Origin of the sequence: Mucilaginibacter sp., from assembly GCF_025362475.1 — a bacterium.
Classification (GTDB): domain Bacteria; phylum Bacteroidota; class Bacteroidia; order Sphingobacteriales; family Sphingobacteriaceae; genus Mucilaginibacter.
The window spans coordinates 1-57,671 of the sequence record NZ_JANYGH010000026.1; the positions used below are offsets into that span (position 1 = coordinate 1).

A 57,671-nucleotide genomic window follows, 5' to 3' on the forward strand; every position below is an offset into this window, starting at 1 on the left:
TCCTCAAATATCTTGTTTATTATAACTGGGAACGACCACATCAGGGCATCAATGGTAAAAAACCTATCGATATGGTCACCCTAAACAACAAATAAAAATACCTGATTCTGTTACCGAATTACTAAACCCTTACAGCAATGAGGGTCGATTTATTTATTTTTAAACAGCCTCTGATGAACCGGGTTTGTTACAGCTCAAACTTTACTAATTTCTGCGGATCAAAGAAATGATTTAAGGGGCCGTGCCCTTGCCCGGTTTTCACATCCCTGCCATGCTCAATAGCCTGTTGGATATATGCTTTGCTTTTAGATATCGACGTAATGAGATCATCTCCTAATGCCAGATATGATGCTATGGCCGATGAAAGGCTGCAGCCTGTTCCATGTGTATTGATGGTATTAATTGCCGATGTTCTGAAAATATGTTGCTCACCCGTTTTATCCAGGTAAACATCACAAAGGTTAGGGCCTTTTAAATGGCCGCCCTTAACCAGCACTGCGTTACAGCCATATTGCATTATTCTTTGTGCTGCTTTCTTCATATCATCAATGGTGTTGATCTCCATTTGTGCCAGTATTGCCGCTTCATCCAGGTTGGGTGTCACGAGTTTTGCAATCGGGAAAAGTTCTTTTTTTAGCGTGGTTACGGTATCGCTTTCTATTAAATGCTGACCGCTGGTTGCTACCATAACAGGGTCGAAAATAATGGGAATATCTAAATAATTCTTTAATACAGAGGCAATGGCAATGGCCAGATCTGTGCTGTGCACCATGCCTATTTTAACGGCTAATGGTTTTAAATCATCCATTACTGCTTTGATTTGTGCTTTTACTACTTCAACCGGAATTGGGTGTGTTCCACTAACCCCTAATGTGTTTTGAATTGTAACGGCAGTAATGGCCGTAGCGCCAAAGCAGCCCAATGCACTTATGGTTTTCAGGTCGGCTTGTATGCCTGCTCCGCCGCCACTGTCAGATCCGGCAATGCTTAGTACTACCGGGTACTTGTATTTACTCATATAAGCTAATGGATTAATTAAATGATGCCGTTTTTTAAACTGTACATTTCACCGTTGTAAACGGGCTTTACTATATGTATGGCTATTTTACTGCGCTGACCGGTTTGGCAGCAGAAGACCAGTTTTTTGTTTTTTGGTAATGATTCAATATGCTCCTTCAGCTCATATAAAGGGATGTTGATACCGCCTATATTATAGTCTTCAAACTCATAGCTTTCGCGTACATCGATAAGGTATATTTCATCCGGAAACTCTATTAGCTGTGCATGAAGTTCATCTATTGTAATTTCGTCATCAACGGGTAGGATAGGAGGATCTACGGCTACGGCTTCAACGCTTTGTTTTTGCTGTTTGGTTATCTTAAAAATATTGGTGGTATTGTTGAGCGAATTTATGGTCATTAATTTACCGGATAAAGTATCTCCGATGTTACAAATGATTTTGATGGCCTCGTTAGCCATATAAGTGCCGATGATGCCCGGTAACACACCCAAAACCCCGATCTCTGCACAATTGGGAACTTCATCCGCTGCTGGTGGTTCAGGAAAAATATCTCTGTAATTGGGTCCATCATTATAATTGAATACAGAAACATGACCTTCAAACTTAAATATGGAACCAAATACCAGCACTTTATTTAAAGCCAGGCAAGTATCATTAATCAGGTACCGTGTTTCAAAATTATCCGATCCATCAATCACCAGGTCATACCCCTCACAAATACTTTCTGCATTCACCAAAGTAAACCGCTCATTAAAAGCGGTTATATTAATATGTGGATTAAGCATCTCCAGCTTTTGTTTAGCGGTGATAGCTTTTGGTTTACCCACGTCGGCTGTTGAATATAATATTTGCCGTTGCAGGTTGGTTAGGTCAACTATATCATCATCCACAATCCCAATCTCGCCCACGCCAACTGCAGCCAGGTATTGTAACACCGGGCATCCCAGGCCCCCTGCACCAATCATCAGCACCTTGGCGCTCTTCAGCTTTTCTTGTCCGGGTAAACCAATTTCGGGGAGTATGATCTGCCTGCTGTACCGTTTTAATTCTTCTCCTGCTAACATCTTTTATAAGGCTAAGCTATTGTCCCAGTCTTTCCAAACCGGCTCATATCCCTGCGCGTTTATCATCCGGGCAATTTGTTGCGGACTGCGTTCATCACTGATCTCGAACTGTTCCAATGATTCCGGCTCAACCGCATAGCCTCCGGGATTGGTTTTAGATCCCGCGCTGATAGCGGTAATACCTAACCTGATGATGTTGTTCCTGAAGTTTGGAGATTCGCGGGTAGAGATGGATAGCTCCACCTCCTCATTAAATATGCGGTAAGCGCATATCAGTTGCACCAGTTCCCTATCGTTCATTTCCACCTTGGGCTCTAACCCGCCGCTAAATGGTCTTAGCCTGGGGAAGGAAAGGCTGTATTTACTTTGCCAGTACTTTTTCTCGAGGTAATTTAAATGCAAGGCCGTAAAAAACGAATCGGTGCGCCAATCTTCTAACCCAATCAACACACCTAAACCCATTTTATGGATGCCGGCCTGCCCCAGGCGGTCAGGAGTTTCAAGCCGGTATTCAAAATTTGATTTTTTCCCTTTAGGGTGATGCTTTTTATAGTCTTCCTGGTGATAGGTTTCCTGGTAAACAAGAACGGTATTTAAGCCATAAGGCGTTAGTTGCTGATAATCTTCCAGATCAAGCGGTTGCACTTCCATTGATATATGTGCAAAATGCGGGCGGATGAGATCAAGTACTTTTTTAAAGTAATCTACATGGACGGTTTGGTTGGCCTCGCCGGTAACCAGCAATATATGCTCATAGCCCATATCTTTGATCGCCGCAACCTCCTGCATAATTTCAATTGGCGAAAGTGTTTTACGCTTTACCTTATTATCAAAACTGAAACCACAATAGGTACAAATATTATTACACTCATTGGAGAGGTAAAGCGGAACATACATTTGTATTACTTTACCAAAACGTTTTAAAGTAAGCTGCTGGCTTATAAGAGCCATTTGTTCCAGGTAAGGAGCTGCTGCCGGCGAGATAAGGGCCTTGAAATCCTCCAATGATCGTTTTTTGGCCGATAAAGCCATTTCTACATCCTGGCTTGTTTTGGCATAGATACTGGCTTTAGTTTCGTTCCAATCAAATGATTTGAAAATATCTGTAAAGTTATTCATCTAAAAAAGAGGTTAAGGGACTGCTTGCTACAGCATGCATTACAGGTAAGGCCAGTTTGGCTTCATAGGCCATTCGCCCGGCTTCCACAGCCATTTTAAATGCTTTAGCCATTTGCACGGGGTTACCGGCAACCGCTATCGCAGTATTCACTAATACGGCATTGGCACCTATTTCCATTGCCCAGGCCGCATCTGATGGCGAACCTATCCCGGCATCAACAATTACGGGTACATTACTTTGGCTAATGATGATCTCTAAAAAATCAATGGTTTTGAGCCCTTTATTACTGCCGATGGGCGAACCTAAGGGCATCACGGCCGAAGTGCCTGCGTCTTCCAGTCTTTTGCATAACACCGGGTCGGCATGAATATAAGGCAAAACTATAAATCCCATTTTCGCCAATCCTTCGGTGGCTTTTAAAGTTTCGATGGGGTCTGGCATTAAATATTTTGGATCGGGGTGGATCTCCAGTTTAATCCAGTTGGTTTCCAGTGCTTCACGTGCAAGTTGAGCCGCAAAAACAGCTTCTTTCGCATTTCTGACTCCCGATGTATTGGGCAGTAAATTAATATGCGGATATTTCAGATGCGTCAACAAGTCATCCTGATCGTTGCTTTTGAAATCCACACGCTTTAGGGCAACCGTTACGAGTTCTGAGCCGGAAGCAAGTAAGGCTTCTTCCATTAATACGGAAGAACTAAACTTGCCCGTTCCTGTAAACAGGCGTGAGTTGAATGTTTTATCGGCTATTTTTAGCATGTTTTTTTATCTACAGTTTTAGATTACCTGGTTTAACAACGTGGTATTTAATTGCTGATAAATTTGTTTTACGGCTTGTTGCTGATTATCGGCAAAAGTGATAGCTCCCGATATGGCAACACCATAAAGACCGGCCTGCATAATAGAGCTTACATCTTCAGCTAAAATTCCGCCTATGGCAATTACCGGAATCCGGATACCAGCATCCTGCATTTGCTGCCTAATGATATGGTAACCCTGCAGGCCTACAATGGGACTTAAGTTTTGTTTGGTAGTAGTAAACCGGTATGGCCCAAGCCCGATATAATCAGCGCCTTCGGCAACTCTTTGTTTGATATGCTGAAAGGTATTGGCAGTGCCGCCGATAATTATTTTTTCGCCCACGATATCCCTGGCCTGGCTAACCGGCATATCCTGTAAGCCCAGGTGTACACCATAAGCGCCGGCCTTTAGTGCAATTTCGGGATAATCATTAACTATCAGTTTAGCACCATATTGATTGCATAATCTGTTAGCTTCTATCGCGTATTCCAGGACCACATCGGCAGGCTGGTTTTTAACTCTTAGCTGTACCCATTTGCATCCCGCCTCCAGCGCCTGTTTAATGGCTGTAAGGTGCGATCCGTTTTTGGGTTGTTGTGATATATAATGTAATTTATCAATCATTGTATTTTATTAAAACAGGTAGTTTTTATTTAATTCCAGGAAACGGGTTAATGATTTTTCCGGTTCATTCCATATTGTTCCTAATACGGCAGCACCATCAAAGTTCATGGCTTTGATTTTTACCAGGTTTGATTTTTCGACCCCGCCTAAAGCAATTACCCGTGGATTTGTATTAGCCTTGTTAAGCTTAAAATCCGCGGGTAACCTGCTTTGGTAACCGGGCTTTGATAAACTGTTAAAAACGGGTCCGTAAAAAACATAATCAAACCCTGTTAATGAAGGCAGTAAAGTAGTATCATGGATAGAAGTACTAAGCTTATAACCCTGATCTGTCTGTACCTGTATTTTTCGTCCGCTGGTTTCCTTCCGGGTTTGTTCTGTATAATGCAGCCTTGTAATTCCGTAATCTGGTGCAATTTTATGAAACTGGTGTAGCGAGATGCGGTCATAAAAAAGCGGTGCTATCCCATTCACCAAATCCCTTACAGTTTTGACATCGCTATCGGGTTTTCTGATATGCAGGTATTTTAAACCCGATTGAAACAGGTGGTTGATGATCATACTTTCATCAGCAACAGCAACCGGGTTTGAAATTACAATCAGCTCCATATTTACAGATAAATTTCGCTTCCCTTTTGTAAAAACTCTTTCGACTTTTCTTCCATCCCTTTTGACAAAACATCACCATCATCCAGCCCGTTCTCTTTAGCATAGTCGCGCACATCCTGTGTAATTTTCATCGAACAGAAATTCGGCCCGCACATGGAGCAGAAATGAGCGATCTTGGCGCCATCGGCAGGCAGGGTTTCATCATGAAATTCCTTTGCCGTATCGGGATCAAGAGAAAGGTTGAACTGATCCTCCCAACGGAACTCGAACCGCGCCTTACTTAAAGCATTATCCCTGTATTGTGCTCCGGGATGTCCTTTGGCCAGGTCGGCAGCATGAGCGGCAATCTTATAGGTGATTACGCCATCCTTTACATCTTTTTTATTTGGAAGGCCCAGGTGTTCTTTAGGGGTAACATAGCAAAGCATAGCTGTACCAAACCAGCCAATCATAGCCGCGCCAATGGCCGAAGTAATATGATCATAGCCCGGTGCAATATCGGTAGTAAGCGGCCCTAAGGTGTAGAATGGCGCTTCGCCACAATGCACCAGTTGCTTATCCATATTTTCTTTGATCATGTGCATAGGAATATGCCCCGGACCTTCTATAATGGTTTGCACATCATGTTTCCAGGCAATTTTGGTTAGTTCACCTAAAGTTTCCAATTCGCCAAATTGCGCTGCATCGTTAGCATCGGCAATACAGCCCGGTCTTAATCCATCGCCTAATGAAAAGGATACGTCATAAGCTTTCATGATCTCGCAGATCTCCTCAAAATGGGTGTACAAAAAGTTTTCCTTATGATGGGCAAGGCACCATTTAGCCATGATGGAGCCGCCGCGCGATACGATGCCCGTAATGCGTTTGGCTGTAAGAGGTACGTAGCGCAACAATACACCTGCATGAATGGTAAAATAATCTACACCCTGCTCGGCCTGTTCAATTAGTGTATCCCTGAACAATTCCCAGGTAAGATCTTCTGCTTTTCCGTTTACTTTTTCCAAAGCCTGGTAAATGGGCACTGTACCAATTGGTACGGGCGAATTACGGATGATCCACTCCCGCGTTTCGTGAATGTTTTTCCCGGTTGATAGGTCCATAATGGTATCTGCACCCCAGCGGCAGGCCCATACTGCTTTTTCTACTTCTTCTTCGATGCTGGAGGTAACTGCGGAGTTGCCAATGTTGGCATTAATCTTCACCAGGAAATTTCGGCCGATGATCATCGGTTCAATCTCGGGATGGTTAATATTTGATGGAATAACAGCCCTCCCCGCCGCTACTTCCTGCCGTACAAACTCTGGCGTGATGTAACCTTTAGGTGTGTTGGCGCCAAAGCTTTGACCCGGATGCTGGTGAGCCATTACCTCATACTGGCCGTTCAACTGTTCCTTCAAAGTGTCAATCCGCTGGTTTTCCCTGATGGCGATATATTCCATTTCGGGCGTAATGATCCCTTTTTTGGCATAATGCATTTGCGATATATTCATTCCCGGTTTAGCACGATAGGGCTTGCTGATATGTCCAAACCTTAAGGCGTCCAGGTTTTTATCATTGGCGCGCTGGTTTCCATAATCTGAGGAAATATCTTCCAGTTGTTCTACATCGCCGCGGTTTATAATCCATTGCTCGCGCAGGCGGGGCAGGCCAAGCTTCACGTCTATTTCGATGTTGGGGTCGGTGTAGGGGCCGCTGGTATCATAAATGGTAACGGGCGCGTTAGGCTCGGTTTCGCCAAAGCGGCCATGCAATTTGGTTTCGCTCAGGCTTACCTCGCGCATAGCTACCTCAATGTCATGAAGCTGCCCTTTTACAAACACTTTACGTGATGATGGGAACGGCGTCCGGCTGATCACTTGTTCTCCTGGAATTTTTTCAGTTTTCATATATGGTTTTTGATGTTTTATCCGCCCTGGGTTGCTTTGATGATGGTGACATGATCACCGGGCTGCAATAGGTAGGTGGCCCAATTACTTTTAGCAATGATTTCCTGGTTCACAGCAATGGCAATGCCCGTAACAGGCTGCAGCGAAACAGTGTTAAACATTTGCTGCAAAGTGCAACTTGCAGATACGGAATAGTTTTGGTGATTTACGGTGATGTCCATTCTGTTTAATTATAAACGATAGGAATGGACCCATGGGGAGGATTGGTAAACAACAACAAGGTTGTTCTACTTTTCCCTTCGGCAGTACTAACTGCATCAGGTTCAAAGGGTATTTCTCAGCACAAGGCACCCCTAAAGTTCTTTGCTAAGTAAGTAAATAATTATCAGATATTAAAACAATGATTTTTAATATGTGTGAAAGGCTGTCGAATGAAGCACATACCTACGCGCTATTGCTTCGTGCCTCGTATGACGTGTTTGTTTCATACTAGGCAATCGGCTCTGTATGCTGGCAACGACTCACCCCGGCTACGCTACGCTGGCCGACCCTCTCTTCGGCTGCGCCGGAAAGAGGGTCAAAAAGTTAATTCTGAATTTCAACTCCCTCTTTCCAACGAAGTTGAAGAGAGGGATGTCAAGCGTAGCGATGACAGGGTGAGTCTTAACCTTGGTTAGTTTACGTCATTTCACCTTCGGAGTTTCGCGAAATTTTATCATTCGCAATGGCAACCTGTTTTTTATTTTTAGACAGCCTCTGAAATAATAAGAGAAACCTAAAATTTTTGAACATTGGACTTTATTAAGAAACATGAAAAAAGGTTTATGACAAAACTTTGTTCCCTTATACTTTTTCTCACTTTATATTTGCGATGGCTATTATTTGCCTCATTTAGTTTCACGGTAAAACATGTTACAACAGCAACAACTTATTGCGGCTTCAAGCCTGGAGTTTTTAAAAACATTAAAACAAAACAACAACCGGGAGTGGTTTAATACGCATAAAGAGGAATTTGCCGAACAGCAATTGTTTATAGCAGCTTTTGCCGATCTGTTGTTAGCTGAGCTGAATGTTCATGATGTGATAGAGACTCCATCGGGCAAAAAAAGTCTTTTTCGTATCTACCGCGATTCGCGTTTCTCCCTCGATAAAACACCTTACAAAACCCATTGGAGCGGGCATTTTACCAGGGCTACCAGCAGGCGCAGGGGCGGTTACTATTTCCACATCGAATTGGGTAACAGCTATGTTGCAGGTGGTTTCAGGAACCCAAATCCGCAGGATCTGAAACGCATTCGCGACGATATAAGTTTTGACGATAAGCCATTGCGGGAGATATTAAATAGCGAGTCATTCCTGGCCACATTTGGATATTTACAAGGCGAACAGTTAAAAACGGCTCCTAAAGGTTTTAACATCAATGATAAGGCGGTAGACCTGTTATGTTACAAACAGTTTATCCTGATCAGGAGATTTTCGGATGAGCAGGTGCTATCCTCATCTTTTTTAAAGGAAGTTGGCGAAACGTTCAGGAACATGCGCCCATTTTTTGATTACATGAGTGACGTTTTAACGGCCGATGTGAACGGAGAGGCCCAGTATTAACCCCATCATTTTATTTTTCTAAAGTGATTTGTGGAGCGTAGCCTGCCCTGAATGCATTGATGGTTGATTTTGGCGTAAGTAACGTTACTGCCGAAGATGATGGCAGGGGCTGGCCTGTTTCATAACCATACGGCGTCCACATAAAAATTTGGTTATGCATCAGTAAGTACGGCTTATTATCGAGTTGTATAAAGGTTCCGTCGGGGAGGTCTTCGCCTCTGGTTTCAAAGGTAACTTTGTTGCCTTGTTTATCAATCCGCTCTGCATGCAGTACCTGGTCAATCTCCCGTATGGATGTTTTTTCGGTAAAGCCATATACAGGGTTGCCTTTGATCCAGCATAATTTAAATCGTTTGTAGTCTTCCCGCCGGCATTCAGCGCAGGGGCGGTGGCCGGCGGCAAAAGCCGTAGCCTCATCTAAAAAGAACAATTCTGTATAAAGGTTGGGTGCCATCACCTGCCTGTGCCAGCCCTTAAATTGCAACAGGCAGGTGATCCAGGCTTGTAATTTAAAGGGCCGCAGGATCTCTTTACCTTTGCCATGCAGCTGACCACGGTTACCCATCCAAGCACCCCGTGCGCTGGTCCTGATGATATTCCCTTGCGGGTCGACCCGATTTTGAAGCATAATTTAAAGATAGGGTTAAACTATTGGGCCGGCAAGGTGTTATCCCATAAAACGATGAGCAGCATTATAGGACATCAATTTTTAGTTGACTTTGGTATGGCCAAAGCAATATTGAATATACAAAGCGAAACTTCCCTAACCTTTACCATCACAGAACATGAGGGTAAACCGGTGAACAAAAGCGAAACTGTTGCTATCAAATTAACGGAACTGAGGCCGCAGCTTTGGCTGCTGACCTGGAAAGAAGTAAACGGGAATACCGTTACCCAAATACAGGACCATGAAAATGGTAAAGTTTATATGAACTGGACCCATCCGGGCGGCAAGTTTATCAATACAACCGCAAGCATCGGGCCGGTTTAAGCCTCATCAGTTTGATTTAAAAAATCAAACTGATGAGGAATGAAGTTCACATCAATCTTCCTGTAAATGTAACGCGGGTTTTATGTTCTGATTTACTCTGAACAGGTTACCGGGATCATATTTTGTTTTGATGGCAGCCAGTTTTTCATAGTTATCGCCGTAAGTTGCTTTAATCCTGTCGTCACCTTCCTCCATCATGAAGTTTACATAGGCGCCGCCTGCAGAATAAGGATGCAGCGCTTCCCAGTAATCCCTTGCCCATTTGGTGATTTTTTCATCATTGGCCGGGTCTGGATCTATACCTGCAATTACCATTGCCCATGTAGCGCCCCGATAATTCCAGGCGGTATCTTTGTTGCTTATCCTGGAAGCCGCGCCATTAATAGGGTAGAGGTGCATGGTTGAAAGTAAGGTAGGCAATTGTGTTCCATACTTTAAATGCTTAGCAATAGCCTCATCGCCTAAATCATTTACAAAATCGGCTTTCCAATACCAGCTTAATCCTGGTGGCATCAGTGCATCAAACATGCTATTCAATGCAGGTACAGGCAATGGGCCTACAAAATCAAGCGCCGGTTTCTTAAAATTGCGTATGGGTTCAAATACCTTTTCGGCCTTTTCCATATCACCGCTATAGCACCAAACCACACCGCACATGTTTTTTTTGTGCAAATGTTCTGGGAATGGAGGGCCCGGAGGCACACACAAAAAGGCGAAGAACCCGTTAAGTTCATCGGGCGCATTTTTAATCAGGTCCTGGTACCATTTTAGCACCTCCTCGGTTTCGCCTGGTTCCCACAGCATGGGGCCGCCATAAATGGTGCTTAAAGGGTGCAGCCTGAATACAAAAGATGTAACTATACCAAAATTGCCGCCGCCACCTCTAAGGGCCCAAAAAAGGTCATCGTTGGTTGTCGCATTTGCCTTTACAAAGCTTCCATCGGCCAATACTACATTGGCTTCAAGCAAATTATCAATGGCAAGGGCATAATGCCGCGTTAAGTGCCCAAGGCCCCCGCCTAAGGTTATACCGCCAATGCCGGTGGTCGAAAAAATTCCACTCGGGGTAGCCAGGCCAAAAGCATGTGTTGCATGGTCAACATCGCCTAAGGTGCAGCCTGTTTCTACCCATGCCGTTTTTGCCGAGGGATCAACATGAATGCCCTTCATTAATGATAAATCAATTACCAGGCCGTTGTCGCAAACACCCAGGCCGCCGCCATTGTGGCCGCCGCTTCGTACAGCGGTGAGCAGCTCATTTTCACGCGCAAATTTTACGGCCGTAATTACATCGGCTACATCAACACATTTGGCTATCAATAAAGGGTGTTTGTCTATCATACCATTATACACTTTGCGTGCAGTATGATAATCGCTGTCATGTGGCTGAATCAGTTTCCCGCGCAGGGATTGCTTCAGTTGTATGATCTTGTCTTCAGATATCATAACTTTCTTTTTTAGTTGATAAAAAAATATTTAAATCGTTAATAGTTTTAACATGAAAATTGGGTTGGGCTCATAATGGTACCCATAGTCTCGGCAAAAATTATCTCTTATTAATTAGTGACCTATAATGTTCCTTTATAGCCGTATATGGGCCATATTTATGCTGATCTTTTGTAAACAGATCATCGGCATATGGGCCAAACGGATAGTCATAAGGTTTGGTAACGAGGTTTGGCCAGTCTGCGCTGATATTTTTAAATGGATGAAATTGTGAATTAACGAAAGCCGCCACATCCCAGGCCTCTTCATTGGTAAGCCGCCTGTTTTGATAATCAACGCCCAAAGGCATGTTGTTTTTTACAAAGCCGGCAAATTTTGAAATGCTGTATATACTGGCGCCTATATTATAGCTATGCGCACCCCAAAGCGGTGGATAAGTATATGATACCCCTGTTGCATTTAAAACTCCTGTGCCATTTTTGCCATGGCAGGTTTGGCATTTGGATATGTATACTATTCGTCCGCCCGCTGTATCCGCTGCCCTGTTTAAAAAGGGCAACTCTTCAATCCCTGATCCGCCGGGCTTTGTGCCTTTTTTTACATTTTTGCCAATCCATTTAAGATAAGCCATAAAGGCTTTCATTTCCCGGCCATTGCTGTCGATCTTTTTACCATTCAGGCTTCGTTCAAAACAGTCTTCAACTTTTTTTACCAATGTTTCAACAGTACCGCTCCTGTCTTTGAATTTAGGATAGTCTGCTGCCGCTATTGAAAAGTTGTTTCCGAAAAGTTTTGTTCCTGCATTAAGATGGCAGTTCTGGCAATTCAATCCATTACTTTTATGGGCAATTATACCTTTTGGGCCAAAATAATAAGAGGTGTTTGTAACAAGCAAACGGCCATATTTTATCAGTTCGGCATTTTTAGCGTTTGTTAGTTCGGTAGTATCAGGAATAATCCACTGCGGATTGGCCAATCCAGCAGTTACAGCGGAAGCTGCGCTGTTGTTTGCGGTGTTATTTTTACCATTTGGCGAACACGCAACAATCACGTTCACCAAGGCTAATGCAATAGTGGCAAATATGCTATTTGAATTATAATGCATAGCTCATTTCACCTGTTAAAATTAAATGATTTAAACACAGGGAGATTTGGCAAGCCGGAGGTTTTAAAGAATAAGCTCTTATTTCCCTTAACAAGCTTCCGGCTTTATTAATTTGTAGTACGGCTTAACTGGCAAAGCAATAAGAACAGCCATGTTCCTGGGCGCGGCCCACTGCCCAAATGCCCGATGGTACCGGTTGTACTCCTGGTAATAAACCCGCCAGCCATTCCTTCTTAACAGCAGCAGCGTCTTGTTTGGTATTCTCGGCTACAACTGCGCTAAACACGGTTAAAGCCATATCGCAGGCACAAAACATTACGCCACTGGCTTGCAATTCATCTATTCCGATTTTTACTTCACCAATGCCTGGTGCCTTAAAGGTGCCCGGTTTTGGTTGCCAAAAGGGGTTCTGGGTGGCAGGAGTTTTGGAAGCCTCATCATTGATCTTAAACATTTCGCCAAATTTGTATTTTTCCCAAAGCGGATTTCCCATTGCATAAGGGATCGCATTGTGACGCAGGATCACTACCACTCCACAATCTTTTTCGGGAGAGCCTGTTGCCGCGTTTGTAAGCAGGAACACCTTGGGCCATGCAAACGGAAATATTTCATGCGGTTGCGTTACGTCAAATACCATTCTGTGTTTTCCTTTTACCTTGTTGAACCAGACATCGGCATCAGAAACATCGGGTAATGAAATGTCTGCTGCTACCGATTGTAGCGGAGAGGAGATGATACCTGCACCTAATACCGCGGCGCCGGTTGCAAATTGTTTTAAAAAAGTTCGGCGTTGATTTAACTGGGGTTGATTGTCTTTTTTCATCGCGATAAAATTTAATGTGATAAAATATCTGAGTATAGAAATCTTCTTAAATCCTTAATCAAAAATTTACTTAGGCTTCCGGCTTGAAAAAAAATGCTTATATAAAGTTATATATAACAAACTGATTTTAAAATATTTAAAAAAAATAAGATTTATATAATAGGAAAATATACCCCTTGCCTGAGTGTAATATCGTAAAGGATTTTGGACTATTCCGATAAGAGCGTTTTACAAAATTCCCAGCTGTAAATGGACCTTGTGTTTTTTTCTGCAGCAAAGGATTGTAGCATCTTTTTTACCTCATTTTACCCAAGTTAACTATTTGTTAATATCAACCAAAGGATGAGTTACTTATCAAAAGGTACTTTTGGCGCTATAAAAAAAATGACTACAGGCTACTTTATGAAAATGATTTTAAACATTAAACTTACTGATAATTACAACAAGAGGTTCAAAAATAACAGGGAAATAAATCCATTCATGAGGGTTTGTTGTACCGCGTTACTGGCCATCATGGCGGGCTGTATTAGTAACACTGCGCTGGGCCAGGCTAACCATAGCAATCCCTGGGCACCCACTGAAATCGGCGTGATGCCACCCATTGCCAGCATGACAAAAGGCGTTTGGCTCAAGGGCGAACTGCACGTACACTCCAGGCATAGTACGGAGTCATCTAACAATCCCATCGCGAAAATTATCGCTTTTTCTAAGTCGGTGGGCATGGATTATGTATGTATTACCGACCACGACAACCATGTGGATGGCGATGTAGCAAACCACACCTGGGCAGATCCCGAGTTTAAGTCAGACTCTGTTCTGCTTCTGTATGGCGCGGAATGGACAACTACCCGCGGCCACGGGAATGTGTTCTCGGCTAAACCATATGATCATCAGCGTTTATACGATGTACGCGATCAGCGCGACGTGGTGGTTGGGGCTGTGAAAAAAGGGCTTGGCATTCATTTGTCGGCCAATCACCCGAGTGGTAAAGATCATTTTGGATACTCCTATGATATGGTAGAATCGATTGAAGTATGGAATTCTGCAGTTTGGCCCAAAAATGCCAATGCGATCATGATTTGGGATGATATGCTTTCATCGGGCCGTAAGCTAACCGGTAGAGGTGGAAGCGATGCGCATCATGGCGTTCCGGATTCGCCCGATAAGGCAACTAAAAACAGTTACCAGGCAAAGGCCAACTATGTAGGTACTCCCACAACATGGGTTTTCGCTACCGCGCGGACATCGCAGGCGGTTGTTGATGCCCTTACGAACGGGCGGGTTGCCATTAGCTCAAATCCGTATGCGCCTCGCGTTGAATTTTATGCCGACCTTAATCAGGATGGTAAGATGGATATGATGATGGGCGACAATGCCAAGTCGACCGGTAAATCTGTTAAGTTTCGGGTTCAGCTCACAGGGAATACTTTACCGGCAGCAACTTATACAATCAACGTGATAAAGAACGGTAACAAGTTAGGTAGCTACCAGGCAACAGGCAAAATGCCTATGATTGAGTTTAACGATACTCCTGTTACCGTTGGCCGCACCTATTACCGTGTGGAGGTTGAGGGCCCACAAACGGACTATCCGCAGGTACCCCAATCAATGGCGCTGAGTGGAAACATGGTTGGATTATCGAATCCAATCTACTTCAATTTCGACCCGAATTTTTAATCGAGGCAGATAAAAAATATTTTTAAAACAGGTGTTGTATCATAGGCCGATAGAGCTGAGGATACAACACCTGTTTTGTTATAATTAGTTTTTTCTTGTTTATAAATTACCCGGGTCTCGTTTGTTTTACGTGGTTATTGAAGTGAACTCTTCGCCGCGTAGAAACTAAAAAGATTTCAAGGTTGAAAATGACTAATTCAGGATCAAGTTAGTCCATTTAAGGTATTTGTTGATTGATTGCAGGGCGTTGTTGGGGTACTTTTGACTTAACAAATCAAAACAATTTAAAAATAAAACAATGGACACTAACAAAATCGGAGCTACATCAGAAAATGGTACTGCTCAAGAAGTAAAAGTATTATACACAGGTAAAACACATACAACAGGTGGTCGTGACGGCGGTTCTTCCCGCAGTTCAGATGGCCATTTGGATATTAAACATTCAGTTCCGGGTTCTGAAGGTACTGGCACCAATCCTGAGCAGCTGTTTGCCGCTGGCTGGTCGGCTTGTTTTATTGGTGCAATGAAAAAAGCTGCCGGCACAATGAAGGTTAGGATACCTCAGGATGTGGCCGTTGACGCCGAAATAGACCTGCTTTTAAATGATGGTGCATATTCTCTTGGGGCTCGCCTTAATGTAAGCTTGCCAGGTTTAGAACGCGAAGTTGCCCAGGCTTTGGCAGACGCAGCACACCAAACCTGTCCGTACTCTAAAGCCACTCGTGGCAATATCGACGTTGAAATCAACGTGATCTAAGCCAAACTTTTTTACAGAACTGTCCTGCCCATGTTTACCGGGCAGGACAGTTCTTTTTTTATTTCAAAATATTCCCTGGTAAATATCCACTCCTCATCATTAAAGGGGGAGTTATAATCTGCCCGAGGACGCCCAGTTAGGTTTAATCTATTTCTTCAGGATGCTATTGCCGTAAAGTTTAACATTCGTACAATTCTTCCATATTACCAATTTATCAATACTGGCGTTTGAATGAATTACATTGTTAAAAAAGCTAATGTTTGATGCGTTTTCAGCGCTTAACAGGCTTACTGCTGTTAACAGAAAGCTGTTGTTATAAATGGCGATGTTTTTGTGCACTGCACCCTGATCAATTTTGTTTTCGGGGTGAATGCTGATAACGGGTTCCCCGGAGCTGATAAATGTGTTTTTACGTATAGTCAAATCTCTTACCATACCAGATTCATACCAGCTGCTGGCATCATCTTCTACCAGGACACTGCTTGAATTAACGTTTTTAAAAGTGCAATTTTCAATAATAGCCTTTCTACGGGTGGTAACTAAAATTCCCCTTGTCGGGATCCTGGTTATTATTGTATTTTGAATTAATAGTTTAGGGGTCCAGGAAATGTTTTCAACTACATCCCCATTAGTAACAGCTGGGACTGATTTTTGAAGAGTTAACAATATAGTTTTATCATCTATTTTCTTTTGGGCAGTGATCAGGTTGTTACCAAATGGCAGCAAGGTTGCCGGGTGTATAAAATCTACGCTATCTCCCGCTTTAAACGCGTCAAAGCCATAGGTTTGATCATGCATAAATCTTACTATGACTTGATTGGGCGACGGTTTTTCTACAATTTTTAAAAACGTTCCGTGCACGTTGACGGCATCGTCATTAGCGGCAGATAAATAGCTGTGGTTAATTTTGATGGTACCACGGCAGCCCGAGAAATGTAATATATCTGCCCAGGCAGAACAGGTTCTGCCTGAATTTGGCGCGGGTTTTACTGTTAAGGAATCTATACTGATGTTATCGCAATATTGACTCACCATGCCCATCCCATGCATAAAATAGATGTGTATGTTTTTCAGCGTTATGTTTTTGCTCCGCTGCAAAAATATGCCTGCACAATCTCTTGTTACATCCCGGGTTTGATAGATCATGCCTTTTTTAAAGCCGGGATTATGTATAAAATATGCTTTCAATACACTATCATGCTGAGCAAATTTTACATTGCCCATGCTCAAATCCACCCGGGATACGTTACCTGTTTCAGGGTTAAATTCCTGCCAGTACCAGCCTGTTTTGTAGCGCCAGCCTTCACCTTCCCACGTAAGTACGCTATCCAGTATGGTGTATTTTGAATCCGGGTGAACTTTAAGATCAACATAATTTGGAGTTACAGCCGTAACCTTAAGCTCCGAAACAGTGGGACGCTTATAATCAAAACTGATCCCCTCCATGGTGATGTTCTGGCATCTGTCAACACAGGTTTCAATCATTTTACCTCTTAAAACAAACTGCACGCCTCGGGCGGTTAACTTTATATATCTTGAATCAACAAAGTATAAAGCAATTGCCTTTAAGGCTAATGGGGTATCGTTAGTATTAGAAATATTAAAACGTGTTTTAAAAGCGCTGTCGGGGTAAAAGTCATACCTGCCCGGTGCAAAATTGATAGAAACCGGCGACGCCTGATTGCCATGGGCCATCATCACCAGGGATTGATCCAGCTTTCCGGGGGCTATAACCATTAATTTATCGCCGGCTGCAAAAATCAGTTGATTGGCTTTCCTGAAGCTTTTCCAGGGGTACTTTACAGATGTACCGCTGTTTTGGTCATTGCCCTTATTGGGATCAATAAAATAGGTGGTTTTACCCGGTGAATACCGCCGGTTGTTATAAGACGGATATAGGGCGTTAACCTGGGCATGAAGCTGGTTTGGAAAGCTTTCCAACAACAGCATTAATAACAAAAGACAAGTATATTTATTCCTGTTCATCGGCGCAAACATGCAAAAACAATTTTATAGTTGAACATGCGCGGTCTCTCCATTTTGAATAATATAGGTGTGTTTATCTTTTCCTTTATCGATGCTTATGGCTATTTTACCATTGGCTTGCCTGGAGATCTTTAAATCAAATACCGTCCCGAAAGAGTGGATATTATTTAAAGCCATATGCTGCCAGCCATTGGGCAACCTTGGGGTACAATTGAAACGGTTAAAGCCTGTTGGTCTTATCCCAAACAAACCTTCTGTAAATATCCTGCAGTATAAACCGCTTTCGGCCGATAGATGCCTTTGGTTGCCTTCCGGGTAGGCTTCCACAGGGTAGGGTACGTGCTCGCCCAAAAGCCTGCGGCGCGAGTAGTAACGCAAAAAAGTTAGTGCTTTTTCGGTTTCGCCAGCCTGCAGCACCCCGCGAAGGGCATATAAGGTTGAACGATCCCAGAAAGTATCCTGCCCTTCTGCAGTAGCCAGGCCGTCCGTCGTCCATAGCTGTGGCGAAAATAGGGCGTCAATGGTGCCTTTGCTCCGGTCGGAAATTCCCATCGTTAATGGCATACAGATCCAAGCCCGTAAAACGGTATTGGTTTCATAGTATTTGTAGGTATGGAAGCCATCAACAGTTGCTCCAAAATACTTTTCAATATTTATTTTAAGTCGCCCGGCCTCCCGGTTGTACTGATTAGTTAGCTTATCCGGAGCATGAAGTTGTTTGCCAAGTAAAGCTGCAGAAATCAAGGCATCATAATACAAGCAATTTGTGGAGAGGTTAGCCTTACCTGCCGGAAAACGGCCTTCCAGTTCATCTGCATCTGATGTTACTACACCTTGTTGGTTGATATGCCTGCGGCTGTATTCCAGGCACCAGGTTATTAATGGCCATAGCTTCCGGGCAGAGTCGGCGTTGCCATAAGTAAGCGCGTACCTTGATGCCCCATAAGCGATCATGGCCTGGTCGCCCCGGTCGCCGGCACCATTCCAGGTGGCATCACCTTCGGCAACTATGGAGCTGGGTATTGGCTTATATTGCGGATTCATGTACTGCGCAAACAACCGGTAACAATTCATTGCAGATAAATTACCTATGCTATCGCCGGAAAAAGCGAAGTATGGACTGACGTATTCGGCCTGGTCATTTGCCCAGATAGCCGCGTAATATGACAAGCCTCCCGGGCCATGCATATACCCATTCTTTGTTTTAAAGATACTTTCTGTCGCCCGTATTTTGGCAAATGCAAATTCGGTATTTAAAATACTGTCGGGCGTTTCTAATTGTAATGGCCTTAAAATGTCCGCGATGCGTTTTTCCCTGGCTTTTTCTTCTGCCGATGGATCAACCGGCTGTAAAGCACCGGGATGATCGGTTGCCAGGTAACATATTGAAAAGTAAGTAGTTTGGCGAGGCTGCAATACACGGCTACCTGCATTAACAGACTCCATAATCACCGTATGGGCTGATGACTTACTTGTAGTCGAGTCTGTTGTTATCTCCCGTTTTAATTTTTCCATTGAAACCGTTACTTGTTTATTGCTGGTGTTGGTCAGCTTAAACTTTTCAATAGCTAAAGGTTTATCTACAGAAGGGAAAAAGCTCCGTTCAATATCTACCATGCCGATGCTGCCTGCCAGGGCGGAGATGCGCATAATGCCATGCTGGCTAATGCTGCTAACCTTTAGAGGGATATCGCCGGCTTCCTGGGTATTGTTAATTTTTAGCAGTTTATGATCGATATAGATCCTGGGTAATTCATTATCCTGGTATGTATAGGCTATGTGGCTACGGGTATCATCAGGCAACATCCTAAAGGTTGGGAAAACTACGGTACGGGTAATTTTAGCTACGCCGGTTGCGTCTACACTATAGCCAACCCAAAGCGAAACCTTTTCGCCAGACATTTCGATGTGATCAGCATGCGGAAGCCTGTCAGTTATTTTCCAGGCTATGCCGCCATCCTGTTGAATGGTCCACCTGTTATTTTGTATGGGCAGGTTTTTTTGCTGTGCATGAATAGTTAAATGGGTGGATAAGATAATTAACGTTGAAAAAAAATAGTTTTTATTAGCTCTCATAAATGTTGGCGAGGTACTTGTAATGATTTGGTTTTGATAGGGTTAATGCATTTTAACATTTGCTTGTTGACCGGGCTTTACCATTGTTTCCACAAAGGATATTGTCCTGTTTTGATCATCCTTACCCTTTTTTGTGTTAACAACATTTCCGTTAATATTTGCCCGTTTAAATGTACCGTAAAACATCGCTTTCCATTTAAATGACTGCTTTCCTGTATTACTTATCATTGATTGTTGTGGGCTCAGGTGGGCCAGGTTAACTGTAGTATTTAAAAGTGAGAGCTGATCAATAGCGGCATTTCCAGTACCATTTGTTTTATAAATGGTGCCCAATGTTTTGGTCCGCGCATCGGGTGTTATACCCATCAGGCCCTGTACAACGCCTTCTATTATTCCGTAGGATACTTCGGGATATTCACGCCTTGCGGTAGATGGATCGGACAGGAATAAGATGTATTCCCTCGCTTTTTCCCATTTTCCAAATTTGTAAAGCAGGAAAGGGTAATAAGACATGTTCTCAACGTTCCATTTAGAAGCCGCAACCCGTTTCACCGTTTTATTTGTCCTTACAGTATCTTTCAACGCATCAAACCAAAGCAAGAAGGTTTCTCCCTCTTGCATACCAAATTGGTTATTGTTACTATAATAGGTATAATATTGATTGTCTTTTTCGTTCCACCAGTCGGCCTCCAGGCGTTTCCTGTATTGTTGTGCCTTTTGCGCGTAAGTTGCCGCTTCCTTATAGTTCCCTTTTCTTGTCAGGATCTCCGAATAGGTGAGCATTCCCCTGTATAAAGCGGCAACCAGGTCGGCACCGGTCTTCAGGTTATGAACACCTTCAGAGTAAGAAGGTAAGCCGCGGCATCTGTGGAAGGAATCATTTTCATTATAAGGTGTTGGCGCATTAGGGTGGGCGGGTCTTTTAAGTAAGGAATCTGCCGAAAGTACCCAGGTTTTTATGTATTCATTTACCGTTTTTTGCTGGAAGTTGACAAAAGCAGGCGCATCCACATAATGGCTATCACCGGTCCACAGGTACATCCTCCAGCTTGCATATAAAATGTCGAAGTTGGCGGGCAGGTTATACCAAAACTCCTTATCGTTCCGGTAATCGTCTGGTGCGGGCTTTGCCCATTTGTTGATCTCCCAATAAGTACACCAGTCCTTTGATGGAGAAATGTTTTCGGCAAAAAGGTTAAACATGTTGGTGTTTTCACGGCTCAGTCCCAATATTTCGGCGCCTATACACTGATGGGATACATCGCGCATACAAAATGCAGACCTGGGCGGAAGGGCGGATTCATACCATGGGCCAACAGGATCGGTGTCAGATCCTTTATAATGAAGGGCCGTTTCTTTGGCCCAGTTAAATGCCTTTTCCAATTCCGTATCAGAGGAGCTGAAAACGACGCCTTTTTTCTGCGCAACGGCAGTTGAGCACGTAAATAAAAATAGGAGTAAAGCCGCTTTGTATTTAAGCAAAATCATATGATGTAAATTAAAAATCTTAGTTATACAGGTTTATAATGAAAATTGGAATATCAGTTTGAACGTAAATGATCAGCAATTGACCATATTATAAAACTTAATCTGTTTGGGAAAAGTTCTATTCTGTTCTATTCTATAAAGTTATCAAATATTTTTTTGGTAGCAAATTTATTTTGACAGAATTAGTGGTGAGAACAAAATAAACAGCATAATCATCAGTATAAGCAGTATGCCGGTATAATAATGACGGTTTTTCCAGGGCCTTATATCTACTACATTATTTAGCTTTAGGGTATACGGAACCGGCATAGGGTATACTTTACCAATGAGGAGCATAATACCACAGGTAACCACAAATAAAATAGCCAGGATGTGCAGGAAATGGATATGCGTATCAACAACTAACTGGGTAAGGGCATAGCATGCAATAAAAAAGATTAAGCCGATTTTAGCCGCAACTGCCGGTACTTTTTTGGTAACAAAGCCCATGAACATGATGGTAAATATGGGTACATTAAAGAAACCATTAACGATTTGCACATAAGTATAGAACCCATTTTTTACAAAAATGATCAATGGTGCAATGAACATCGCGGCAAGGCATCCTGCAATTTCAAATTGCTTGGCAGTTCTTAATAGTTTCTTTTCCGTAACCTGCTTTGACTGTTTTTGTAACCAGGGCTTATAGATATTCAACATGAATAGTGTGCTGGAACTATTAAGGCCGGCGTTAAAAGTGGTAAGGGCGGCAACAAAAATTACCGCGGCAATAAAGCCCGCTATAAAAGGGGGAGATACCAGGCTATCCAGTCTCGGGAATACCTCGGCGGTATTATGCATTTTTGAAAAAATATGCACTGCGATAATGCCGGGTATATTTAAAAGCAAAGGAGATATCAATTTCCCCAAACAGGCTAACGCTAAACCTTTTTGAGATGTTTTCAGGTCTTTTGAAGCCAGCACCTGCTGAATAATATACTGTTCGGTACCCCAGTAATACAGGTTAACCAGCAGCATGCCCGTGAATAAGGTGCCAAAGGGAATAGCATCAGCAGATGAGCCTATACTATTTAAGTGCTCTTTATGCACGGTAAGTAATTGATGGAAACCCGCCTGCATACTGCCGTGGCCTATATATTTTAATCCAAAGAAGGGCAGGAGGATTCCGCCAGCAAAAAAGCCAATGCCAAGCAGGATATCGAGTACGGTTATGGCTTTCAATCCGCCAATCATAGAAAACAGGGAGCCAATGGTACCCATGATCCATACCAGGATCAGGATGACGGTCCAATACTCTATTTTCCACACATCCGAAAAATGAAACAGGCCGTTAAAGGCAATAGCCCCCGCATACAATACAGATGGAAGCAGGTTGAATATATAGCTGATTAAAAATATAACAGAAACTAATTTGCCTACGCCCGCACTGTACCTCGCGGTCAAAAAATCGGGCGTGGTTGCTATACCCATTTTAAGATACAGCGGCATAATGAACTCCGATACCAGTAACATAGCCAATACAGAGGTTACTCCCCATGCCATAACGGTCATGTTATTGGTATAGGTGAGTTCGTTTTCGCCAATGATGGAGGCTGTATTGATATTGGTGAATAGTAAGCCACCACCTACCAGTAAAAAGCCAAGGCTCCTGTTTGCAAAAAACAGCCCATTTAAGCTATTGACCTTATTTTTGCCGGATTTGTACCACAATGTACACGCTACTATCCCGGCAAAAAACAGAAAGCCAATGATCATCGTGGGATTCATAGGGAATGCCTAAAGCGTTAGCCTGTCAAATAATATCATCGGGACGGTTAGTTGTATTTTTTCTTTAGATAAAACAACTTCACCCGCTATTTTTCCCATGTTTGAAAAGTCGGCTGAAAAGGTAGTAATGCCGATGATCTCTTTAGCCGGTTCATCATTGTGCGATAAAACGCCCAGATCTTTGCCGGGTTTGAGTTTCTGAGTTTTGCAATCACGCATGATCTGCCACAGCGCAAAGTTGTCCAGCGTAAAATACACCTTCCCTTTTTCAACGGAGCCTGGCTGATATTCTTCTTCAATCCGGCCTTTGATGTTAAAATCTGTCAGGAATTTTTTGAATGATTGAACAATCTCCTTTGGATCTAAGGAGTTTTGGGAATGGTAAAATATAAACTCATCAAACTGACTTATTTTGGGTGCCAGCTTTGAAAAAATATCATAAGAGGTTTGGCCAAACTCCTGGGTAATGTGGTTAAATTCACCATCCAGTTGTTCGTAACGGTCAAACATCAGGAATTTATTACGCGGAATACTTTCTAACAGTTCTTTAGTTTTGGGGTGGGGTATAGGCGCCACCACATACATACCGTATTTGCCTTTAATCTGGAGCAGGATAGTTTCAAAAATTTCGATATTTCCATGGTGAAAATAAGTGGTTAGCTGTACATTATGGCCCAGTTCATGCCTGAAATTGCGGTAAAACTGCTCCTCAAAGGTATCGAGGTTATACATCAGCAAGGCCACGTTTAATGTTTGCCCTGTATTGCCATTGCCTACAAAATAACCCAAACGGTTCTTAGCCTCTACAATTCCGCGACTGATGAGGTCCTTATAGCCTTTAACAATGGTTTCCCTTGAAAAACCAAGCTCTTTGATTAATTTATTTACCGATGGCAGCATTTCGTCCTGACCGATTATTTTTTCGTCGATAGAATTGATAATTCCCTGAACAAACCGGTCATGCTTTGAATAAGATGGGATTTCTGCCAGCTTTCTTATTTCCTCAAAAATTCTGTCCATTAAATACGTGTAGTTTTTAGCCAAAGTAAGAAAAAAAAGGCAGCAAGGTAGCTGCCTTTTTTTATGCACCTTTTGTTTTAATTATAATTTGGATTTTGTTTCAGGTTAGGATTGATCTGGATCTCCTTACGGGGAATTGGGTAATAATAAAATGAAGGTACCCATGTCCGTTTTTGCATGGTCATTACCTTATAAGTGAACGCGGTATTGGCGGATGACGTGGGTGTAATGGTAATACCCAAACCATCTTTTGAGCCAATTTCGGCTATTCCCCAACGGCGAATATCAAAATAGCGGTGCCCTTCAAAACACAGCTCTATCCGTCGTTCATGGCGTATCGCGTCTGTTAAAGCAGTTCCTGTTGCTGTAACTGCTGGCATCCCGGCTCTGTCCCTAATCTTATTGAGGTAAAGCAATGCTTGCCCGCTATTGCCAAGCGCCTGCTGTGCCTCTGCATAATTTAAATATATCTCGGCCAAACGGAATGACACCCATTGGCAGGCGCTGTATGGCTGGATATTAAAATTATAGCTTTCGTCAACCATCTTTCTCATGGTGTAACCTGTTTTTGAAGCGTTCCATGGAGATAAGCTGCTCCCTTTGGAGTCTAGCCCTCCTTCATAAAACTGCGCGCCACGCCCCTGGAAAGGTGAACCGTTAAACAGGATATCTGCATAAAAACGGGGATCCCGGTTCTGGTAAGGGTTTGCGCCGTTATTGGCCCAGCTGAACGGGGTTCCATCTGCCATGTCAAAGTCTTCAACCATTTGCTCCAGCACGTTGTAGGCGCTATATCCATTGTATCCGTTCGGACTAAGGTCACGATAAAGCGTGTTGTACCTGTCTTCCTGAACGGTAGCATTGAATACCCGCGAGAAAATTACTTCGCTGTTAAAGAAGTCGGTAAAAATGGTATTGTAGGTAGATGAGTTTCCGTGCAGGGAGTACAAGCCAAGGTCGATAACAGCCTTAGCCGCATCGGAAGCAGCCTGCCACCGGCTTACATCATTTGTAGTGTTGTAAGTAGGACTCGCGGCATACAGCAACAGGCGCGATTTGAGCGCAAGCGCAGCACCCAGGGTTGCTTTACCATAATCGCTGTTATTTGTATAGGTTTTGGGTAAAGCCGCCGCGGCAGCGCTAATCTCGGTTAGAATGAAATCCCTTGTCTGGTCCCATGTGGCCCTTGATTCGTTAAAGGTGTTATCATTAGCCGTATAAACTTTGGTGATCAGCGGAACCCCGCCGAAACGCTTTAATAACTCAAAATAACATAGTGCCCTTAAAAAATGAACCTCACCTTTCATATTATTGAGCTGCGCGCCATGGCCAACGGTATCTGCCTGTACCACATTTTGAAAAAATTGGTTTGTTTTCTGGATGGTACTGTACAGGGTTGTCCAATAATTCAATGTAGAACTGTAATTTAAAGGGAAAGAGCTACCCTGGTTATCGGGGGTAGCCTGGCCCATGATATAGGTATTTTCGTGACACCAGTTAAAGTTGCTGTACAGCTCATCTGTTTGCGAACCCCATCCAAAGCCGCCATCTTTAAAAGCGAATACCGATTCTTTATAGATCTGGTTAACAAATACCTGTATAAGAGCCGGATCAGTCCAGACAGTGTTGGTTGAAAAGGAGCTCGTGGGCTGCAGGTCGAGCACTTTTTTACAGGATATCCCCGTAAAAAACAATAGTGTCAAACTAAAGATTGTATATATTTTTTTCATCACACAAATCATTTAAAATGTAACATTTACGCCAAGATTGATGATCCGTTGCTGCGGATACGTCCTGCCATAATTTAAGGAGGAGCCTGGGTTTAATAAAGAACTTATGTTCGAAGCACTTTCGGGATCAAAAGAGGGGCCGAATTTATCAATCGAAAACAAGTTGTTCCCGCTCACAAATATCCTCGCTGCCTTTACTTTGATCCTGCTCAACAGCTCCTTTGAAAAACTATAGCCTATTTCCACATTTTTTAAACGAAGGAAGGCATCGCTGCGCAACCAATAGGTTGAGGGGTATGCATTGGAGCCAAAGGTTCTTTCGGTTGGGCCATTAAAAGTACGGGGATAGGTATTGTCACCCTCCTTTTGCCAGCGACCTGTAAAAAACTGCTCGGCCATATTTAAACCATTGGGCATTAAAAGGGCCTGGGCCTTTGCCTGTCCCTGGAAAAATATGGTAAAGTCGAAGTTTTTGTACTTGCCACCTAAGGTAAGCCCGTAAAGTAGCTGTGGGGTATTGGATAGGGTATTCCTAACCTTGTCCAGATCATTGATCACACCATCGCCGTTCACATCCTTATATTTGATATCGCCCACGCCTGTGCCGTTTTGGTGAGGATAAGCATTCAACTGAGCAGTGTTTTGAAAAATACCATCTGCCTGGTACAAGAGATATGAATCTGTAGAATAGCCGGTCACCTTCTGATAGCCCGGAACATTCAGAGGCTCGGCACCGTAGATTACTTTATTAACCGCATAGGTCATGTTTCCGTTAACGTTGAAGGAGAAATCCTTACTAACCGTTTTACTATAGCCCAAATCAACTTCAAAGCCTTTATTATTAACCTTACCCAAATTCACATCCGGTAAGGTAAGGCCAGCGTAATCAGGTACAGCCGCGCTTGGTTTTACCAAAATGTTGTTACGTGAAGAGCGGAATACATCTACACTAACCGAAAATGCTTTAAACAATTGCGCATCAAGCCCCAGGTTGGTAGTTGTAGCCACTTCCCAGGTGATATTGGAGTTAGGGGCAGGACCCAAAGAGAAGCCTGGCACCTGCGTAGCATTTGGCCCAAAGTAGTATCCGGCTCCTAAATACTGTGAGATTTGCCCGGCCTGAAGGCCATAGGTTTGGATATACTGGAAGGCATTAACCGCGTCATTACCTGTTTTTCCCCATGATCCCCTCAGTTTCAGGTCGTCAATAACTGACGAATGAAAGAAGCCTTCCTGCGAAATTCGCCATGCTGCAGATACGGACGGGAAGAAGCCAAAGCGTTTGCCTGCCGGAAAGTTGGGAGAACCGTCATAGCGCATGTTATAATCCAGCAGGTACCTGTCGTCATAATTATATGATAACCGGCTGATAAAGTTTTGACGGGCAAACTGTGTAGTAATAGAATTATTGGTTTCGCCAACAGTACTACCTGCGAATAATTCGGTTACGTTATTACTCAGGAAACCGGTTCTGTAAGCATCCAGCTCGGTATAAGTTTGCTGCTGCTGCTCGTAGGCTACAAATGCTTCAATACCATGTTTCTGGAATTTGCGCTCGTAACCTAATTTAATATTGATCAGCCTGCTTACGGTTTGACTATTAGTTATCGATAAATTAGGCGGAATGGTAGAAGTTACCTCATCATAATTGCCTGTTGTTTTATTATAACTATAAGCAGGTGGGGGCAATGCATTGAATCCTTTATACTGGTTGGAGTTTACATCATACGCAAAGTAACCATCCAGGTGCAGCCCTGGTGTGATTTTCGGTAATGCCCAGTTAAACGATGTTTTGGTTTGTAAAAAATCATAATTGTTGTGGGTATAGCCTAAACCGCCATTTAATACATAAACCATGCTGTTTTGCGGGCCTCCACCTATGCCAACACCTACTTTACCATTGGGATAAACCGGAACCAAATATGGATAGGCTGCCCAAAGCTGATTAAATATCCCATTGGCATCATAGCCAGGAGCTTCACCATTTTTAAATTCATCACGGTACATCACATCCACGCCAATTTTAAAGTTGTCGGTAGCTGTAATGTCAATATTGGCCCGGGCATTGTCGTTTTTATAATAGTCTGCTCCGCTATTATACATGCTGTTTTGAAACAGGTGCTGACCCGAGATGTAGTATTTCACCTTATCCGAGCCGCCCCTTAAGGTAAGCACGTTATTGGTTTGCGTTGCCCAGTTTCTCATAACCGCATTCCACCAATTGGTATTAGGGTGGCCAAGCGGATCGGTACCGTCTTTGTATTTTTGAATATCATCAGCTGTATATTCATGCTGCTGACCAACCAGGTCGTCATATTCATTTGCAGATTGCGCAAACTGCCATGAACTCAGCATTTTTGGAACGCGGGTAGGCTGCGTCATAGAAAAATTGGAAGTAAATGATAAGGTGGTTTTACCTGTTGTTCCCCTTTTGGTGGTTATCAAAATTACACCATTAGCCGCCCTGGCGCCATAAATAGATCCGGTGGCGTCCTTTAAAACGGTGAAAGACTCAATATCCGCCGGATCTAAGCGATTAAAACCACGATCGGGAATTCCATCAATTACAACCAGTGGGCTGGTGTTTCCGAGGGTTCCCTTTCCCCTCACAAGGATACTGGCATCATCGGCTCCGGGTTCGCCGCTCCGGGTGTTAACGATAAGGCCCGGTACAGCGCCTGCAAGCGTATTGGATACGTTAGCAACGGGCGATTTTTCCAGTTCGGTACCTTTAATAGTACTTACGGCTCCCGTGAGGTTGGCTTTTTTCCGGGTACCGTAACCAATCACCACTACTTCGCCAAGGTTTCCCGAGGCTTTATCCGGGGCCATGGTTACATCACCATTCCAGTCTTTAGTAACCACGACTATTTTTTTCAAATATCCGATAAAGGAAAAGGAAAGTTTTACGTTGGTTTCGGGAACGCTGATCTTGTAAAATCCGTTCGCATCTGTACTTGTGCCTTGAGCGGTTCCATCAAGCAAAATACTTACTCCGGGAAGGGTCTGGCCGTGTTCATCGGTTACATGGCCCGAGATGCTTCTTTTTTGTTGGGAAAAACCCTGCTGATAACACAGCAGCAAAATAAAGCATAGTAAATACATGCCCAGTTTTTTAGGTGGTACTTTTTTTTTCATAATGATTTTTTGGTTTGAATTGGTTATTCTGTTCTGTTCTATTCTTTAATAAAGGTAATGACAAAATTGTTACCTCCAAATGTTTTTTTTAATTATTTGAAAAAAGGTGTTTGGAGGTTGTACTCAATAGGAAAAGAAGGCGATTAATATCTGCCTGAATTATATTATTAAAAAGTTGTAGCGAATTAGATAGGCCGTTCGTATAGGGTTTGTACCTAAGTGTAATTATTACATGAAGTAAATATTATATATTTGTTATTATGTCATATATCCGACGCATGTAAGGAAAAAAAACAGCTATTTTGCTGTGAAAGTAGATTAGGGCATCTACTTTTTTGTGCTCTTTAAGTAAATAATAAGGCGAGTTTTATTTTAATTAATAGCCAGATATACTTTGACGTAAACAAATACAATTTTTAATATTCTTAAATCCTATAGTCTTATCCGTGAAAAAAAAATATCTTGTAATTTGCCTCTTACTCTTTACTACTATAAGTATGAAGAGTTATTCTCAAACTATTCCGGTTGGTAATTACCTTGAAGATATTGCAAGGAGAGACCAAATTTTAGGTGAAACCGATAATCCAATTTCCTTTACCATTCGTCCTGTTAGTCGTGAATGGAATAAGAATGGGCCAGACTCTTCTTTACAGAACCTGGTGGCAAGTAAACAATATTTAAAGTTTAAGTTTATGGGGGGGCCGTCCGGAGTGCAAGTACTTCCCTTTAATTGGTTAAATGAGTATAATGTAAATAGGCCCTATGGATATAATAATGCTTCGTTATATCCTAATAAAGGTTATCAAAGCCTCATCAGCGGTGGTTTTTTAATAACAGCGGGAATATTAAAAATTCAACTGAAACCAGAATTGGTGTATGCTCAAAATAAGGCATTTAATACTTTTGCCGATTTACAGGCTAATAATAACTCACCGGCATTGATGGCTGCTTATTTTAGTACTATAAACGGGATAGATGCTCCTGAAAGGTTCGGAAATAAATCAATAACTCATTTGTATCCCGGGCAATCAAAAATCACCTTGAATTACAATAGCATTGAAGCAGGAGTTTCGACCGAAAATCTTTGGTGGGGGCCAGGCATAAAAAATTCCATTATGATGAGTAACTCCGCGCCCGGCTTTTTACACTGGACATTTAATTCTGCAAAACCGGTTAAAACAATCATCGGCTCGTTTGAATGGCAATTAATAGGCGGCAACTTAAAGCAATCAGGATACGCACCTGATGATGTAAGTAAATTAATTTACGGCACCGGCCTCTATAATCCTAAACCTAAAGTTACCAGGTATATATCGGCATTAACTGTTAACTGGCAGCCCAAATGGTTAAAGGGATTATATCTTGGTTTTACAAGCTATGATTATCTTGATAAGGATTCTACCTATCGCCAAAGAAATATTATCCGTAAAACATTTCCGGTAATCACCGGCTCATCTTTAAAAGCAAATGATATTTCAAATGCTACACATGGCGACGGACAGGATTTTGCATATGCATTTAATGTAAGGCAACTTTTACCCTTCTATAAATCAGAGATTTATTTTGAATGGGCCAGGAATGACAGATCAAGCGGCTTTAATGATTTTTTACAGGAGCCCGAACACTCAACGGCTTACACTCTTGGTGGCAGAAAACTGTTTGACCTTGGTAAGAATGATTTTTTACAAATTAAAACCGAAATAACTCAATTGCAAAGAGCACCAACGTATTTATTAAGGGATGAGCCTACCTGGTATGAACACCTTACCAATCCGAGGGATGGTTATACCAATGATGGCAGATATATAGGAGCCGGAATTGGTCCGGGAAGTTACAGCCTTATACTTGACTTTAGTTACCTGAAAAATTTAAACTCCTATGGCATAACCCTTGAAAGGCAGTTACATAACAATGATCTTTATTACAGTGCCTTTGCCGGTACCGGTATATATAATTTGCATTGGGTTGATCTTTCAGGCACCTTTTACACGAATATAAGATTGAAAAACTACCTGCTCTCTGCAGAAGTTACCCCTGTTTACTCCTTAAATTACGAGTATAGAAACGGCGCAAGCTTTAATTTACATGCAAGGCTCAATCTCACTTATTATTTTAATTAATTATCATGGCTTTTATTATAGAAGCATTAACTTTTTATATGCATCATAAATTAACCTCAAACTAAAAGAACTTACATAGTTCTTAATAAATAATTATTTGACTTACTTTTGCAAAAAATAATATCATTTATTGGAGTGTTATTTTTTATGCCCTAATGGCTTTTTTACTTATGAATAAACTTAACTTTCGGGTACTTTTGATTGTCCTCATTATTATTTGTGGCGCAATTAAAACAGTCTCGGCTCAAACTGCTCTTCAAAATATTTCTTCTATTAATGTTGATGATCTTTCTGATCAGCAAATAGCCCAATTGATTCAGCAGGCGCAAAACGCAGGATTAAGTGATGCCGAATTATTACAACAAGCCCAAAGCAGGGGAATGTCAAGCGCCCAGGTTCAAAAATTACAAACCCGTATAAAAGATCTGCGTAGTAAAAACGGAGGCCAATCATCTGGTCGTGCTGATACTGCATATACCACAACAGGCAGGCGGCTTAATTATAAGCCAGACAGCGTGGATACGTCATATACCCGAAAAGATATTTTTGAAAACCTAAAACCTAAAATTTTTGGTGCAGACATTTTTAAAAACAAGAACAGCTCATTTGAACCTAACCTGAAGCTGGCCACGCCGTTAAACTATATATTAGGCCCTAATGATCAGCTTAATATAAATGTGTATGGCAGTTCATTAGTAAACTGGAAACTGGATGTTTCACCAGAAGGTAACATTAACATTCCGGGAATAGGCATTTTAAACGTTGGGGGTAAAACCATTGAACAAGCCACCTCACTCATAAAAAATAAGCTTGCTGCAAATAACTATGCCATTGGGCGTGGTACAAGTGTGCAGGTAACACTTGGCAATATACGCAGCATACAGGTTATCATTATTGGCCAGGTTGTAAAACCGGGAACCTATACGTTGCCATCGCTTGCTACAGTTTTTAACGCGTTATATACGGCCGGCGGCCCAAATGATAATGGTAGTTTAAGGCAAATTGAAATCATCAGGAATAACCGGATAATAAGGCACCTGGATGTTTATGATTTCCTGGTAAAAGGCGATCAAAAAAATAATATCTCATTACAGGATCAGGATATTGTACGCGTACCTACCTACAGAACAAGGATTGAGCTTGCAGGGCAGATTAAAATACCGGCATTATTTGAGGTTTTACCTGGTGAGAGCCTTGAAAATATATTAAGCTATGCCGGTGGATTTACAGATAGCGCTTATACTGCACGCATAAAAGTTTCACAGATAAGTGATCAGCAAAGAAAAATTACCGATGTTTTAGAAGTCGATTACAAGAATTATATTCCTTTAAGGGGGGATAAGTATACCATTGAATCTGTTATCAATAGGTTTCAAAACAGGGTTGTAATTAATGGAGCCGTCTTTAAACCTGGGGATTATGAGCTGCAAAACGGATTGACTTTATACCAGTTAATAGAAAAAGCCGCTGGGTTAAAAGAGGATGCTTTTACAGATAGGGGTACTATTACCCGCCTAAAGCCAGATAATAGCACCGAAATGGTAGGTTTTAGTGTAAAGGATGTAATGAATAAAACAGTGAGCATCCCGTTGCAGCGCGAAGACATTATTAATATATCGTCGATTTTTGATTTACGTGATAAATATATAGTTACAATTAATGGCAGCGTAAGGAAACCCGGAAAGTTTGCTTTCTCAGAAAACATGAAGGTGGAGGATCTGATACTAAAGGCCGGCGGTTTTGCAGAAGGGGCGAGTACAAAACGTATTGAGGTAGCCAGGAGAATTTCAGATGCAGATCCATCATCCAAAAGCAGTTCCGTTGCCCAGGTATTTAGTGTTAATATAGATGGCCCTTTAAAACCGGCTGAAGCAAATTTTATATTGAACCCGTTTGATATTGTTTCGATATATAGCTTACCCGGATATGAAAAACAAAAAACAGTAAAAGTAGAAGGCGAAGTTCTATATCCCGGATCTTATACTATAAAAAACAAGAATGAAAAAATATCAGACCTTGTAGCCCGTGCCGGAGGTCTTACCGCATCGGCCGATGTTGAAGGAGGCTCTTTAAAAAGAGAAAACATTGCCATATTAGGAGTTGATAAAAACAAGGCTGATACTGTAGCCCTTGCGCTTGAAAGAACAGCTAAATTTGAAAGGCTTAAAAGAACCTATAAAGATTCAACCAATACAGGTGATGCGCAACAGCGCAACAATTATGTAGGTATTGATCTTAACAGTATATTAAAATCACCTGGTTCAAAAATTGATCTTCTTATAGAGGATGGCGATGTTTTAAGAGTCCCAAAACAGCAACAGATAGTTCGGGTTAACGGGCAGGTACTTTATCCAAGTGCCGTAGTTTACGAAAGTTCAAAATCGTTTAATGACTTTGTATACAACGCTGGTGGATATGGCCCTGACGCACTAAGAAGAGGCGCGTATGTAGTATATCCAAACGGAACGGTTAAAGGTACCCGGAAGTTCTTGTTTTTTAACAGCCATCCTTCGGTTAAACCCGGAAGCGAAATATATGTTCCTAAAAAATCTGAAAGCAAGGGTAACACAGCTCAAACCATTTTAGGGTTTACTACAGGTTTAGCTTCTTTGGGTGCTATTATTCTGGGGATTTTAAGTTTGAATAAATAGATAAAAGATTCACTCGGCCATTAGAAGACTAAATTTATGAATATAGAGGATCAGGAAAATATTGGTGGAAATTCGGATGAAGTATCTGTAAAGTTTATAGTTACTAAGACTATATCGGCAATAAAATATGTTAAAAGTAAATGGTTATTAATATTTACTATTTCTGCGATAGGGGGTATTGTCGGATTTTGCTATTCAATTTATAAAAAAAATACTTATACGGCTGTTTGCACATTTGTTTTAGAAGAATCAGGAAAAGGAAGTGGGCTTGGGCAATATGCTGGCCTGGCAAGTCTGGCCGGAATAAATCTGGGTAGTGGAGGTGGAGGCGGAATATTTGAAGGCGACAACATACTGGAATTATATAAATCCAGAACAATGATAAAAAAAACACTTTTAACTGAAGTAATTATAAATAACAAAAATCAAACGCTTATTGAAAGATATATTCATAACAATAAATTACGTGAGAGGTGGAAGAACAAAGACAATATTGATAGTATATCTTTTAAGGGCGATGCTGAAAAGTTTAATCGGAGACAGGATAGTATTATAACAGATTTGGTTGATATTTTCAATAAAAAGGTTTTGAACGTAAGTAAGCCGGATAAAAAACTAAATATTATCAAGGTAGAAGTAGTTGCAAATGATGAATTGTTTGCCAAAGAATTTACAAATAAGTTAGTTGAAAATGTCAACAACTTTTATATTCAAACTAAAACCAAAAAAGCGTATCAGGATGTTTCTATTTTGCAGAAACAAGCAGATAGCGTTAAGATAGTCTTAAATTCTTCAATAAGTGGAGTTGCATCGGCCATCGACGCTTCCCCTAATGCAAATCCTTCACTACTATCTCTTAGGGTTCCATCACAAAAAAAACAAATTGATGTACAAGCAAGCACAGCAATATATAGTGAAATTGTGAAGAATTTAGAGATTTCAAAAATTTCGTTAAGGCAGGAGATGCCACTCATACAAGTCATTGATAAGCCGGTGTTACCATTAACGGTTAATAAAGTAGGTAAGGTAAAAGGGGTAGTATCGGGAATAATTATTGCGGGTTTGTTAGCTATCATAGTTTTAGTAATAGGAAGAGCTTTCAAACGCCAGCTTAACTAATTTTTAAGTTATACCGTATCATTAATTTAGGTATAACAGGTATAAAAGAGTCATGGATAATAATCAAATAAAGCTTATAAACCTTCCTAAAATTTTAGACGAAAGAGGAAACCTTTCGTTTTTGGAAGAAAATAACCATATTCCGTTTAAAATTCAACGCGTTTATTGGATATATGATGTGCCGGGTGGTGAAGAACGGGGTGGGCACGCCTATAAAGAAAATAAAGAGTTTATCATTGCTTTATCAGGGAGTTTTGATGTGGTATTAGATGATGGAAAAGAAACTAAAAGGTACTCATTAAACAGGTCATACTATGGATTATATATTCCAAAAGGAATTTGGAGGCATATGGAAAATTTTTCAACTAATTCATTAGCTTTTATTGCTGCATCAACATTTTATCAAGAAGATGATTATATCAGAGATTATAGTGTATTTAAGCAAAATAAATCATGAGAGCTTCAGTATACAATTGTAATGTAATTGAATTTAAAAAAATTCATAATAGGGCTGGTAATATTACATCTATCAATGGCGCATTAGAAATACCATTTGATATTCAAAGAGTTTATTACTTATATGATGTGCCTGGCGGAGAAATACGAGGTGGGCATGCCCATTATGGATTAAAGCAACTAATTATAGCGGCCAGCGGGAGTTTTGATGTGGTGATTGATGATGGACATATAAAAAAAACAATTACACTTAACAGACCTAATTTTGGATTATATATAACACCTGGAATTTGGCGCGATCTGGTCAATTTTTCATCTGGAGCCGTGCTTCTGGTTTTGGCATCAAATAAATATGATGAGAAAGATTATATAAGAGATTATCAAGATTTTTTAGAATATACGTATGGATAATAACATTCATTCCTTATCAGATGTAAAAACAGATAAGATAGGGGAAAATACTTTTGTTTGGCAATTTTGCGTTATTCTTGAAGGTGCAATAATAGGTTCAAACTGTAACATTAATTGCAATTGCTTTATTGAAAACGATGTCATTCTCGGCAATAATATTACCATAAAATCTGGTGTTCAAATCTGGGATGGTATAAGTGTTGAAGATAATGTATTTATTGGACCTAATGCCACTTTTACAAATGATCTGATACCCCGTTCAAAAGTCTATCCTAAAGAATTTAAGCGAACTCTTATAAAAAGAGGCGCTTCTATCGGGGCAAATGCAACCATTGTTGCCGGTATTGAAGTAGGTGAGTTTTCATTTATTGGAGCGGGTAGTGTTGTTACTAAATCTGTTCCCCCTTATACAGTTTGGTACGGTAACCCTGCCAGGCATAAAGGATTTATTACCGAAGATGCCATAATTCTTGATTTGAATTTATTAGATAAGGAAACTAATATTCAATACATTTTAGATGAATATAAACCAATTAGAAAATAATGATTAAGTTTTTGGATCTATTAGAAATTAATAGGCGGCATAAGGAAGAATTAACAAAGGCATTTGAGCGCGTTTTAGATTCAGGCTGGTATATAATGGGTAATGAATTAAATGCATTCGAAACCGATTTTGCAGCTTATTGCGGAACTAAACACGCGATAGGTGTAGCCAACGGGCTGGATGCACTAATTTTAATTATCAGGGCATATAAAGAGTTGGGGATATTTCAGGACGGCGATGAAATTATTGTACCCGCTAATACCTATATAGCCAGTATTTTGGCCATATCCGCTAATAATTTAATTCCTGTGCTGGTTGAGCCCAATATCGATACTTACAATATTGATCCAGCTTTAATTGAACGTCAGATCACAGCAAAAACAAAAGCCATTTTGCCTGTTCATTTATACGGCCAACTCTGTGATATGCAGGCAATAAATGCTATTGCTCAAAAGCATCAGTTAAAAGTAATTGAAGATAGTGCACAGGCTCACGGCGCAACAAGTAACGGCAAACGAGCCGGGAATTTTGGTGATGCCACTGGTTTTAGCTTTTACCCTGGTAAAAACTTAGGTGCCTTAGGAGATGGAGGGGCTATTACCACCAACGATGATGTATTAAATGATTCCATACGGGCATTATTAAATTATGGTTCGCATAAAAAATACGAAAACCTGTATAAAGGTGTTAACAGCCGTTTGGATGAGTTGCAGGCTGCATTGTTAGGTGTTAAGCTTAAAACCCTTGATCAGGAAACGGCAACTAAAAGAGCAATTGCAAATCGTTACCTGCAGGAAATAAATAATTCTAAAATTATTTCACCAAAAATAGCTGAGCAAAGTGCTCATGTCTGGCATTTATTTGTTGTAAGAACGGATAACCGTGATCATTTACAGCAATATCTTACCAGTAATGGCATTCAAACTATTATACATTATCCTATACCGCCACACCAGCAACAGGCTTATAAAGAGTGGAATAATTTAAGCTATCGTATAAGCGAAACTATCCATCGCGAAGTTTTAAGTTTGCCTTTAAGCCCTGTATTAAAACCCGAAGAGGTGGATCACGTTATAAAAACCTTAAATGAATATTAAAGAAGTTTTAAAAGAATCCATCATTTAATCTGAACACTTGAAACTTATAAAGACTTCTTTTTTTTCGGCTGTAATTACTTTTATCCGCATTGCTTCCAGCTTTGTAGCGAGCAAAGTGGTGGCTTTATTTACGGGTCCTGCTGGCATAGCACTAATTGGGCAGTTTTCAAACTTTATAACTATTGCGTTAACATTTGCTAATGGTGCAATTAATACAGGTGTAATAAAATATACTGCAGAATTTGAAGGGGATGAGCAGCAATTAAAAAAGCTTTTTAGCACTTCACTCAAAATTAGTATTTATAGTTCAAGTGTATTTGGCTTAATATTACTCTGCATTGCAACCTGTATTTCACAATGGCTATTTCATTCGTCTCTTTACACCAACCCTTTAAGAGTTTTAGGTATTACCATTATTTTATACGCTCTTAATTCACTCCTGATTTCTATTTTAAATGGAAAAAAGGAAATAAAAAGGTACACCTTAGTCAATACCGTAGGCAGTATTATTGGCTTAGTTTTTACAGTTGTATTAGTTTATTTTTATAAAATAACAGGTGCGCTTTACGCTTTGGTTTTAGCTCAATCCATCGTATTTTTTGTTACTTTAATAATGGTTATAAAAAGTAGCTGGTTTGCAAGATCATATTTCAACCAGCCTTTTGATAAAGAGACAGCCCACAAATTATCAAGATTTAGTTTAATGGCAATAGTTTCGGCCTTAACTGTGCCTGTTTCACAGATCATCCTGCGTAATATGGTAATTAGTAAATTAGGGATCAATGATGCCGGTTATTGGCAAGGCATGATGCGCGTTTCTGACGGTTACCTGTTATTGGTTACTACCTCTTTAAGTACATATTATTTACCTAAACTATCTTCATTACACCATGATGATGATCTGCGTAAAGAAATATATCAGGGATATAAGATCATTCTTCCTGGCGTTTTTGTTAGCTGTTTGCTTATTTATTGGTTACGTTTTTTCATAATTCATATCTTATATACTAAAGAGTTTGAAACCATGGGCGAACTCTTTGCTTTTCAATTAATAGGCGATTTTTTTAAAATGGCAGCCTGGGTATTAGCTTATTTAATGTTAGCTAAAGCGATGACCAAAGCATTTATTATAACAGAAGTTGTATTTAGTATAAGCTATGTTTTGTTAGGATATGTTTGTATACATTTGTTTAAGCTAAATGGTATTACCATAGCATTTGCAATTAATTATTTTGCTTATTTAATAATTATGATTGTGCTTTTCAGAAAATTATTGTTCAAATGAAGTATCCTTTAGTATCTATTATCATTCCCTGTTATAATCACGAAAAATATGTTGTTGAGGCCTTAAACAGTATTCTTGATGACACCTATCCCAATAAAGAAATTGTTGTAATTAATGATGGCTCTACCGATAATTCAAATAATCTAATAAACCACTGGGTGAGCCAACATTATGCAAATCATCTATCAATAAAATATAAAAACCGGAGCAATAAAGGTCTTTGCGCAACACTTAATGAATTGTTAGAATTGGCTAAAGGCAAGTATGTGTTGCCCCTTGCCAGTGACGATGCTCTGTATGGCAACACTATAGAACAAAGAGTATCTATTTTAGAAGAAAATGAAAAACATGGCAAACTTGTATTGGTTAGTGATGCTTTAGTAATTGATGAAAATAGTAATATTACCGGACAAAGTTCAATGGCCATTAATAAAGGAGATAAACTGAAGTTTAAAACGGACATTGGAATTTTGAAAGAAATGATAACCAATCCTTCAACGGTTGGTCCAATTTCATTAATTAATAAAACTATTTATAATAAAATTGGTCTCTATCCTGAAGACCTTTTTGCAGAAGACTGGTTTTTTTATCAGAGAGCTGCTTCTATAAAAGCCATTTTATTTTATGATAAAGTGGTGTCGTTATATAGAATGCATTCAAGTAATACGTCCGGTGGAAATATTTCAATCAACCAAAATATCCGACTTACCTGTGCAATTAAAACGTCTATATATAGAAATATAAGTTGGTACCCTACATTATATTTAAAATTTCTTGGAGTAAAAAAGCTTATAAGAGTAATGTTGATTATTTTAAAACTAAGAGTAAAAAGAACATTAACCAACAATTAGACTCAGTTAAGCCGTTTCTTCATAGATTAACTGTTTTATTCGCCTTATTAAACTATAATGGATATATATACCAAACTGTTACGATTACGATCACTGTATTATAAATTAAAGACTATCATATGGTATAAATTTTTTTTAAAAAATTGTGGTTCTAATAATCGTATTATCAGGCCTTTGTTGCTCACTCCCCAATGTGTAATTTTTAAAAATAATATCTTAGTAAGGGATAACTGCAGATTAGAAGGCGTTTTTAGCTATGCAGGCGTTAATTATGAACCTTTAATTACCTTGAATGACAACATTAGTATTGAGCAAAATCTCCATTTAACCTGCGCTAACAAAATTACTATAGGCGCAAATACCGCTATTGCGGCTAATGTTACCATAACTGATATTAATCATCCTTATGCCGATATAAGCTTGCCGCCAGAAAAACAGGTGTTACAAGTTAATGAGGTAATCATCGGGGAATCCTGTAAGGTTTATAATAATGCAGTTATATTGCCAGGTACGGTTTTAGGCAAACACAACATAGTTGGGGCTAATTCTGTGGTTAGTGGAGTATTTCCCGATTACTGCGTTATAGCGGGCACCCCTGCAAGAATTATAAAACTGTATAATTGGGGGACAGGTAAGTGGGAAAAAGTTGGGGTTAAAGGAGACAAATAGTTTTGAGTTTGCCAATTTAAACTTCACGAATGTATAATTAATAATTAAAGTTAGAATGGATATTAAGAAAAACAGACTTGCATTTTTAGATTTTTTACGTTTTATTGCTGCATTTTCAGTTTTAGGAGAGCATGTGTTTGAAAGATTGTTTCCTGCATTTATACACTTTACAACACACTACTTCCAATTGGGGCTTTTTGGGGTAATTTTATTTTTTTTAACAAGTGGGTTTATCATACCCGTTTCATTAGAGAAAGGAGCATCACTTAAAACATTCTGGGTAAGCAGAATATTCCGTTTATATCCACTTTATATAGTCAGTATTATAACAGTACTGTTAGGTATTCATTTTGGATTGTATAAAGTTAGTTTTCCGAGTCTAAAAACAATTATTACTAATTTATTTATGTTCCAGCTTTTTTTGGGGCAACCCAATATATTGGGATTATACTGGACCCTATGTCTTGAATTGTTTTTCTATTTTGTTGTTTCTATTATTTTTGCTTTAGGATTTATAAAAAAAAGCGTTTTTATTGCTTCTGTTTTTTTAGGAATCTCGTTTGTAGCCGGGGTAATAGCTATTGGATATTTTCATTTGGCAAGTAATGGCTGGGGATTAATTTTTTACCTGAGCACCATGTTTATGGGAACACTTTTTTACAGACTTGTCAATAATGAAATATCGTTTTCAACCTTTATAATAATGATTATTTTGGCTGCAGCGGTATTACTGAGTAATACCTTTATAAATCTATATGGTCATGATAAGCCAGAGTTATTAGGAGCCAGAAGTTTTTTACCTGTTACTACTGCAATAATCGGAGCTTACCTGGTATTCTTTGCAGTAGTAATACGATGCCAAAAATTTAACTTCCCTAAAGTTTTTGTGTTTTTTGGTGTAATGAGCTACTCCATATATCTTGTTCAGGGAATTATTTTGACTTTAATTCCAGAATCATCTAATGCATTAGTATTCACCTTTACCAGGATTGGGCTAACTATATCAATATCACTGGTTACTTATCATTTTGTTGAAAAACCTTTTATAAGATTTGGTAAAAAGCTGAGCGAATCAATAAAGAATAATAGAGATAAAAAATTGTTAGCTGAAGAGAAAGTATTATCAAAAGAATTTTGAGGTTCAAATTTCAGAGTGCGACCATATAGGTAATTAATTGAGGCTTTCAGGCAGCGTTGTATAGAGATATTTCATAATGAAGAAGCAAATACTGATAACGCGCGGAGTTGCATTTATAATGTATAAATAAGAATTGATAATTTAAGCATGGATTCTACTTCCATAATAACTGATATATTAATATCTATTGAATGTATTGCTTTGACAATTTTATTGTTTGGGTTATATTATTTTGAAAAAATAAATGCAATTGAATTTATTTTATATGGTACCGCCTGTTCAACATTTTATATACCCTTTATAAGCATTACCGCTACTCCACTGTTTTTTATTTCAACATATTTTTTTATCTCCGAGGGAACGGCTCTTTTCAGAAGTAAGTTGAAAATGAAACTTTCACTATTGATTATTCTGTTTTTGCCGGTATTGTCCTCCATAACAATATCAGTACTTTTAACATTAGGTTATGATGTTTTTGATGGAAACAACCCTTCAGTGGGGCGTGTTTTGTATGATGGGGTATTTTTTTATGTTAAATACTTTTTACCTATAGTTTTTTTGGGAACAAGAATTTATCGCGAAAGCAAAATACATGATATCCATTACTTTTTTTCAATTATTAGAAAAGTAGCGATTTACTCTTGTTACATTGGCTTGTTTCAGCTCGTATTATCATCTATAATTAAGGATGAAACTATATTGAGAGTATTTGGAATGCGATCTAATTACCTGGCTTATGTAGCTGGTGGGCAAGATGCCGCAAATGCGCGCGTTTCGGCTTTTTTTATTGAACCTAAATTTCTGGCTGCCTTTTTGGTGGTATCGATACCATTATTCTTAAAAGAAAATAAAATCGCATCATTAATCCTGGTTTTAATAGTAGGATTATTAACCGCGTCACAAACCTTTATGGTTGGTGTATTGCTTAGTGGTATTATATTTTTTATTGTCAAAAAAATCAAAAATATCAGAGCTAACGTTGCACTGGGAATAATGATGATTGTTATGTTTTTTTATTCTATTTCGTTGCTTAAAGTAGTATTTTTGGATTTTTATGCCACGCATAGTGATAATTATGTAGTCAACCTGGTGCTATCAAGAGCTGTTGACCGGTACGATACAGATGCCGATGATGGAGAGGCCAATATGAACTTTTTAGGAATACCGCTGCAAAAAGATTCTGATTTACCGATAGCTCTTTTTTTTGCTACTAAACCATTACTCTATTTGTCTGGATATGGATTAAAAAATGGGGGCTTTGTGCCAGCCAAGTATTACATATTTGATAATGAGCGAGTGAAGGATGGCTCATTAACATATAATTTGGATATACGCTGGTTTTATTTTACGTGTGAATTTGGATTGGTTATTTTTTTGATATGGTTGCACTATTTCACAAAAAAGTTTGATTCAACCATAATTACGCCTTTTGAAAATAAGTATTATGCATTTTTGATCGTGTTTTTATTCTTTAGCGGCATAGAGTTGTATATTATTCTCCTATATGCATTTTACATGGGTAGCAGTTATTACAATAAATCCAAAATGGATTCAAATACTCAATTGATTAATTGCAACAAATAAATTTAAAGAATTTAGATATGGTAAAAATAGGTTTAGTAACGGTTTTATATAAAAGTGATGATGTACTTGAAGATTTTTTTAAGAGCTTATCCTTGCAATCATTTAAAAACCACCACTTATATCTTATTGATAACTCTCCTTCGGTCGAAACAGATGATTTAATTGAAATTTTACTAATTAAATATCCTTTAACCCGCTATACCCATGTTAAAAACGCTTCAAATAATGGTGTTGCAAAAGGGAATAACCAGGGAATAAAGCTTGCATTTAATGATAACTCAGATTTTATCCTTTTGCTAAATAACGATATCGATTTTCATCAGCCATTTTTGTTAGATGAGATGATAAATTATGCTATTGCCAATAGCGAGAACCTCGTAATTCCCAAGATATTTTACTTTGGTACAAGAAAAATATGGCTTGCCGGGGGCGAAATTCATAGATATAAAGGTTATGCAAGCCATGTAGGTTACAATAAAGACGACAGCGACGAGTTTAACGTTATTAAACATTTTGACTATGCGCCTACTTGTTTTATGTTAATCAGCAGAAAAGTTTTTGAGGTGGTTGGCCTTATGGACGAGAACTATTTTGTTTATTATGATGATACCGATTACCTTGCAAGGGCCATTCACAAAGGTTTCAAAGTATGTTATCTGCCAAAGCTGGAGGTTTTTCATAAGGTTTCGTTTAGTACCGGAGGTGGCGAATCATTGTTTTCTATTTATTACCTAAACAGAAACAGAGTTTACTTTGTAAGGAAAAACTATCCATTTTTAGTACGGCAAATTGCGCTAAGCCACACCATAATAACAAGGCTCATCAAGTATTTGATTTACAAAAAGGATGAGAAAAAAACATTGCTAAAAGGAATCAAAGACGGATTTTCCATTAAAATTGGCCAATAGCATAATAAGATTATCAAATAATTAAAAAAGCATATCAGATTTATTAGACTGGATAAATGAGTTTACAGATTTTTTTAGATAATATAGTTTTTAATATTCAAAAGTTTGGAGGGGCGTCAACATACTGGAATGAGCTTCAAAAATATTTTGTAAAACTTAATAATGTTAATATAATTATTCAAAATAAGGAGCAAAGGCAATCTGCGCTTTTTGAAAATCAAACCAAATCGTATGATACGAATTATATATTAGAGGATCTTTTACCCTCATTTCTTACCAGATACTTGCCTTTAACAGTACGTTTGCCGGCTAAATCTCTGTATCATGCAAGTTATTATCGTACATGTCTTCAAAAAGATGTTGTAAATATTTTTACCGTTCATGATTTTACCCATAAAAAAGGGTTAGCTTCAAAATTTCCCCGCAAATTAGTGCATATATCCCTAACAGGTATTGGAATTAGAAATGCTGATGGCATTATTTGTATTTCAGAAAATACTAAGAAGGATTTGATGTTTTACTACCCTCAAATACCTGAAAATAAAGTAAAAGTAATTTATCATGGTGTCAGTGAACACTTTTTCCCGATTGAAAAAACAAGTAACAATATTTTAAAAGATGTTTTGAATGTAAACGAACCTTTTATTTTGTTTATTGGAAAAAGAGAGGGGTATAAGAAATTCGATATAGTGGCTGAAGCTGTTGAAAAAGTCGCAGATTTAAACTTGGTTATAGTAGGAGGGGGAGAATTATCAGCAGAGGAGCTCATTTATTTAAATTCGAATCTTGCGGGAAGGTTTATTAAATTGGATGGATTAAACAATACAGAACTCAATACTTTATACAATTACGCTTTTGCATTGATCTACCCGTCAGTTTATGAAGGATTTGGATTTCCCGTGGTAGAAGCTATGAGAGCTGGTTGCCCGGTAATTTCCAATAATCTTTCTTCCGTGCCTGAAGTTGGGGGCGATGCTATAATGATGATCACCGAAATTTCGGCAGATGCAATTGTAGAAAAAATTAATTTATTAAGACAAAATGAAGTTCGCCTATCCATGATAAACAGGGGATTAAAGCAAAGTGTAAAATTTAACTGGGAAAAATGTTTTAAAGAAACATACAGTTTTTATAAGGAGATTTATAATCGGAGGTTTTCAGAATAAATGATTTATAAAATAAAATGGCTACTAACAACCCTTTTTGTAAGATTAAAGGTGAAAAAGATTGGCTTATTATCATATGTAGGCCGCCCGCTGTTTATATTGGGAGGGCGCCGAATTATTATTGGTAATAAAGTCCGGATATTTCCTGGTTCAAGATTAGAGACACATGATAATGGCCAGATTGTAATTGAAGACGATATATCAATCGGACAAAATTTGCATTTAATTAGTGCGAATGAGCCAATAAACATAGGAAAAGGTACCACAATTTCCGGAAATGTATTTATAACCAATTTAGATCATGATTACCAGCAGATAGGGTTACATATTTTAAAACAAAAATATATTGTAAAAACCACAAGCATTGGTGAAAATTGCTTTATTGGATATGGAGCTGTAATCCAGGCGGGAACAATTTTGGGGAAACAATGCATAATTGGATCAAACTCAGTTGTTCGTGGGGTGTTTCCCGACTACTGTGTTATTGTTGGGGCCCCGGCGCGAATTATAAAGCGCTACAATGAAAAAAGTCAACAGTGGCAAAAAACACATTCAAACGGGATTTTTAACTAGAGAAATATATATAAATGAAAAAACGCATACTGATAACTGGCGGAGCTGGATTTATAGGCTCAAATTTAGCTTTGAAACTAATTGAAAATGGACATAGTATAACTATTTTAGATAATCTCTCAAAACAAATACATGGGAATGATCCACAAAATTCTTCTCCGTTATTTCAATCTATACAGCACAAAGTAAACTTTATTGAAGGAACAGTAACATCTCGTGCCGATTTGTTAAAGGCAGTGGAAAATCAGGACATCATTGTGCATCTCGCAGCCGAGACTGGAACGGGCCAGTCCATGTATCAGATAGCACATTACACCGATGTTAATATTGGGGGGACAGCCTTATTGCTTGATATATTGGCCAACACTAAACACGCTGTGAGCAAAGTAGTGATAGCATCGTCAAGGTCAATTTATGGCGAAGGGAAATATGAAAGCGGCGAGCTCGGATTTGTTTATCCCGGCCATCGTACTGATGAATTTATGCGCGCCGGTGATTTTGAAGTTAAATACCCAGGCAGTAGTGCTGCTTTAAAATTAGTTGCAACCGACGAAGGCTCAAAAATACATCCATCCTCCGTGTATGGTATTACCAAACAAAACCAGGAGCAAATGATCATGACTGTTTGCCCAACCATTGGTATTGCGCCTGTAGCATTCCGCTATCAAAACGTTTACGGACCAGGGCAGTCACTTTCTAATCCTTATACGGGTATTTTGTCTATTTTTTCTACCTTGATAAAAAATGGTAAAGAGATTAATATTTTTGAAGATGGAAAAGAAACGCGCGATTTTGTGTTCATTGATGATGTAGTAGATGCCACCATTTTAGGAATTGAGCAGGATGCCGCAAATAACGCGGTATTTAACGTAGGCACAGGTACCCCAACTGATGTAATTACCGTAGTAAAGGAGTTGTTTTCCAATTATAGAAAAGAAGTGCCTTACCAAATTTCAGGGAACTACCGGTTGGGCGATATCAGGCATAATTATGCTGATATTAGTAAAATATCGGCGACGCTTGGTTTTAAACCTAAGGTGAGCTTTGAAGAAGGTATCAGTAAATTTGCACAGTGGGTAAATACACAGCATATTCAGGAAGATAAATATTTAAAATCTATCCAGGAGATGAGAGAAAAAGGATTATTCAAATAACCGTATGAGCAGGAAATCTATTTTATTTATTGCCCCGGCATTTTTTGGATATGAAATTTCTATTACCAATGCCCTTATTGAAAACGGCTATGATGTTGATTTTTTTGATGAAAGAACATCAAATAATTCGTTTTTAAAAGCCATTTTTAGGGTAAAAAAAAGCTTACTCAATAGTGCTATAAATAAATATTATAAAAATATCCTCACTAAGATACAGCAAAAGCAATATGCTTATTTTTTTCTGATAAAGGGCGAAGTAGTACCGGTATGGTTTATTGTTGAGTTTAAAAAATTAAACCCTCAATCTAAACTCATTTATTATACTTACGATTCATTTAATAATAACAATGCCAATTCCCTGTACATTTTAAAGCATTTTGACAGTTGCTACAGCTTTGATTTTGAAGATGTAAAACTTAATCCGGTATTTAAATTAAAACACCTGTTTTACACCGGTGAATTCATTAACAACTTAAATAAACAGGATAAAAAATATTCAATTTCTTTCGTCGGGACGCTGCATTCCAGCAGGTATAAAACAATTAAACACTTATTCAATAATATCGATAAAACTTTTGCCTTTTTTTATTCTCCTGCTAAATGGTTTTTTTTGCTCGAAAAAATAATAAAAGGAAAACATGCCAATGTAAAGTGGCATGAGGTTAGCTTCGAAAAACTTTCCAGGCAACAAGTGGCCGAAATTTTCAAGTCATCAAAAAGCGTTCTGGATATACAACGTTCAGGACAAACCGGCTTAACCATGCGAACCTTTGAGGTGTTAGCAGCGGGGGCTACACTCATTACCACTAATACTCATATAAAAGAAGCTGCCTTTTATGATCCTGCATATATTATGGTTTTGGATGATTTGAACGATACGGAAATAATTGGGATTAAAGAGCGGATTGATAAGTTAGATGCTAAAATGGAACCAATTTTTAATGAACTTAATGAGTTTTATATAAACAATTGGGTAAAGGAGTTCATAAATCAATAATCGTAATAATGCCCGTAAATAGATATCAAAGTTTAATTTGGTTATATAACTTATATACATTAAAGCCATTTTATGAATATTTCCACGCGGTAAAAACTATGTTTAAGATAGCTGTTATGTGGGGTAATTCATAGCCTTTGACTAGTCTGAAGTAAATTATATGCTATTTAATTATAACGAAATTGTTACGCATGCATCTGTATTTTCTACAGCCCGGTTCAAAAGAGAGCGGCTTATTTATATTGAGGATAAATTGGATATAGCTTGCCATATTTAATAAAAAAAATAAAATAATTAATTTTTGATTGTAGCGTTTAGAACTTATTGTTCGTATTGGTATCATGTTGTTATTTATTTCTGTTTTAATTCATATTCTAAATAGGAAATACTTACATTTGCAAACCCTTATCCATGAAAATGCGCTACTCTCGATTTCTACCGCTCGTTACTTTTGTAAGCGATTTAATAATATTAAATATCGCGCTTCAAGTAGCCCATTTAGTGATTTTTAATTACTATTCTGCCGAAATACAATCTGTAAATTTTATCCTATTAGTTAATTTGGCCTGGGTTTCTATAGCTTCAGTAACAAAAAACTATGTCATTAACAGGCCTCTTGTATTGAGTGAAAATATCAGTAAGTTTCTGTCCTCTCTTATTTACCATTTGGTTATGGTACTTGGAGTTATCTATTTTTTCAAGTTATATGAGGTTAGTCGATGGGAAATGAGTGTTACATACATCTTATTTTTTGCGCTTATAATCGTAGAACGTTCATTGATATTTTATATACTGGACTATATCAGGAAAAAAGGCTACAACAGGCGGCATGTACTTCTTGTAGGTAATCAATCTATCGCCAATAGGCTAATAAAGTCTTTCTCAAAACATCCGGAATATGGCTATTATTTTGTTGATCTGATTTCTGAAGAAATGGTTCAAGAGATGTCTGATGAGTTACTGCTTGAGAAAATGTTGGATAAAAACCCTGATGAAGTGTTTGTATGCTACAAATACCTGGATCAATCCTTGTTAAAAAAGATGGTGGATCTCGGAGATCAAAACTCTATTAAGATTAAATTGGTTTCTGACCTTGTACTGGATAATAATTTTGCCAAAATTGTTAACTATGAAAATCTTCCTGTAATACAGCTTTCATATAATCCAGAACTAAGTTTAAAGGTTGTATTTTTAAAACGAAGTTTTGATATCCTGTTTTCTTTGCTGGTTATGATAATTGGCCTCCCGCTTTTTTTGCTATTAATTATAATTACTAAGTTAACTTCAAAGGGGCCCGCGTTTTTCTGCCAGGAAAGAATTGGCAAAGATCGCCGGCCATTTAAAATTTATAAATTCAGGAGCATGTTTATAAATTCGGAGTTATTAGGTCCGCAATTATCTACTGATAATGATCCGCGTATTACTAAATGGGGAAGGGTTTTGCGCAGATCAAGGTTGGATGAACTGCCTCAGTTTTGGAATGTTTTAAAAGGCGATATGTCTGTAGTTGGCCCAAGACCCGAACGCCAGTTTTTTATAGAACAACTTATATTAAAATCGCCCAATTACAAAAAGTTATTACGCCTTAAACCGGGACTTACTTCATACGGGCAAGTGAATTATGGCTATGCAGAAAATATTGATCAAATGCGTCACCGGGTTCGTTATGATTTAATCTATCTAAGAAATATGTCATTCAATAATGATGTAGGCATTATTTTAAAAACTTTAAAGGTAATGGTACAGCTTAAGGGCAAATAACACTAAACATATTTTATGTGGGCTACTTTTTTAATCAATTAGTGGCCCATTTTTATTTTACGCCTTTTTTGCTAACCTAACTTCTTTAAATCCTATACTCCCTGTATCTCCGGGGATAAAAATGAGCTTATGCTAATTGATCTTATATTTGGGTACTTTCGTTTACTCATTTACCTGAGGTGGCTCATGATTGGTAAGCTTTAAATTCTGCCCATGGTAAAATAACTTCACTCATCCCCAAATACCCGCACTCCTGTATTTTCTCTTTATATTACCAAATAGATTTTGTTGGTTTGTTTTGTTAATCAAGCATACAGTTAAAATTGAAACCGAATAAAAACATATCGCTTTACTGGAAATGTCAATTACTTGGCTGGTCGTTGGCTGGGTTGTTCTGGGCTTTTTCTGCGTGGATGCAGGTACAGAATACCCCACAACACCGGGGCTTTAGTTTTCAATTGGCACTCCTTCATTTTATATTGGATATTGTTATTGGGATAGCAGTTACGCATGCTTATTATCTATTTGCTCACAAGCTTAATTGGGTAGGGTTGAAGTTAAAAAGTATGCCCGCAAAGCTTATTTTGGCGGTGTTTGTTATGGGGCTGGTATATATGTTCCTGGTGATAATTAAGTTGTATGTGCTTCGCAATTATTTTAGCTATAGTTTTAATGAAACTTTTTTGGGCTTTTTTGCGCAAAACTACCTCATCGTTTTGGCAAGTGGTATCAGGCTAATGGCAATTTGGGTGTTAGCATTTCACCTTTACCATTATGCCGTAATGGAAATTGATACCGCGAAAAAATATGCCCGACTGGAGGTTGTGGCGCGCGAAGCTCAATTACAGCAGCTGGCAGCACAGCTTAATCCACATTTCTTTTTCAACTCGCTCAATAGTGTTAAAGCACTCATTAGTACCAACCCGGTAAAAGCCCGGAGAGCGATAGACCTGCTGTCAGATCTGTTACGCAATTCATTGTATAGGCAAAATACCGATCTTATCTCTTTACATGATGAAATGAGTTTGGTAAACGACTATCTTGAACTGGAGAAGATCCGTTTTGAAGAACGGTTGCAGTTCACTATCACTATTGACGAATTTCCGGATACCTGTTCAATACTTCCCTTAAGCGTTCAAACTTTGGCAGAGAATGCCATAAAACACGGTATCGCTCTTCAAAAAGATGGCGGCCGAATTATTATTGCCATAAAAAGACAGGAGGGGTGTATTAGGATAAGCGTCCAAAGTCCCGGGAGGTTAAACAGTACTGTGGAAACCAATGGACTTGGGTTGAAAAATCTTAAAGAACGTTTACAGCTGCAATATTCAAACAAAGCATCGCTTAATTTAACAGAATTACCTGGCGATAGCGTTTTATCAACCATCACAATTCCGCTGTCATGAAAAAGATAAAAGTGATCATTGTGGATGATGAACGCCTGGCGCGTGATGAAATTAAACAGGCGCTGTTAAGCTACCCTGAAATAGAGGTTTTGGGTGAAGCCGGGAATGCCGACGATGCTAAACTTCTTATAGAAAAAAACAATCCGCAGCTGATATTCCTGGATGTACAAATGCCCGGAGCATCAGGGTTCGATTTGCTCGAAATGTTGGATAATGTACCGGAGGTTATTTTTACCACCGCTTTTGATCAATACGCGGTTAAAGCATTCGATACAAATGCGCTTGACTACCTGGTAAAGCCAATCCGTGAGGAGCGTTTTGCAAAGGCCATGCAAAAGGTAAAGGATAGGTTGAGCGCAGAACCGGTCAATCAGCAGATATTTATTAAAGACGGCAACAAGTGTTACTTTGTTTATCCGGCAGATATTTACCTCATTGAATCGTTGGATAATTACGCGGTGTTGTATTTTGGCAGTAACAAGGCTTTTCTGAAGCGTTCACTCAATCAGCTGGAAGATAAGCTGGACCCGGCGATGTTCTTCCGGATAAACCGCGCACAAATCATCAACACAGCATTTATCGCTCAGGTTAACAGGTTGCCCGGTGGTAAGTTAAATATAAAGTTAAAAACAGGCCAATTGCTGGAGGTGTCCGACAGGCAATCAGTAAAATTTAAAACTTTGAACAGGCTGTAGAAAAGCGGCAAGCCTAAGGCCGAAAGCTTTGTAGGTGTATAAATTAAATAAATAATCAACATAAGAATGCCAGGTAGCATGAAAGCAAATTCGTAAACTTTCTGTTTTAAGCCCTCGGCTTTAGCTAAAAAAAATATCATGAAAAAATTAATGCTGTTGCTGGCTTTTATAAGCCGGTGTGTAACTCTTTTTGCCCAAAATGTACCGCAGGCTGATAGCCAACGGTATATTATTAACGATAGCGTATTTATTAAAACGCTGCAAGGGCATACGCTTTCGGCAGTGGTGGTGCGCAAGCGCGATGTGATTGGTAAGCAGCCTGCCGCTTTGTTTGTGTTCATTTATTCGGACACTAAAAGAAGCTTGACCGAAGCCAAATATGCCGCCGACCATGGGTACGTAGGCATTGTGGCCGATGTACGCGGTAAACGCCTAAGTCCCGAAGAAGTGGCTCCCTACGAGCACGATGCCGAAGATGTTTATGAAGTAATTGACTGGGTAAGCAAACAACCCTGGAGCAATGGAAAGGTTGGCATGTATGGTGGCAGTTATTCGGGTTTTGCGCAATGGGCTGGGTTGAAATATAAAGTTCACCCCGCGCTTAAAACTATTGTGCCCTATGTTTCGGCTATACCGGGTATGGGGCTGCCGATGGAGAATAATGTGTTCCTGAATGCTAATTATGGCTGGGCGTTCTACGTTACTAATAGCAAATATCTGGATACCGCTACCTATAACAACCGGCAGCGCTGGGACGATCTGAATGATAACTGGTATAATAGTGGTGCATCATACCGTAAAATTGATAGTGTTGACCATGCACCCAACAAATGGCTGCAACGCTGGCTACGGCATCCCGGTTTTGATAAATACTGGCAATCTATGATCCCTTTTGGAAAAGAATATGCTAAGATCAACATCCCGGTGCTGGCTTTTGATGGATATTATGATGACGGGCAGACATCGGGCCTTTACTATCTGCAGCAATTGGCTAAATATAACCCCAGGGCCAATTATTATTTGGTACTGGGCCCATACGATCATTTTGGTGCGCAAAGGGGAGGGGAAGCCAATCTGCGTGATTATAAGGTTGATTCTGTGGCGCTCATCAACACCAAAGAGATCACCTTTCAATGGTTTGATTATATCATGAAAAATGGTAAAAAGCCTGCCATAATCAAAGACCGGATCAATTACGAAGTAATGGGTGCCAACCGATGGGATCATGCGCCATCGTTGGAGAAGATGCATCAAAGTATGTTGAAGCTATACCTCAGCAATGTTAAAAAGGACGATCAGTTTAAACTTTCGGCACAAAAACCGGCACAATTGGCTTGCCTTGAACAGGAAGTTGATTTTGCCGACCGCAAAAGCATGAATAGTTTCGCCTATCCATATCCCATTATCCAAAAAGATATTTACAGTAACGGATTTACATTCATAAGTGATAGTTTAAAGCAGCCTCTTATAATTAATGGTGCATTTATTGGTCAGCTCACTGTTGCTATCAATAAAAAAGACTTTGATTATAGCGTAGTACTGTATGAAATGATGCCCAACGGTGAGTATTTTGAGCTTAGCTATTATGTTGGCCGGGCAAGTTATGCCTGGGATATCACCAATCGTAAACTATTACAACCGGGAAAAATGACGGCTATCCCGTTTTCAAACACCAAGGTGCTGAGCCGCCAGTTGCGCAAAGGCAGTCGGCTATTGGTTGTTGTCAACGTAAATAAAAATCGCTTTTGCCAAATCAATTATGGTACCGGGAAAGATGTTAGTGATGAAAGCATTGCCGATGCCAAAATACCTTTAAAAGTGAAGTGGTATAACAGTAGTTATGTAGAGGTACCGGTGTCAAAGTGATAAGAAAGGAAATATAAAGCAAAGGAATTGCGATGATGTGTTAGATGTGGGGGTTAAACGATTTTGTGAAAAAATAATTGCCAATATTGTTTCCTTTTCAAAACAAGACGCCATTTACCTGTGTTCACTTACTACCTGCTTAACACATTTTATTATGGATAATTCAACACTGAAAAGTATCGCGCAGCGATTGATGGCCGATAATAAAGGCCTGCTGGCGATGGATGAAAGCATCCCCACCTGTAACAAACGATTTGCTGAATTAGGGATACCTCAAACCGAGGAATACCGGCGTAAGTACCGGGATCTTATTGTAAACACGCAGGGATTGGGCGAGTATTTAAGTGGGGCAATCCTGTTTGATGAAACCATTAAGCAAAGCACAACTGATGGTACGCTGTTTATTGATATTTTAAAACGGAACGGGATTATTCCGGGTATTAAAGTTGATGAAGGCGCCATACCAATGGCGGGTTTCCCGGGAGAAAAAATAACCGAGGGTTTGGATGGCTTGCACGAAAGGTTAAAAGCTTATTACGATATGGGGGCCCGCTTTGCTAAATGGAGGGCAGTTATTACCATAGGCGATGATATACCTTCTACGGCGTGCATTAAGGCAAATGCTTATACCCTGGCACGTTATGCAATTCTTTGCCAGGAAACTGGTTTGGTACCCATTGTTGAACCAGAGGTGGTGATGAATGGTAATCATTCATTAGCGCAATGTGCTTCTGTAACCACCGAGGTGCTGCATGCTGTTTTCAATGCATTATACCAGCAGCGTGTTGAGCTGGAAGGTATGATCCTGAAACCCAACATGATTTTGCCCGGTGAAGACAGTACCGAAAAGCCAAGCTTGGATGAGGTTGCCGAAGCTACAATAAAATGTTTTTTAAGAACCGTGCCAGCCACGGTGCCGGGTATCGCGTTTTTATCTGGCGGCCAGTCTGCCCAATTGGCTTCAGAACGGCTGAACAGGATGCACACCCATTTTGGAGATATTATGCCTTGGGCGCTTACCTTTTCATTTTCAAGGGCAATACAACAGCCCGCACTGGAGTTGTGGCAGGGTAAAGACGAAAATATTGCAGCAGCGCAGCAGGCTTTGTTGCATCGTGCGGCCTGCAATAGTGCCGCTAAAATGGGGCAATATACAGCAGCAATGGAAACGGTGAGCCAGCCCTAAATCGCTCTCATTTTATTGCCTTTGGGTTCGTGCGTAACTTCGGCAAGTCCCAAAGCCTCCATCAATGGCGGAATGTACATGCCGAAACGTCCGCGGAGGCCCTTCTTTAATCCATACCAGCCGCCCACGGGGTTTGTTTCTGAGCGGCCCCAGGCTTCTACTGTGCCTTCTTTGGCGGGCTTTTGCTCATCGGCGCTGCCAAGTTCCATCCAATCGCCATGAGATTTTAACATGGAGTGAAGGTCATGAAGGCATTGATAATCATAATGCAAAACAGTTTTGCCAACAGTACACACCAAAATTTCTTTGCCATCTTTTACATCGGTGTGCATAGTAAACGCCGATGATAAAGGAGGCGTTTTTAATGCCAGGGGATTTTCCTTTGTGCCGATTTGATCTTTCATATTTTACTGATTAACTCATTAAGCTGTTGCTATAAATATACTTTTTTTAATAAAGAAATCTTCAAATGATAAAAGGTTTTACTGGCGAATTTAAAGTGTTGTTTTAACACATAAGGAGGCTGTTAATGGACTATTCAACTATCAAAAAAAATAAAATTGTGTGATTTTGGCATAATGATATGTACAATTCTCAATTTGTAATGAATGATCACTTTTACAATTTTATTTATCTATAATAGTACTGCATATAGCTGGTAATATGTTTGTGTTTATGTATTATCCAAGTGCAAACCAATTATAAATTTATGAGTAACGGCTTTAAAAGACGAGATGGCTTTATTGGAGAAAAGCTGATAAATATTCCTTTAAAAGTATTGGATGATGCCAAGACTAAAGAGCCAGAACTTTTCCCGGTTTACATTACCCAAATTGGCTATTTCCCAAAAGCAAGTTTTCATTACCGCGAACGCCGTAAAGGATGTGAGGATAATATACTAATTTATTGCCTGCAGGGGAAAGGGCATTATATACTGGATGATAAACGGTACGAGGTAAACAGTAATCAGTTTGTTATTATTCCGGCTACGGATAAGTATATGCGCTATTGGGCTGATAATGAGGATCCATGGACAATTTATTGGGTGCATTACACCGGGGCTGGTATTGATGCTTTTAACCGGGCACTCAACCTCTGCATTACAAACGGGCCCTTATTGATCCCTTTTAATGAGAAAGCATTAGAAATTTGGCAATACATATATCAAACCCTTGAAATGGGTTACAGCATTGAAAACTTGTGTAATGCCAATTTTTGCCTCTATCATTTTATTGCTACTTTTTTGTTTCCTCATCGTAAGATTAAAAATAATACAGAAAGTGGGGAGGATGTTATTACCAAAACCATTCACCGTATGCGCAATAACATTGATAAAAAATTTACTGTGGAGGAGATGGCTGCAAGTCATAGTTTATCGGTATCGCACTTTTCAAACCTTTTTCGTAAAGCCACCGGAATGCCGCCTATTGATTATTTTATCCATATTAAAATGCAAAAAGCCTGCCAGTTGTTATACACAAATGGCGATAAGATAAGAGATATAGCTACAGGGCTGGGCTATGATGATCCGTATTACTTTTCGCGCATTTTTAAAAAATACATCGGCTCATCGCCAGAACAGTACAGGTTAAATGTTAAAAATATAAGTTGATTAACTTTATTTCAAACAATTTGTTAAGAATGGTTCTAAATAAAACATATCACTTGTAATAAACATTATTAGCTATCTGTTTTGTATTTTTGCATTTGTATTAATTTTATATAAACCGCAAATGAAAAAAAGTTCAATTTTTGGCCTTGTTGTTATAGCCATTGCTATAGCGGTTATCATTAGTGTATACTCCAATTCAAGCACTTATGGTTCTTTTGGCGATGCCACAAAAACCAACAGCGAATTGCATATTGTAGGGCACCTCAATAAATCAAAAGAGTTGTTTTACGATGCCACTAAGGATGCCAATTACTTTTCGTTTTACATGAAGGATAATAAGGGAGAGGAACGTAAAGTTATTTTTACAGGTACCAAGCCCGAAGATTTTGAACGGAGCGAGCAGCTGGTGCTTACCGGTGCCATGGTTGGCAACGAGTTTCACGCATCAAAGATCCTGATGAAATGCCCGTCAAAATACACCCAGGATAAAATAGAAGTTACAGAAGTTAAGGCCAAACAGGCCAGTATATAAAACCATTTTAATGGATACAGTTTTTAAAGGTGAACACCTTTTACCGGGCCAGATTGGTCAATTTTTTATCGTTCTTTCTTTCGGAGCCGCACTTTTATCTTGCATCAGTTATTACTTTGCTACTACCGAAGATGCCGGGAAACTGGATAGCGTTTGGAAAAAACTTGGCCGCATAGGCTTTTTTATTAATGCAGCTTCTATTTTAGGGATAGGCTCCTGCCTGTTTTTCCTTATCTACAAGCACTATTTTGAGTACCATTACTCCTGGGCTTATACCTCACGCTCATTGCCTTATTATTATATCATATCTGCCTTTTGGAATGGGCAGGAGGGTGGCTTTTTGCTTTGGTTATTTTGGCAGGCCTTTTTAGGCGTTATACTTATCTTCAGGGCCAAATCATGGGAAGGGCCGGTTATGACAGTTGTGGCGCTATCGCAGGTAATGCTGGCCACAATGATTTTGGGTGTTGAAATACTGGGCCAGCGAATAGGTAGTTCGCCATTCTTGCTGCTGAGGCAATCAATGGAAGCTCCCATTTTCTCAAACCCTAATTACCTTGAGTTTATAAAAGATGGGCAGGGCATGGTGCCATCCCTGCAAAATTACTGGATGATCATTCACCCGCCAACGTTATTCCTGGGCTTTGCATCAATGGTAGTGCCGTTTGCCTATGCAATTGCAGGATTATGGCAAAAGAAATATAAAGAATGGATTCAACCCGCTATACCTTATGCATTGTTTGCCTGTATGATACTGGGCACCGGTGTGGTAATGGGTTCGTTTTGGGCTTATGAGTCACTTAACTTTGGTGGTTTTTGGGCATGGGATCCGGTAGAGAATGCTTCTATTTTCCCCTGGATAACCCTTGTGGCCGCGGTTCACGTACTTGTTGTTTATAAAAACACAGGCCATTCCTACTTTACAGCTACGTTTTTAGTTTTGATAAGCTTTGTGCTGGTTTGGTACTCATCGTTCCTTAACCGCAGCGGTATTTTGGGCGATACATCTGTACACTCATTTACCGATCTGGGTATGTTTTGGCAATTAGTGATAGGCATTATGTTATTCCTCGTACTATCGGTAGTGTTGCTGGTGCGCAGGTGGAAGGAACTGCCTATCACCAAAAAAGACGAAGAAACCTACAGCCGTGAATTC

Annotated in this window: 49 protein-coding genes and 1 riboswitch (1 of these 50 running past the window's edge); of the genes, 29 read left to right on the forward strand and 20 right to left on the reverse strand. The window is 39.7% G+C overall.

What is annotated here, in order from left to right; all coding sequences use genetic code 11:
• Nucleotides 1-187: 187 nt before the first annotated feature.
• The 8 genes from thiD to thiS are packed head-to-tail and all read right to left on the reverse strand — an operon-like array spanning nt 188 to nt 7,346.
• Nucleotides 188-1,018 carry a bifunctional hydroxymethylpyrimidine kinase/phosphomethylpyrimidine kinase gene (gene thiD / locus Q0R88_RS10085; RefSeq protein WP_295715663.1) on the reverse strand — a complete coding sequence of 277 codons (831 nt, stop codon included), beginning with the start codon at nt 1,016-1,018 and terminating at the stop codon, nt 188-190.
• Nucleotides 1,019-1,035: 17 nt separating this feature from the next.
• Nucleotides 1,036-2,085 carry a HesA/MoeB/ThiF family protein gene (locus Q0R88_RS10090; RefSeq protein ID WP_295715665.1) on the reverse strand — a complete coding sequence of 350 codons (1,050 nt, stop codon included), beginning with the start codon at nt 2,083-2,085 and terminating at the stop codon, nt 1,036-1,038.
• Between the two features lie 3 nt (nt 2,086-2,088).
• On the reverse strand, nt 2,089-3,204 hold the full coding sequence (gene thiH / locus Q0R88_RS10095) for a 2-iminoacetate synthase ThiH (RefSeq protein ID WP_295715667.1): 1,116 nt from the start codon (nt 3,202-3,204) through the stop codon (nt 2,089-2,091).
• Complete coding sequence (locus Q0R88_RS10100) at nt 3,197-3,964, reverse strand: thiazole synthase (RefSeq protein WP_295715669.1); 768 nt, start codon at nt 3,962-3,964, stop codon at nt 3,197-3,199. The genes thiH and Q0R88_RS10100 overlap by 8 nt, the downstream gene beginning before the upstream one ends.
• Nucleotides 3,965-3,982: 18 nt before the next feature.
• Nucleotides 3,983-4,630: a thiamine phosphate synthase gene (locus Q0R88_RS10105; protein ID WP_295715671.1), complete on the reverse strand. Its 648-nt coding sequence runs from the start codon at nt 4,628-4,630 to the stop codon at nt 3,983-3,985.
• 9 nt (nt 4,631-4,639) lie between these two features.
• The gene (locus Q0R88_RS10110) at nt 4,640-5,239 is read right to left on the reverse strand and encodes a thiamine phosphate synthase (RefSeq protein ID WP_295715673.1); all 600 of its coding nucleotides are present in this window, start codon (nt 5,237-5,239) and stop codon (nt 4,640-4,642) included.
• Between the two features lie 2 nt (nt 5,240-5,241).
• Nucleotides 5,242-7,125, reverse strand: a complete 1,884-nt coding sequence (thiC, locus tag Q0R88_RS10115; protein WP_295715675.1) for a phosphomethylpyrimidine synthase ThiC — start codon at nt 7,123-7,125, stop codon at nt 5,242-5,244.
• Between the two features lie 17 nt (nt 7,126-7,142).
• Nucleotides 7,143-7,346, reverse strand: a complete 204-nt coding sequence (thiS, locus tag Q0R88_RS10120) for a sulfur carrier protein ThiS (protein ID WP_295715677.1) — start codon at nt 7,344-7,346, stop codon at nt 7,143-7,145.
• Nucleotides 7,347-7,402: 56 nt separating this feature from the next.
• A riboswitch (TPP riboswitch) is annotated at nt 7,403-7,490 on the reverse strand.
• 544 nt (nt 7,491-8,034) lie between these two features.
• Here thiS and Q0R88_RS10125 point away from each other — a divergent pair.
• Nucleotides 8,035-8,730 (forward strand): DUF2461 domain-containing protein, encoded by a 696-nt coding sequence (locus Q0R88_RS10125; protein WP_295715679.1) that lies wholly within the window; start codon nt 8,035-8,037, stop codon nt 8,728-8,730.
• A gap of 10 nt (nt 8,731-8,740) precedes the next feature.
• Here Q0R88_RS10125 and Q0R88_RS10130 read toward each other — a convergent pair whose 3' ends face one another.
• Complete coding sequence (locus tag Q0R88_RS10130; protein WP_295715681.1) at nt 8,741-9,358, reverse strand: hypothetical protein; 618 nt, start codon at nt 9,356-9,358, stop codon at nt 8,741-8,743.
• A gap of 54 nt (nt 9,359-9,412) precedes the next feature.
• Between Q0R88_RS10130 and Q0R88_RS10135 the strand changes: the two genes are divergently transcribed.
• Nucleotides 9,413-9,721, forward strand: coding sequence for a hypothetical protein (locus Q0R88_RS10135; protein ID WP_295715683.1), 309 nt, complete (start codon nt 9,413-9,415; stop codon nt 9,719-9,721).
• A 51-nt stretch (nt 9,722-9,772) separates the two neighbouring features.
• Here the strand turns inward: Q0R88_RS10135 and Q0R88_RS10140 are convergent, their stop codons facing one another.
• From Q0R88_RS10140 to Q0R88_RS10150, 3 genes are all read right to left on the reverse strand, one after another.
• On the reverse strand, nt 9,773-11,167 hold the full coding sequence (locus Q0R88_RS10140) for an FAD-binding oxidoreductase (RefSeq protein WP_295715685.1): 1,395 nt from the start codon (nt 11,165-11,167) through the stop codon (nt 9,773-9,775).
• Between the two features lie 100 nt (nt 11,168-11,267).
• On the reverse strand, nt 11,268-12,272 hold the full coding sequence (locus Q0R88_RS10145) for a c-type cytochrome (RefSeq protein WP_295715687.1): 1,005 nt from the start codon (nt 12,270-12,272) through the stop codon (nt 11,268-11,270).
• A 124-nt stretch (nt 12,273-12,396) separates the two neighbouring features.
• Nucleotides 12,397-13,095: a hypothetical protein gene (locus Q0R88_RS10150; protein WP_295715689.1), complete on the reverse strand. Its 699-nt coding sequence runs from the start codon at nt 13,093-13,095 to the stop codon at nt 12,397-12,399.
• A 342-nt stretch (nt 13,096-13,437) separates the two neighbouring features.
• On the opposite strand from Q0R88_RS10150, the gene Q0R88_RS10155 reads away from it, so the two are divergent.
• The gene (locus Q0R88_RS10155) at nt 13,438-14,772 is read left to right on the forward strand and encodes a CehA/McbA family metallohydrolase (protein ID WP_295715691.1); all 1,335 of its coding nucleotides are present in this window, start codon (nt 13,438-13,440) and stop codon (nt 14,770-14,772) included.
• A 298-nt stretch (nt 14,773-15,070) separates the two neighbouring features.
• Nucleotides 15,071-15,529, forward strand: a complete 459-nt coding sequence (locus Q0R88_RS10160; protein ID WP_295715692.1) for an organic hydroperoxide resistance protein — start codon at nt 15,071-15,073, stop codon at nt 15,527-15,529.
• A gap of 147 nt (nt 15,530-15,676) precedes the next feature.
• On the opposite strand, the gene Q0R88_RS10165 is transcribed toward Q0R88_RS10160, so the two are convergent.
• The 7 genes from Q0R88_RS10165 to Q0R88_RS10195 form a co-directional block, all read right to left on the reverse strand.
• Nucleotides 15,677-17,515, reverse strand: coding sequence for a right-handed parallel beta-helix repeat-containing protein (locus Q0R88_RS10165; protein WP_295715694.1), 1,839 nt, complete (start codon nt 17,513-17,515; stop codon nt 15,677-15,679).
• 24 nt (nt 17,516-17,539) lie between these two features.
• Entirely contained in the window at nt 17,540-19,591 is a 2,052-nt protein-coding gene (locus tag Q0R88_RS10170; RefSeq protein ID WP_295715696.1) for a hypothetical protein, read from the reverse strand.
• Nucleotides 19,592-19,633: 42 nt separating this feature from the next.
• Nucleotides 19,634-21,079, reverse strand: coding sequence for a hypothetical protein (locus Q0R88_RS10175; RefSeq protein WP_295715698.1), 1,446 nt, complete (start codon nt 21,077-21,079; stop codon nt 19,634-19,636).
• 168 nt (nt 21,080-21,247) lie between these two features.
• Complete coding sequence (locus Q0R88_RS10180; protein ID WP_295715701.1) at nt 21,248-22,834, reverse strand: solute:sodium symporter family transporter; 1,587 nt, start codon at nt 22,832-22,834, stop codon at nt 21,248-21,250.
• Nucleotides 22,835-22,855: 21 nt separating this feature from the next.
• Entirely contained in the window at nt 22,856-23,866 is a 1,011-nt protein-coding gene (locus Q0R88_RS10185) for a GntR family transcriptional regulator (protein ID WP_295715703.1), read from the reverse strand.
• A 77-nt stretch (nt 23,867-23,943) separates the two neighbouring features.
• Entirely contained in the window at nt 23,944-25,596 is a 1,653-nt protein-coding gene (locus Q0R88_RS10190) for a RagB/SusD family nutrient uptake outer membrane protein (protein ID WP_295715705.1), read from the reverse strand.
• Between the two features lie 12 nt (nt 25,597-25,608).
• Nucleotides 25,609-28,734 (reverse strand): TonB-dependent receptor, encoded by a 3,126-nt coding sequence (locus Q0R88_RS10195; RefSeq protein ID WP_295715707.1) that lies wholly within the window; start codon nt 28,732-28,734, stop codon nt 25,609-25,611.
• Between the two features lie 497 nt (nt 28,735-29,231).
• Here Q0R88_RS10195 and Q0R88_RS10200 point away from each other — a divergent pair, with 497 nt between their 5' ends.
• The 22 genes from Q0R88_RS10200 to Q0R88_RS10305 all read left to right on the forward strand — a co-directional run bounded on the left by Q0R88_RS10200 (nt 29,232) and on the right by Q0R88_RS10305 (nt 54,371).
• Nucleotides 29,232-30,854 carry a capsule assembly Wzi family protein gene (locus Q0R88_RS10200; RefSeq protein ID WP_295715709.1) on the forward strand — a complete coding sequence of 541 codons (1,623 nt, stop codon included), beginning with the start codon at nt 29,232-29,234 and terminating at the stop codon, nt 30,852-30,854.
• Between the two features lie 170 nt (nt 30,855-31,024).
• A complete protein-coding gene (locus Q0R88_RS10205; RefSeq protein ID WP_295715711.1) occupies nt 31,025-33,505 on the forward strand; it encodes an SLBB domain-containing protein in 2,481 nt (826 codons plus the stop codon).
• A 36-nt stretch (nt 33,506-33,541) separates the two neighbouring features.
• The gene (locus tag Q0R88_RS10210) at nt 33,542-34,624 is read left to right on the forward strand and encodes a lipopolysaccharide biosynthesis protein (protein WP_295715714.1); all 1,083 of its coding nucleotides are present in this window, start codon (nt 33,542-33,544) and stop codon (nt 34,622-34,624) included.
• Nucleotides 34,625-34,676: 52 nt separating this feature from the next.
• Complete coding sequence (locus Q0R88_RS10215; protein WP_295715716.1) at nt 34,677-35,081, forward strand: FdtA/QdtA family cupin domain-containing protein; 405 nt, start codon at nt 34,677-34,679, stop codon at nt 35,079-35,081.
• Entirely contained in the window at nt 35,078-35,491 is a 414-nt protein-coding gene (locus Q0R88_RS10220; protein ID WP_295715718.1) for an FdtA/QdtA family cupin domain-containing protein, read from the forward strand. The genes Q0R88_RS10215 and Q0R88_RS10220 overlap by 4 nt, the downstream gene beginning before the upstream one ends.
• On the forward strand, nt 35,484-36,035 hold the full coding sequence (locus Q0R88_RS10225; protein WP_295715720.1) for an acyltransferase: 552 nt from the start codon (nt 35,484-35,486) through the stop codon (nt 36,033-36,035). The genes Q0R88_RS10220 and Q0R88_RS10225 overlap by 8 nt, the downstream gene beginning before the upstream one ends.
• Nucleotides 36,035-37,132: a DegT/DnrJ/EryC1/StrS family aminotransferase gene (locus tag Q0R88_RS10230; RefSeq protein WP_295715722.1), complete on the forward strand. Its 1,098-nt coding sequence runs from the start codon at nt 36,035-36,037 to the stop codon at nt 37,130-37,132. The genes Q0R88_RS10225 and Q0R88_RS10230 overlap by 1 nt, the downstream gene beginning before the upstream one ends.
• 37 nt (nt 37,133-37,169) lie before the next feature.
• Complete coding sequence (locus Q0R88_RS10235; RefSeq protein ID WP_295715724.1) at nt 37,170-38,417, forward strand: O-antigen translocase; 1,248 nt, start codon at nt 37,170-37,172, stop codon at nt 38,415-38,417.
• Nucleotides 38,414-39,268, forward strand: a complete 855-nt coding sequence (locus Q0R88_RS10240; protein WP_295715726.1) for a glycosyltransferase — start codon at nt 38,414-38,416, stop codon at nt 39,266-39,268. Before Q0R88_RS10235 ends, Q0R88_RS10240 begins: the two co-directional genes overlap by 4 nt.
• Before the next feature lie 288 nt (nt 39,269-39,556).
• Nucleotides 39,557-39,937: a hypothetical protein gene (locus Q0R88_RS10245; RefSeq protein WP_295715728.1), complete on the forward strand. Its 381-nt coding sequence runs from the start codon at nt 39,557-39,559 to the stop codon at nt 39,935-39,937.
• Between the two features lie 55 nt (nt 39,938-39,992).
• Nucleotides 39,993-41,075 (forward strand): acyltransferase, encoded by a 1,083-nt coding sequence (locus Q0R88_RS10250; RefSeq protein ID WP_295715729.1) that lies wholly within the window; start codon nt 39,993-39,995, stop codon nt 41,073-41,075.
• 147 nt (nt 41,076-41,222) lie between these two features.
• Nucleotides 41,223-42,659: a hypothetical protein gene (locus tag Q0R88_RS10255; RefSeq protein WP_295715731.1), complete on the forward strand. Its 1,437-nt coding sequence runs from the start codon at nt 41,223-41,225 to the stop codon at nt 42,657-42,659.
• Between the two features lie 17 nt (nt 42,660-42,676).
• On the forward strand, nt 42,677-43,567 hold the full coding sequence (locus tag Q0R88_RS10260) for a glycosyltransferase family 2 protein (protein WP_295715733.1): 891 nt from the start codon (nt 42,677-42,679) through the stop codon (nt 43,565-43,567).
• A gap of 56 nt (nt 43,568-43,623) precedes the next feature.
• On the forward strand, nt 43,624-44,733 hold the full coding sequence (locus tag Q0R88_RS10265; protein ID WP_295715735.1) for a glycosyltransferase family 1 protein: 1,110 nt from the start codon (nt 43,624-43,626) through the stop codon (nt 44,731-44,733).
• A 51-nt stretch (nt 44,734-44,784) separates the two neighbouring features.
• Nucleotides 44,785-45,306: an acyltransferase gene (locus Q0R88_RS10270; protein WP_295715737.1), complete on the forward strand. Its 522-nt coding sequence runs from the start codon at nt 44,785-44,787 to the stop codon at nt 45,304-45,306.
• A 14-nt stretch (nt 45,307-45,320) separates the two neighbouring features.
• Nucleotides 45,321-46,460, forward strand: coding sequence for an NAD-dependent epimerase/dehydratase family protein (locus tag Q0R88_RS10275; protein WP_295715739.1), 1,140 nt, complete (start codon nt 45,321-45,323; stop codon nt 46,458-46,460).
• Between the two features lie 4 nt (nt 46,461-46,464).
• Nucleotides 46,465-47,457 carry a glycosyltransferase gene (locus Q0R88_RS10280; protein WP_295715741.1) on the forward strand — a complete coding sequence of 331 codons (993 nt, stop codon included), beginning with the start codon at nt 46,465-46,467 and terminating at the stop codon, nt 47,455-47,457.
• A gap of 417 nt (nt 47,458-47,874) precedes the next feature.
• On the forward strand, nt 47,875-49,218 hold the full coding sequence (locus Q0R88_RS10285; protein WP_295715781.1) for a sugar transferase: 1,344 nt from the start codon (nt 47,875-47,877) through the stop codon (nt 49,216-49,218).
• Between the two features lie 323 nt (nt 49,219-49,541).
• The gene (locus Q0R88_RS10290) at nt 49,542-50,624 is read left to right on the forward strand and encodes a histidine kinase (RefSeq protein WP_295715743.1); all 1,083 of its coding nucleotides are present in this window, start codon (nt 49,542-49,544) and stop codon (nt 50,622-50,624) included.
• On the forward strand, nt 50,621-51,319 hold the full coding sequence (locus Q0R88_RS10295; protein WP_295715745.1) for a response regulator: 699 nt from the start codon (nt 50,621-50,623) through the stop codon (nt 51,317-51,319). The genes Q0R88_RS10290 and Q0R88_RS10295 overlap by 4 nt, the downstream gene beginning before the upstream one ends.
• 138 nt (nt 51,320-51,457) lie before the next feature.
• A complete protein-coding gene (locus tag Q0R88_RS10300) occupies nt 51,458-53,185 on the forward strand; it encodes a CocE/NonD family hydrolase (protein ID WP_295715747.1) in 1,728 nt (575 codons plus the stop codon).
• A 154-nt stretch (nt 53,186-53,339) separates the two neighbouring features.
• Entirely contained in the window at nt 53,340-54,371 is a 1,032-nt protein-coding gene (locus Q0R88_RS10305; RefSeq protein WP_295715749.1) for a class I fructose-bisphosphate aldolase, read from the forward strand.
• On the opposite strand, the gene Q0R88_RS10310 is transcribed toward Q0R88_RS10305, so the two are convergent.
• Nucleotides 54,368-54,775: a DUF6855 family protein gene (locus Q0R88_RS10310; RefSeq protein ID WP_295715750.1), complete on the reverse strand. Its 408-nt coding sequence runs from the start codon at nt 54,773-54,775 to the stop codon at nt 54,368-54,370. The two genes, Q0R88_RS10305 and Q0R88_RS10310, sit on opposite strands and share 4 nt — an antisense overlap.
• Before the next feature lie 305 nt (nt 54,776-55,080).
• On the opposite strand from Q0R88_RS10310, the gene Q0R88_RS10315 reads away from it, so the two are divergent.
• The 3 genes from Q0R88_RS10315 to ccsA all read left to right on the forward strand — a co-directional run.
• Complete coding sequence (locus Q0R88_RS10315) at nt 55,081-55,983, forward strand: AraC family transcriptional regulator (protein WP_295715752.1); 903 nt, start codon at nt 55,081-55,083, stop codon at nt 55,981-55,983.
• Nucleotides 55,984-56,104: 121 nt separating this feature from the next.
• On the forward strand, nt 56,105-56,515 hold the full coding sequence (locus Q0R88_RS10320) for a cytochrome c maturation protein CcmE (protein WP_295715755.1): 411 nt from the start codon (nt 56,105-56,107) through the stop codon (nt 56,513-56,515).
• A gap of 10 nt (nt 56,516-56,525) precedes the next feature.
• Nucleotides 56,526-57,671: the beginning of a cytochrome c biogenesis protein CcsA gene (gene ccsA, locus Q0R88_RS10325; RefSeq protein ID WP_295715757.1), read on the forward strand. The gene runs 1,317 nt beyond the window's last position; only the first 1,146 of its 2,463 coding nucleotides appear in the window; the start codon lies at nt 56,526-56,528; its stop codon lies beyond the right edge, outside the window.

Bases quoted from the DNA above. Each gene is read 5' to 3' on its own strand.
- thiD (WP_295715663.1), bottom strand. From the start codon at position 1,018: ATGAGTAAATACAAGTACCCGGTAGTACTAAGCATTGCCGGATCTGAC.
- Q0R88_RS10090 (WP_295715665.1), bottom strand. From the start codon at position 2,085: ATGTTAGCAGGAGAAGAATTAAAACGGTACAGCAGGCAGATCATACTC.
- thiH (WP_295715667.1), bottom strand. From the start codon at position 3,204: ATGAATAACTTTACAGATATTTTCAAATCATTTGATTGGAACGAAACT.
- Q0R88_RS10100 (WP_295715669.1), bottom strand. From the start codon at position 3,964: ATGCTAAAAATAGCCGATAAAACATTCAACTCACGCCTGTTTACAGGA.
- Q0R88_RS10105 (WP_295715671.1), bottom strand. From the start codon at position 4,630: ATGATTGATAAATTACATTATATATCACAACAACCCAAAAACGGATCG.
- Q0R88_RS10110 (WP_295715673.1), bottom strand. From the start codon at position 5,239: ATGGAGCTGATTGTAATTTCAAACCCGGTTGCTGTTGCTGATGAAAGT.
- thiC (WP_295715675.1), bottom strand. From the start codon at position 7,125: ATGAAAACTGAAAAAATTCCAGGAGAACAAGTGATCAGCCGGACGCCG.
- thiS (WP_295715677.1), bottom strand. From the start codon at position 7,346: ATGGACATCACCGTAAATCACCAAAACTATTCCGTATCTGCAAGTTGC.
- Q0R88_RS10125 (WP_295715679.1), top strand. From the start codon at position 8,035: ATGTTACAACAGCAACAACTTATTGCGGCTTCAAGCCTGGAGTTTTTA.
- Q0R88_RS10130 (WP_295715681.1), bottom strand. From the start codon at position 9,358: ATGCTTCAAAATCGGGTCGACCCGCAAGGGAATATCATCAGGACCAGC.
- Q0R88_RS10135 (WP_295715683.1), top strand. From the start codon at position 9,413: ATGAGCAGCATTATAGGACATCAATTTTTAGTTGACTTTGGTATGGCC.
- Q0R88_RS10140 (WP_295715685.1), bottom strand. From the start codon at position 11,167: ATGATATCTGAAGACAAGATCATACAACTGAAGCAATCCCTGCGCGGG.
- Q0R88_RS10145 (WP_295715687.1), bottom strand. From the start codon at position 12,272: ATGCATTATAATTCAAATAGCATATTTGCCACTATTGCATTAGCCTTG.
- Q0R88_RS10150 (WP_295715689.1), bottom strand. From the start codon at position 13,095: ATGAAAAAAGACAATCAACCCCAGTTAAATCAACGCCGAACTTTTTTA.
- Q0R88_RS10155 (WP_295715691.1), top strand. From the start codon at position 13,438: ATGAGTTACTTATCAAAAGGTACTTTTGGCGCTATAAAAAAAATGACT.
- Q0R88_RS10160 (WP_295715692.1), top strand. From the start codon at position 15,071: ATGGACACTAACAAAATCGGAGCTACATCAGAAAATGGTACTGCTCAA.
- Q0R88_RS10165 (WP_295715694.1), bottom strand. From the start codon at position 17,515: ATGAACAGGAATAAATATACTTGTCTTTTGTTATTAATGCTGTTGTTG.
- Q0R88_RS10170 (WP_295715696.1), bottom strand. From the start codon at position 19,591: ATGAGAGCTAATAAAAACTATTTTTTTTCAACGTTAATTATCTTATCC.
- Q0R88_RS10175 (WP_295715698.1), bottom strand. From the start codon at position 21,079: ATGATTTTGCTTAAATACAAAGCGGCTTTACTCCTATTTTTATTTACG.
- Q0R88_RS10180 (WP_295715701.1), bottom strand. From the start codon at position 22,834: ATGATCATTGGCTTTCTGTTTTTTGCCGGGATAGTAGCGTGTACATTG.
- Q0R88_RS10185 (WP_295715703.1), bottom strand. From the start codon at position 23,866: ATGGACAGAATTTTTGAGGAAATAAGAAAGCTGGCAGAAATCCCATCT.
- Q0R88_RS10190 (WP_295715705.1), bottom strand. From the start codon at position 25,596: ATGAAAAAAATATATACAATCTTTAGTTTGACACTATTGTTTTTTACG.
- Q0R88_RS10195 (WP_295715707.1), bottom strand. From the start codon at position 28,734: ATGAAAAAAAAAGTACCACCTAAAAAACTGGGCATGTATTTACTATGC.
- Q0R88_RS10200 (WP_295715709.1), top strand. From the start codon at position 29,232: ATGAAGAGTTATTCTCAAACTATTCCGGTTGGTAATTACCTTGAAGAT.
- Q0R88_RS10205 (WP_295715711.1), top strand. From the start codon at position 31,025: ATGAATAAACTTAACTTTCGGGTACTTTTGATTGTCCTCATTATTATT.
- Q0R88_RS10210 (WP_295715714.1), top strand. From the start codon at position 33,542: ATGAATATAGAGGATCAGGAAAATATTGGTGGAAATTCGGATGAAGTA.
- Q0R88_RS10215 (WP_295715716.1), top strand. From the start codon at position 34,677: ATGGATAATAATCAAATAAAGCTTATAAACCTTCCTAAAATTTTAGAC.
- Q0R88_RS10220 (WP_295715718.1), top strand. From the start codon at position 35,078: ATGAGAGCTTCAGTATACAATTGTAATGTAATTGAATTTAAAAAAATT.
- Q0R88_RS10225 (WP_295715720.1), top strand. From the start codon at position 35,484: ATGGATAATAACATTCATTCCTTATCAGATGTAAAAACAGATAAGATA.
- Q0R88_RS10230 (WP_295715722.1), top strand. From the start codon at position 36,035: ATGATTAAGTTTTTGGATCTATTAGAAATTAATAGGCGGCATAAGGAA.
- Q0R88_RS10240 (WP_295715726.1), top strand. From the start codon at position 38,414: ATGAAGTATCCTTTAGTATCTATTATCATTCCCTGTTATAATCACGAA.
- Q0R88_RS10250 (WP_295715729.1), top strand. From the start codon at position 39,993: ATGGATATTAAGAAAAACAGACTTGCATTTTTAGATTTTTTACGTTTT.
- Q0R88_RS10255 (WP_295715731.1), top strand. From the start codon at position 41,223: ATGGATTCTACTTCCATAATAACTGATATATTAATATCTATTGAATGT.
- Q0R88_RS10260 (WP_295715733.1), top strand. From the start codon at position 42,677: ATGGTAAAAATAGGTTTAGTAACGGTTTTATATAAAAGTGATGATGTA.
- Q0R88_RS10265 (WP_295715735.1), top strand. From the start codon at position 43,624: ATGAGTTTACAGATTTTTTTAGATAATATAGTTTTTAATATTCAAAAG.
- Q0R88_RS10275 (WP_295715739.1), top strand. From the start codon at position 45,321: ATGAAAAAACGCATACTGATAACTGGCGGAGCTGGATTTATAGGCTCA.
- Q0R88_RS10280 (WP_295715741.1), top strand. From the start codon at position 46,465: ATGAGCAGGAAATCTATTTTATTTATTGCCCCGGCATTTTTTGGATAT.
- Q0R88_RS10285 (WP_295715781.1), top strand. From the start codon at position 47,875: ATGCGCTACTCTCGATTTCTACCGCTCGTTACTTTTGTAAGCGATTTA.
- Q0R88_RS10295 (WP_295715745.1), top strand. From the start codon at position 50,621: ATGAAAAAGATAAAAGTGATCATTGTGGATGATGAACGCCTGGCGCGT.
- Q0R88_RS10300 (WP_295715747.1), top strand. From the start codon at position 51,458: ATGAAAAAATTAATGCTGTTGCTGGCTTTTATAAGCCGGTGTGTAACT.
- Q0R88_RS10305 (WP_295715749.1), top strand. From the start codon at position 53,340: ATGGATAATTCAACACTGAAAAGTATCGCGCAGCGATTGATGGCCGAT.
- Q0R88_RS10310 (WP_295715750.1), bottom strand. From the start codon at position 54,775: ATGAAAGATCAAATCGGCACAAAGGAAAATCCCCTGGCATTAAAAACG.
- Q0R88_RS10315 (WP_295715752.1), top strand. From the start codon at position 55,081: ATGAGTAACGGCTTTAAAAGACGAGATGGCTTTATTGGAGAAAAGCTG.
- Q0R88_RS10320 (WP_295715755.1), top strand. From the start codon at position 56,105: ATGAAAAAAAGTTCAATTTTTGGCCTTGTTGTTATAGCCATTGCTATA.